This window comes from Arthrobacter sp. GW822-FHT05G07 (assembly GCF_058799755.1).
Window position 1 is genome coordinate 232,396 of the sequence record NZ_JBXALT010000004.1, and the last position, 56,189, is coordinate 288,584.

Consider the following 56,189-nt stretch of genomic DNA (forward strand, 5'->3'; position numbering starts at 1 on the left):
TCTCGAAGTTCCTCTCCCCCCCCCCCCCCCCCCGCTTCTGTTGTGCTTGCAGTACTTGGTGCGCTGTTAGGCCTGGCTGATGTCGATGCCTGTGACCGGGGCGCCGGCCCGCTCGTAAACGAGGGCGACGGCGCCCTTCGCGAAGCCACGCGGTGGCTGCGCCAGGCGGAAGGCCGCGGGCACGCCGGCTCCGTCGGGGAACAGGCGCTTACCCGAGCCAAACGTGAGCGGGTAGAGGTACAAGTTGAGCCGGACCACGAGGTCTGCTTCGAGTAATGACCTGGCGAGGTCGCCGCTGCCGATGACGTGGATGTCTTGGAATCTGTCCTTCAAAGCTTCCACGTCCGTAACGTCCGGCAGTGCTGTGGTCCCTGTCCATCCGGGGTCTCTCAGGGTCCGCGAGACCACAAACTTCGGCAGGGCGTTGAAGGTGTCGGCAATGTGGTCACTCTGGTTGGGCCAGAACCCGGCGAAGATGTCATAGGTCCTGCGGCCCAGCAGCAGCGCGTCCATCCGGTCGATTCCTGCGACGATCGCCTAGCCGCTCTCCTCGTCCGAGTAAGCCGCCTGCCAACCTCCGAACTCGAAGCCGCCCGAGGTGTCCTCGTCGGGACCGCCCGGCGCTTGATACACGCCGTCGAGGGTGATGAAAAGGTCAACGGAGAGAATTCCCAGGGTGTGCTCCTCTTGGTGAGTTCTTCCAGGCCACTCTTTGATGCGCGCCATCCTAGTCCGGACGCCGAGTCGGCGGGAGGGTCGCGCGGTAAGCCGGGTGGGGCTATTCTGGCGCGCATGGCCCAGGCAAGCTCACCAGCACGTGCGTGGATCGGGACGGTTCTCTTCCTGTTCCTCGCCCCTGGCATCGTGGCAGGACTCGTTCCCGGGCTGATCTCCGGCTGGCGTTGGTTTGACTGGGGCTCAGCGTGGATTGTGATGTTCTTTGCGTGGAGCGCCATCGCTGCTGGGGTGGCCTTCCTCCTACACGCCTTCGCGTTGTTTGCTCTGCACCGCGGAACGCCCGCTCCTGTGGCTCCCACTGAAACGCTGGTGGTGAGGGGCGCCTACCGCTTTGTGCGCAATCCGATGTACCTCGCGGTGCTGAGCATCATTCTGGGCCAGGCACTGCTGTTCGGAAGTTGGGGGCTGGTGATCTATGCGGTGCTTGTCCTCGCCGCGGTAGTCGCGTTTGTGAAGGGCTACGAGGAACCAACCCTCACCGAGACCTACGGCGAGCAATACCTGAGCTACCGACGCCATGTCCCGGGGTGGTGGCCGCGGTTCACGCCGTGGCGGGGGTGACTTCAATTGTTGGCGTTACCGCCTAAGTGTGTTCGGTCTGTCCCTCGTCAGGTTCTGCCCATTCGAGGGCAGCGACCAGGTGGCTTTCGTTGGGCAGGGCTTGCTGTTCGGAGGCCGGGAGCTTGTCGTATGTATAGGCGGCGACTGCCATGGGTGAGGTTGACCGCCCGAGGCTGTACCTGACGCTGCGGTCGTTCTTAGTGCCGCAGATCAGGATGCCAATCGTTTCGTTGTGATGCTCCCGGCGAAGCATGTCATCCACAAGGGCAACGTAAAAGTTCAGCTTGCCGGCGTACTCAGGCTGGAACTTTCCTGTCTTGAGCTCTACGACGACGTACCGGTTCTGGTCCATGTGGAAGAACAGCATGTCGACGTAGTAGTCGTCGCCGTCGACATCGAAGTGGACCTGCCGGCCAACGAACGAGAATCCCGGCCCGAGTTCCCTGAGGGTTTCAGTGATTCGGCTGGTAAGGGCCAGTTCAAGGTCCCGTTCGGCGACTTCCCCCGACAGGCCGAGAAATTCGAAGCTGTAGGGGTCCTTGGCCACCTGCTGGGCCAGTTCGGAATCTTGTCCAACAAGCCGTTGGACAAAGTTCGATGGCGCCGCGCCTGTCCTTTCCAACGTCCGGTTCATGATCATGTTCAGCAGGACGTTGCGAGACCAGCCGTGGTCAACTGCGGCGCCAGCGTACAAATCCCGGTCCTCCGGCATGTCTAGTTTGTCCAACAGCACTGTGATGTGGCCCCACGGCAATTGTCCAACGGCTTGTTGGACAATTGAATCCGGCCAGGCGGCTGCGAATCCCCGCATATAGAAAAGGTTGGATCGCGATAGGCCCTTCATCTCCGGGAACTCTGCACGGAGGTCCTCGGCCAGGCGTCCCATGACCCCGCTCCCCCATTGCTCCGCCTGCTGGCGCTCCAACACAGTCTTCCCGATCGACCAATACAACTCGATCAGCTGTGTGTTGACGGTTCGACGGGCGGTCTGACGCGCATCGCGCACGCGTTTCTTGAGCGCGTCTAAGAGATCTTTGTAATCTGCGGGTAAAGCCAGGGCACGCGAATCAGTCATGCACACAAACCTATTGACCGCCACTGACATTTCTCAGAGCTGCTCCCCCTACTCCACGTCCTCCCCCGGCACGGTGGACTCCCGGATGATCAGTTTCGGGGCCAGGCTCACGCGGCGGAGGGCCGGCGAAACCGCAGAGCCGGTCTTTCCGGCAAGACGTTCCATGCACATGGCGACGGCGGCGTGGCCTACGTCCCGCTTCGGAGGGGCGACAGATGTCAGGGGCACGGGGGCGAGGTCCGCCACCTCGTCGTCGTAGGCCACGATCGCCAGGTCCTCCGGGACGTCAAGCCCCGATTCCTCGGCGAGGTTAATCAACGTGATGGCTTCCTCGTCCGGGAGCACCAGGGCCGCGTGCGTCTCAGTGCGACGGCAGTCTCTGAGGAATTTCGCGAACTCTTTTTGGTTGTTGCCTGCGCCCACCACTGAACGAACGTATTCCATGATGGGCGCATCAGTTTCGAGCCCCAGCTTGGCTACCATGCGCTCGTGGCTTTCACGGAGCCACGGCGCTGTGGGGCTGGTGGCGATGGCAAGCCCTATCCTGCGGTGGCCCAGGGATGCGAGGTGCTCAAGTGCAAGCTCGGCACCATAGCTGTGATCGGACATCACGGATTCGAACACCCGGCTTGAACGTTCCACGAGCACTACGGGGATTCGCAGCCCGGACAGCAGCTCGAACGTTGGAGATCCGGGTTCAAGGGATCCGGCGGTTGCCAACAGTATCCCGTCCACGGAGTTGGCCACCATGCGTTGGAGCTGCCGGTGTTCGTCCTCCGCGGAGTAGTTGCTGACCCCCAGAATCAGCCGGGCATTCAATCCCCTGGCGGCTGATTCCGCGCCGCGGATGACCTCCGGAAAGTAGTAGCCCGTGGTCGGGACAATAAGGCCCAGGGTCGCGAGAGGCTGGCGGGATCTCCTGTGAACAGTGTCGCCTTGCCGTTCGGAGGGGACGGGAACGGCACCGCCGTGGACCCGGCGCAGCAGCCCTTGGGCAGCAAGCTGCGTCAGGTCCCGGCGGATGGTCATGGTGGACAGCCCGGTCTTCTCCGCGAACCCATTGACGGTCAGGGATCCCCGCATTTCAAGCTCGCGCAGAATCTTCTCGTGGCGTTCGCCGCTAAGCATGCCCACCCTCTCCGGAATCCAGATGTTCAAACAAGCATAGGTGACCGTATGCACGTGCGTTGCGGGGCCCGCTCTGCGCGGTAAATACTCGCCAGAGAGCGCAAAGCAGGCCCCGCAACGCCGGGCACCTACCGCCGGGGGTGGTCGTTGATCCGCACGAGGTTCCTCCCACGCATGGTGTAGAGGTAGCCGTCCTCATCGTTGTTAATGTGCGAGCCGCTGTACCAAGCGCCGTCGATGTCGGCCACCACGGTGGCAAGCTCGAAGGTCTTCGGGTCGAAGCGGAAGACGTGGGTGTTGGAAACGCCATACACCGCGCCGCGGTTGGTGACCAGGGCCGCGAAGCCGTAGCAGACGGAGCTGATATCGGCTTGATGCACCACTTTGCGCTTCGGCAGGTCTATGACAAAAACGCTGCCCTTGCGGGAGATGCCGTAGAGATACTTCCCCTGCACAGCCAGGGCGGAGACGCCGGCACCCTGGCCTGGATCGATCCGCCACAGCTCCTTGCCCGCAATGGGATCGAACGCCACTACTGTCCCTGCCCCGGTGATGCCCGGGAGGCCGCCGCCTAAGTAGGCCATGCCCTCGCGGCTGGCAACAGCGCGAACCAGCTGGACGTCGTCGATGGGGTTGACGAAGAAGCCCTTCTTTCCGGTTCGGGGGTCGTAAGTCCACAGCGAACCGCCGCCTTCGGTGTCTGCCTGGGTGACTACCAGGACAAGCTTGTTGCTTTCGTCCCAGCAGACGTCCAGGGGCCGGTTCTGTTCCTTGGGGAACTCCGCCACTTGCGTGATCGAGTTTCCGTCAAGTGGGTTGTAGCTCCAGATGCCCTGGCCGCTGTATTGGCCTGTATAAAGGGCCCCATCCACAACGATCGCGTCCTTCGCCTCGCCGGGGGCCCTCATATTCGTGACGTTGCCATCCTTCAGCGAACGCCGGGCGATGACGCCATTGCCACCCACGTAGACGTAGCCCGCGCCAGCAGCAATTCCCATCACCGTTTGAGGATCAGAGCGTGCGCCAGCTTCGCCGAGGTCGGTGGTCTTGGTGGCGCCGGTTACGGGGTCGATCTCGGCGATGAAGCCATAACCGGAGGTGACCAGCAACTTCCCATCCCTGGAATCGACACCCCAGACTTCCCCGAGCGAGGGGCCCTCAAACGGCACGGCAGCGATCGTGTTCGATGCCAGCGAGTAGGCGAGTAGTCCGGTCTCGTTGGCGAAATAGACGTTGTCCCACATCACCGCGAAACTCTTGGCCACCTTGCCTTCCGAGACCGTCAGTGCGTACGACGAGTGGTTGGCCAGACTGAGAGCGGCCATCTTGGCGTTCTCCAACGATCCCGCGGAGCTGACCACAAGCTTGTCCCCCACCACTGCGAGGTCGCGAATGCTGGGATCTGGCAGGATTTCGGACGGAGTCACGTTGGTGAACTTCCTGGATGCTGTGTCGTAGGCGTAGAGGCAGGCCCGGCTGGCGCCACTTCCGCCGTTGAGCGTGCTGCCCGCGCCGAAGAACACCGTGGCGTCCGTCGCGGCTACGGCGCGGGCCAAGGTTGCTCCCGCGTCCGGGATGCCAAGACTCGCTACCTGGCCGGTGGCGGGGTTGTATTCCCACAGCGCTGGTGCGGTGCTGCTTCCGCCGCCAACTGCATAAAGCCGGCCATTGGGTGCAACGCTGATGTCCCGGACGTCCCGGTCTCCGATGTAGCCGATCGCCGTAGCCTTGGTGCCGAGACTTTTGAGGTCCCAACGGAACAGGTTCGGCAGCGTGCCGGCGGCTTTCTGGAGGACACCCGCGTAAAGGTACCGGCCTGAAGGATCGGCGGCCAACGTCTGGATGGAGTGGCCGTTGCTGAGTTCGGTTTGGCCGATGACCTTGCCCGTAGGGACGTGGAAGGCAATGATCCGGACCGGCTCCAGGTTGCGGGAACCGATGTACAGAACATCGCCAACCAGCAGGCCGCTCATCAGGGAGAACTGTACGACGGCGGGACCCAGGTCCAGGATTTCCGTCGCCTTGGGCTTGGAGCCCAGAAGGGCGGACGCCGACGCCGGTTGGCCGGCTGCCAGCCCGATGGCCGCGGCGAGTGACGCTGCTCCGCCTACTTGAAGGACTGACCGTCTGCTGATGTTCGATTTCTCCATTGGAATCCCTGTTCTTAGGTGATGGCTTTTCAGTAGTCGCCGTTTCGGGTGTCCAGAATTCATAACAGCGTAAAGCTGACAGCGTCCAGCATTTCTGTTCGTTCAAACAGAATTGACGGCGAAGTTCCACAGCCAAGTCAACAGAGACCTTTGAACTCGTCACTCGGCAATGTTTGAAAATGTTTGAAATCTTGTAGATGTTCGAAGCGGCGCGGTTACATGGATTCACCTCATGTGGCCCCAACCACACAAACCTTCTTCGCATCGCAAGTCTTCAAAGGAGAACACCATGAAGCGTCGTCATCTCTTTGCCGGAGTAGCTGGCTTGGCCGCCAGCACTCTGTTGCTGGCCGCCTGCGGTACTGGCCCCACCCCAGCGGCAGCGCCCACCCCCACGGAAGATCCCTCAGGATCCATCACCTTCTGGTCCTCGTTGGCAGGCATGGACAAAGTGGCCGAAGCGTTCAACGCCAGCCAGGACAAGATCAAGGTCAGCTTCGAAACCATCCCCAACGGTGCCAACGGTGGCTACGCAAAACTCTCCACCGCCATCACGGCAGGCAACGGCCCTGACGTAGCCACCATCGAATATCCGCAGCTGCCGCAGTTCGTCAGCAACAGCCAGGTGATCCCGCTCGATGGCTTGATCAACAAGGCCGAGACCGTGGACAAGCTCACGGACGAGACCAAGGCTTTGGTCCAGTTCGGTGAGAAAACCTACGCGCTTCCGTACGACGCAGCCCCCATGCTCATGTGGTACCGCCAAGACATGCTGGCAAAGGCCGGCGTCGAGGTCCCCAAAACCTGGGATGAATTCGAACAGGCCGGCAAAAAGCTCAAAGCCGTAGCGCCTGACTCCTACCTCGCCAGCTTCAACCCCAACGAGGTAGCGGCGAGCGCCGGATTGGCCTGGCAGGCAGGTGCCAAGTGGTTCGGCACCGAGGGTGACAGTTGGAAAGTGGGCGTCAATGATGAGGCCACGCAGAAGGTTGCCTCTTACTGGCAGAAGCTCATTGACCAGAAGATCGTCAAAGTCAGCCAAGCCTACAGTGACGAGTGGAGCCTGGACCTGGCCAACAGCAACGTAGTTGGCGTGCTGGGTGCCAACTGGAGCGCCACGGGCATCCAGAAGCGCACCGAGGCCAGCGGCCAGAAGGGCCAGTGGATCGCTGCGGAACTGCCGACGTGGGGCAACGAGTCCGGCGCCTTCTATGGCGGATCCAGCTTCAACGTGACCAAGAGCAGCAAGAATCCGGCCGCGGCCGCCAAGTTCGTCGAGTTCCTCACCACCAGCCAGGAAGCCATCAAGGCCCGCGGCAACACCGGCTCCGCTTTCCTTGCCTTCCCGGGCCTGACGCCGGTGGCGCAGAAGGCGTATGACGCCAGCTACTTCGGCAACGACATCTACGAGGTCTTCACCAAGGCGTACGGCACCATCACCCCGGGCTGGCAGTGGGGTCCCAACTGGGACATCACCAACACTGCGCTCAAGGACGCCTACGGCAAGCTGACCACGGGCGGTACCATCCATGACGCCGTGGATACTGCCCAGGACGCCACCGTGGCAAGCCTGAAGCAGGCCGGCCTTTCCGTCAAAGAGTAACTCCGCCACCGAATAGCCACACAGGCAGGGGGCCTCAGGATGAGGCCCCCTCCAAGCTAGGAGAATCCCATGGCCACCCAGGCCCTCACCACCACAGTGCGCCGCCGAGGCCGTGCACTGGCGGGAACCGGCGGAAGGACTGCCGCGCTGTTCCTGGTTCCCTTCTTCGCGGTCTTCGCGATCGCCATGATCGCACCGGTGATCTACTCCCTGGTGCTGAGTTTCCACTCGCAGCAGAAGTCCGGGCTGGGCTTCGGGGAAGCCAAGACGGTCTTCGTTGGACTTGAGAACTATGTGCAGGTCTTCCAGTCCGAAACGTTTGTGGAAGGCATCGCCCGCCTTGGCTTGTACTGCCTGATCTACATTCCCTGCATGGTGGGCGGCGCAGTGGTCTTCGCCCTCCTCCTGGATGCAACGGTGGCCAAGGCGCGCAAGCTCTTCCAGCTCCTGGTGTTCCTTCCCCACGCAGTACCCGGCGTCATCGCCGCCCTCATTTGGGCCTATCTCTACACCCCGGGTATCAGTCCGCTGATCCAGGCTCTCCAAGGCGGCGGGATCCAGATCAACTTCCTCGACGCGCACTTGGTTCTTCCGTCCATCGTGAACATCGGCGTCTGGGAGTGGACCGGTTACAACGTCATCATTCTGTTCACCGCTTTGCAGGCTGTTCCCCGCGAAATCCTGGAAGCCGCCCGCGTGGACGGTGCCGGCGAAATCCGCGCGGCCATCAGCATCAAGTTCCCGCTGATCCTTCCGGCGCTGAGCGTGATCATGCTCTTCACCATCATCGGAACCCTGCAACTGTTCACGGAACCGTCCATCATCTCCAAGGCCACAGCATCAGTCACCAGTACTTGGGTTCCCAACCTCTGGGCCTACGACGCGGCCTTCATCCGTCACAACCTCAACCAGGCCGCGGCTGCCTCCATCATCATCGCCGGACTGGCCGCAGTCCTGTCCCTGGCCGTCACCCGCCTTAGCTCCAGGATGAACAAATCATGAGCGCCTCAACTCTCCCCCGCCCCCGCACCACCCCGGACACAGCAACTCCCCGCCGCGCCGGATCCCGTTCCAACCGCACCGGATCCAGCTCCAACCGCGGCGGTGGCTTCGCCAGCAAGCTCACCGTCAACGGTCTCCTGATCATCGGCTCCGCCTACATGGTGGTACCGGTCCTGTGGCTGGTGTTCGCCTCCACCAAGAACGCGGCGGACCTCTACGGCACCAGCGCCTACGCTCTGGGGAACTTCTCCTTGTTCGAGAACATCGCCAACGTGGCCAAGCAGGACGGAGGCCTGTTCTTCCGATGGCTGGGTAACTCCGTGATGTATGCCGGTGTTGGCGCCGTGCTGGGCAGCCTGATTTCGGTGATGGCCGGCTATGCGTTCGACAAGTTCCAGTTCCGTTGGAAAGACTCACTCTTCGGTTTCGTCCTGGTGGGCGTCCTGATTCCCAACACGGCCACGGTGCTGCCCATGTACCTTCTGGCCTCCCTGGTGGGCATGACCAACACCATCTGGGCCGTCCTCATCCCAGTCCTGTGCAACCCCTTCGGTGTGTACCTGGCGCGGGTTTACTCCGCCAGCTACGTTCCTGCCGAAACCCTTGAAGCCGCACGCATGGACGGCGCCGGACCCATCCGGTCCTTCTTCTCCCTGGGCCTGCCCATGATGATGCCCGGCTACATCACCATTGCCCTGTTCCAGTTCGTGGGGGTGTGGAACAACTTCATGCTTCCCCTGGTGATGCTCCAGGACCAGCAATTGCTGCCCGTCAGCGTCGGCATCTCCATCTGGCAGGGCTACTCGGTACCGCAGCCTGAATTCACACCAATGGTCATCACGGGTTCTCTGCTGTCCATCATTCCGCTGCTGGTGGCCTTCATCATGCTGCAGCGTTTCTGGAAGTCCGGCCTCACTGCAGGGAGCGTCAAATGACAACAACATCACTGAACGTCGCACTGGCCATGGGTCCCGGCGTCGTAGACCGGGTCTTTCCGTCCCGCAGGCTGGAGGCCCTGGGACCGGGGCTGCGGCTGCTCAGCCCGACGCCCATGGAAGACTTCACCGCGCCGCATTCGCTGGAACTCCTTGCGGAGACGGACATCCTCATCACCGGCTGGGGATGCCCGAAACTGGACGCCGCTGCCCTGGCCGCGGCCCCGCGATTGACCCATGTCCTCCATGCCGGAGGCACGGTAAGGCATCACGTGGGCGAGGAATGTTGGGAAAGGGGCATTGAAATCAGCACGGCTGCCGATGCCAACTCCATTCCGGTTGCCGAATACACGGTGGCCATGATCCTGCTGGCCAACAAGAGAGTCCTGCAGATCGCCCGCAAGCTCCACACCGAGAGGGTGGAAATCGAGCCGGACCAGGTGTTTCCGGACATGGGCAACTTCGGCAAGCGGGTGGGCATCATTGGCGCCTCAAGGATCGGCAAGCACGTCATCCGCCTCCTGAAGTCCTACGACGTGAAGGTCTTCGTCTCCGACCCCTTCCTGGACCAGGCCGCGGCGGCCGCGCTCGGCGTCGAACGTCTTGGTCTGGAAGAGCTGGTGGCCACGTGCGATGTCGTCAGCCTCCACGCGCCGTCGCTCCCGTCCACCTACAACCTGATCCACCGGGCGCTGGTGGCGAGCTTCAAGCCGGGAGCCACCTTCATCAACACCTCCCGTGGCGAACTGGTTGATCAGGATGCGTTACTCGGGCGCATAGAACAAGGCGACCTCTACGCAGTCCTGGACGTCACTACGCCTTGGGTGCTGCCCGCGGACTCAGGCTTCTACACCCATCCCAACGTGCTGCTCACACCGCACCTGGCTGGTTCACTGGGCATGGAACTGGAGCGCATGGCGGTCAGCACCATCGAGGAAGCGCGCCGGATCTCCCGCGGCGAACCTCTCCTCCACAGGCTCAACGCCAAAGACCTCGCCTTCACCGCCTAACGGCCACTGACCGGCCACTGACCGGCCACGCCAGCCGGACAGCGACAGCCGACGACGACGACAGCGACTTAATGCCGCGCGGCTGGCATACTCATTCCCATCGCACGCCCTGTCCGATGACAATCCCTGAAGCGACCCAACAACGGGGGAATGAGTGGAACTCGAGAAGGATCAAGCAGGGGAAACCGTCCGGCAAAAGACGGCCTCCACTCAAGGACTGAGTACCGCCGAGGTCGCCGAGAGGGTCGCCGCGGGGCAAACCAACGCCTTCGTCCAGGACACCAGCCGCAGCGTGTGGAGCATCGTCCGCGCCAATGTGCTCACCCTGTTCAACGGCATCATCCTGGCCTGCTTCATCGTCCTTTTCGCGATTGGCCGCTGGCAGGATGCGCTCTTCGGATTCAGCGCGATAGCGAACGCGGTCATCGGCAGCGTCCAGGAGTACCGGGCAAAGCGGGCTTTGGACCGCCTGGCCCTGTTGAACGCCCCGCATGCCCGGGTGATGCGTGAAGGCTCGGAAGCAGAGATCGCGTTGGACGACGTTGTGCTGGACGACACCCTTGTCCTGAGGGCTGGGGACCAAGTCCCAGCCGACGGTTTAGTGTCCGGATCACGCGGACTCCAAGTGGACGAATCCATGCTGACAGGCGAATCCGATGCCGTAGAGAAGGAAATCGGGGATCGGGTGTTGTCCGGCTCTGTTGTGGTCGCCGGTGAAGGATCAGCGGTGGTGGATCGGGTGGGCGCAGATTCCTTCGCCAACTCGCTCGCCGCCGAAGCCAAACGGTTCTCCCTTGTAGCGTCGGAGCTCCGCTCCTCGATCGATCGCGTCCTGAAATGGGTCACCTGGTTCGTCGGTCCCGTGGCGTTGTTGGTTCTGAACGCACAGATGATTGCCCAGGGCGGGTGGGCCGAAGCCTCGGCAAGTGGAGCGTGGCGGGACGCAGCGACGGCGACTATTGCCGCCGTCGTCGCCATGGTCCCCCTGGGGCTGGTGCTGATGACCAGCATTACCTTCGCTGTGGGGGCGGTAAAGCTGGCCCGTCAGCAGGTGCTGGTGCAGGAGCTGCCCGCGGTGGAAGGCCTTGCGCGGGTGGACATTATTTGCCTCGATAAGACCGGAACCCTCACCCAGGGCGACATTGTTTTCGACGCCGTGCACCCGCTCACCTCTCGTCCGGGTTGGGAGTCGGTTCTTTCCTGGTATGGCGTGCAGAAAGATGCCAACGCAACGGCCCGCAGCCTCGCGGGGCACTTCAACGAGCCAGCCGGCCACCCGCTTGACCGGGTGCCCTTCTCGTCGGCCCGCAAGTGGAGCGCGGTGATTTTCGACGACGGGATGTGGATTCTGGGCGGCCCCGAAATGGTGTTCCCGGACCACGACTCCAGCGATCCCTTGAAGCGGCAACTTGCCACCCAAGCCGCGGAGTTGGCAACCACCGGTCGGCGCACGCTGGTCCTTGCCCACGGCACACCCACCGACGACGAGACCGTTCCGCCAGATGCTGTCCCCGTGGTCCTCCTGACGTTCAAGGAGAACATCCGTCCGGACGCTGCGGAGACGCTCACTTACTTCGCAGCACAGGAAGTGGATGTCCGGATCATCTCGGGTGACAACCCACAAACGGTGGCCGCGATCGCCCGGGAAGTCGGCCTGGATGCACCCCACGGTTTTGACGCCCGGGAGTTGCCGGATGACGATAAGGAGTTCCTGGACGTCATCAACAACAACGTGGTCTTCGGCCGGGTGACACCTGACCAGAAGAAGCGGATCGTCGTGGCACTGAAGGCTGCAGGCCGCACTGTTGCCATGACTGGCGACGGCGTGAATGATGCCCTTGCCATCAAAGAAGCGGACATCGGTGTCGCCATGAATTCCGGTGCCGCCGCCACCAAGGCAGTGGCCCGGCTGGTGCTCTTGGACGGCAAGTTCTCGCACCTGCCCAGCGTGGTGGCCGAGGGCCGGCAGGTCATTGCCAACATCGAGCGCGTCTCCATGCTTTTCCTTACCAAGACGGCCTACGCGACGTTCCTGGCCATCGCGTTCGGCATTCTCCTTCTGCCTTTCCCGTTCCTTCCCCGGCAGCTCTCGGTGACTGACGGCCTGACCATCGGCATTCCGGCGTTCTTCCTGGCCTTGCTGCCCAACGCCCAGCGCTACGTTCCCGGTTTCCTGCGGAGGTCACTCACGTTCGCCGTGCCAGCGGGTGTGGCCGTGACCCTGGGCCTGGCCTCCTACGCCCGGCTCGCCGCGAACCTGCAAATTCCGGAAGCGGAGATCAGGACCGGGTCCACACTCATCCTGGCGATCATCGGCATCTGGATCCTGGTGGTGCTCTCGCGACCGGTCACCCGGTTCAAAGGGATGGTCATCGGCGCCATGATGATCGGGCTGGTAGTCGTCTATTCCGTGCCGATTGCCCGCGATTTCCTCCAGTTCACCGACCCAACGCTGCCCACGGCGCTACTCGTCCTGGGAACATCCGTGGCTTGTATCGCGCTGATCGAGATTGTCCGCTTCGTGCACCGCCGTGTTGCCTACCGGGACGCCCAGGAGGCCCTGCGTCAACGAGTCTCGAAGTAGCGCCGCCCGCGGCCGACCCACAGCGGGATAACTACGGCCACCGTTGCGATGGATTGCGAGATCACAGCGGACCAATCTCCATCAGAGGCAATAATCAGGTCCAGCACGGCAAAGGCCAGGCCGAGCAGCATGACCGCTGTTGCGCCGCGACGGGCTGCCTCGCTTCCCCGCGCCACTCCGGATGCCAGTCCGATCACCAACAAGCCGAACAGGATCATGCCTGCACCTAGCAACGTGATGGGCAGGGCAATGCCACCGGACTGGGCCTCCGGCGTGTAGCGCAGGAAAATCGTCAGGATCCCCAGAATGATTTGGGCGATGCCACCGATGTACATCAGCACCACAGAGAACGTCACCGCACCAGGCCGCTTAGGGCTTTCCCCCGTCGTCATGAACTGAGCATAGACGAGCCCTCATCACGGCCAGCACTGATTTAGCCCGGGATAACAACTTTTGTCACACAATTAACCGCTGATTCACGCCACCCTTGAGCTCAGTCAACCCAGGCTACCTAGGGTCGGGTAAATGGAAAACATCTCACGCAGGTCCCTCATCTCGGCCGGCCTCGGCGCCGGACTCGTCGCCGCCTTGCCAGGCACCGCCGTCGCCGTTTCAACAGCTGACGACGCCGGCCTCCGCACCGATCCGTTCACCCTCGGCATTGCGTCGGGCGAACCATGGCCCGACGGCTTCGTCATCTGGACCAGGCTTGCCGTGAACCCCGTGGCCGAAGATGGCCTGGGCGGGATGCCCACCCGCAACGTCGCCGTCGCTTGGGAAGCCGCAGAAGACCCTACGATGCGCCGGGTAGTAGCCCGCGGCGTCGAACATGCAAGGCTCGAAACCGCCCACTCGGTTCACGTCGAACTCAAGGGCCTCAAGCCGGGCCGGGAATACTTTTACCGTTTCCGTACCGGGCGGCACATGAGCGAAGTTGGCCGCAGCCTGACAAGCCCGGCGCCCGGCGAGACCCCCGCCGTCCTGGCTATGGCGTTCGCCAGTTGCGCCCAGTACGAGCACGGCTATTTCACAGCGTATAAGCGCCTGGCCGAGGACCACCCGGACCTGGTGCTCCACCTTGGCGACTACCTCTACGAGTACAAGAAGGGCAGCTACGTGATCGGCGGCGGCAACCCCCGCGATCATGAAGGGCCGGAGACCGTCAGCCTCGCGGGCTACCGCCAGCGGCACGCCCAATACAAGGCCGACGCCGATCTGCAGGCTGCGCACGCAATTGCGCCTTGGCTGGTGGTATGGGATGACCACGAGGTGGACAACAACTGGGCCGACGAAATCCCCGAGAACAGCGATGCGGGCCAGATGAACGACACCACCGAACGTTTCCGTCAGCGTCGTTCAGCAGCATTCCAGGCGTACTACGAGAACATGCCGCTGCGTTCGTCATCGGTTCCGGCTGGATTCGACATGAAGATCTACCGCACCATCCAATGGGGCCAGCTAGCCAACTTCCACATGATGGACACGCGGCAATATCGGGACGATCAGCTCGCCGGTGACGGCTGGCGGAAGAACGTCGCCGAGCGCCTGGACGAGAACCGCACCATCACCGGTGCTGATCAAGAGAAGTGGCTGCTGGACGGATTCAAGGGCTCAACGCAGCGATGGGACATCTTGGGCCAGCAGGTTTTCTTCGCCGAGCGAGATCGGGACAAAGCGCCGAACATCGACGATGTTTCCATGGACGGCTGGGACGGCTATGCCGCTTCCCGCCGCCGCATCACCCAAGGCTGGGTGGACGCCAAGGTGCGCAACGCCGTCGTACTGACCGGCGACGTCCACCGGCACTGGGCCGCCGACCTCAAGGTCGACTACAAGGACCCGGCGTCGCCTGTGGTTGGTTCGGAACTGGTGTGCACTTCCATCACTTCCACGGGCGATGGCACCGGATCCACCACCGATCCGACCATGGCCTGGAACCCGCATTTGAAGTTCTACAACGACAACCGCGGCTACGTGAACACGCGCATCACGAAAGACGCCATGACCGCGGACTTCCGGGTACTGGACTACGTCACCACGCCGGGCGCTCCGGTCAGCACCAAGAAGTCCTACACCATCAACGATCGCGTCCCGGGCCTCGCCTGACCCTGGTTCACCCATGGAGGGGACAGCACGTGCTCCAATGAGGGCTCATTGCGACGTGTGCTGTCCCCTGGTTGGGATTACGCGCCCAGGATCAGCCCCGCCGCCTTCTCCCCGATCATGATGGACGGGGCGTTCGTGTTGCCGCTGGGCACAAACGGAATGATGGACGCATCTGCCACCCGGAGCCCATCGATTCCGCGGACCCGGAGCTGCGGATCCACCACCGAGAGGTCGTCCACGCCCATCTTGCAGGTGCCAACCTGGTGGTGGTACGTTCCGGCGACCTGGCGGGCAAACTCCCGGACCTGATCCCGGGTTTGCATGGCAGGGCCGGGCGTGAACTCTGACTTCCGGAACGGGGCAAACGCATCCTGCTGGCCGATCTCGCGGCACAGAACGATCGCGTCCACCAGCGCTTCAACGTCATACTCATCCGCCAGGATGTTCGGATCCACCAGTGGGGCCGCAGCCGGATCAGCCGAGGCCAACCGCAAAGAGCCACGCGACCGGGGGCGAACAATCCCCGGCGCAATGGTGTAGCCGTGCTCGGGAGCAGCCCCGCCGTCTGTTGGATAGGGCAGGTGGAGGAAGAGCGGTTGCAGGTCCGGCGCTTCTTCGTCCGTCTGATTGCTGTGGGCATAGAGCTGGCTTTCCAGGAGGTTGTGCCGGCCGGCCACCAAGGGTTCCTTCGTCTCGTAGATGTTGCCCGCCAACAAATGGTCGTGGAGGTTCTCGCCGACCCCGGGCAAGTCCACCACCGAGTCGATCCCCAGCTCCCTCAGCTGCCCGGAGGGACCAATACCGGAGAGCAGCAGGAGCTTCGGGGAGCCAATAGCGCCGGCGCTGATGATCACCTCAGCGCCCCCTTCCGCACGAAGCACCTCACCGTCGACGTGATATTCGACGCCGGTGGCGCGTCCGCCGTCGACGACGATCCGCGTCACCACGGCGTCTGTGGTGACCTTCAAGTTTGCGTGGTCCAGCACCGGGGCCACGAAACTCTGCCACGCACTGGCGCGCCTGCCGTCTTTGGTAGTGGTGTGGTTGAACCCGACGCCTGTCATCTGGATTCCGTTGAAGTCTTCGGTTTCCATATGGCCGAGTGCCTTGGCCGCGTCCACGAAAGCCTGGGCAACCGGGTGCCTCTCGGCGATCCGTTCAACGTGCAGCGGCCCGCCCTTGCCATGGAATTCGCTGGCGCCGTCCGCGTGGTCCTCGGATTTCTTGAACAACGGCAGGACCTCGTCCCAGGACCAGCCCTCCGCTCCGTTGGCAGCCCAGGAGTCGTAGTCGTTCTTGTGTCCGCGAATGTAGATCATGCCGTTGAGCGAGCTGCTGCCGCCAAGGACCCTGCCGCGCGGCCAGTACAGGCTGCGGTTGTTGGCGTGCTTCTGCGGAGTGGTCATGACCGCCCAATCGTTGGCGCCGGTCAGCAGCAGCGGCCACCCTTGGGGACTGTGGATGTTGGGATCGGCGTCCACCGATCCGGCCTCGACAACGTGGACGGTGTTTCCGGCGTCGAGCAAACGGCGGACAACCACACTTCCGGCCGAGCCTGCGCCGACCACCACGTAGTCCGCACGATGGGTTTGGTTTTCAGCCATGGGGTTCCTCCTTGAACGGGGCGTGAAGGTGAGCTTTCACCAGCAGTCTGCCGCGGATCGCCGTCGGGAATCTTGACCTGCCGCGCACAGCAGTGCGCACCATCCGCACGCTTGTGATGCGGATCACGGCAAGGCCGGCAATCGTGGGACACTGGAAGAGCCGCCACCTACGTCCCGCAGCGTCATTTCAAAGGAGAGCCGACGTGACCGGTGCCATCGCCAAACAGCCACGTGAAGAATTCAGCACCAAGGCCCTCACCAAGACCGATCGCTTTGATGCTGCGCCGCCAGCGGTTGGAGAAGTGCCGCGCCGACCTCGTGGACCCGCTCCTGCAGACGCGGCCGGTGTCCGCCGTCGGGATGCATTGGGGCTTCACCGACGCATCCAGCTTCTCGCGGGCGTTCAAAAACGCTTTCGGGCATTCGCCTTCGGAGTACAGGTACTCGTACCGGCCAGCGTGACCCGACCAGCTTGGGCAGCGCTTCAATCGAATGGAATTATCCCTGTTTCCCAGTGACTACGGGCTTAAGCGGGAGTACCCTAGTCCCAGTTGCATTAGTGGTCACCTTTCGAGTTCTGGGTTCTGCCGTGGGCTATGTGCGTTCGTCGTTGACCGACCTTCTCGGGGTGCTTTCGGACGCCGTCGCTCCCCAGCGCGTCAGGTTCGACGACGGCACCCCCGTTGCCGGTGTTCCCCCACCCGACGCTCCAGTCACCGTCCATGCCGTCACGTTGAACCGTGTGGGCAGGTCCCGCCGCGACGGCCCGGTCCTGGATTTGGAACTCCGGGTCGCAGTTGAATGCCATGGTCCCGACCAGCTGGACACCATGGAAAAGCTGCTTCTGGCTGTGGAACGCCACAGCCAATACTCCGTGGTCTCCACGGGTGAATTCCGTCCGGAAGAATACTCCGGCGCCATCCGGCAAGGACTGGGCTTCCTTGTCCGCATCCCTGTTGCCCTCCGCTTCGAAGAACCTTCAGGACCTCCCGTCCTGGAGCCACTCATCGCCAAGGCGGGCATTGCCCGCCGAATCCACGGCCGCCTGGTGGACGCCCACAACAAAGGCATCCCCGACGCCTATATTCACGCCCATTCCTCCGCCACGGCCGTGGTCAGTGATGCCACCGGCCATTTTGAGGTCCTGGCCTCGACGGATGAACTCCAGCATTTTGCAGTGGCTGTCCGGGGCACCGAAAGGGAAGTCTCAGCCAGCACCAGCAGCCTGCCGGTCATCATCCGGTGGACCTGAACCATCCTTCGGCACGTTGTTCATGTAGAAAAGGGGGCGCACCATGGCGAACTATCAGGCGCCGGGCGTTTATGTACAGGAAGTGCCCAGTGGCGCACGCGCAATAGGGCAGGTCAACACCAGCATCGCCGGGTTCGTCGGCCTAGCCCCGAACCGGAACGCTTTGGTTGACGAGCTGCGGGTTTTGGACAACTGGACCCAGTTCGTGGACCAATACGTTGGCAACGCGGCAGCGGGCACACCGCTTTCGAACGCTGTATACGGCTTCTTCTCCAACGGAGGAAGCCGTTGCTATGTGGTGAACATCGGTCCAGACGGCAGCCTGACGGGGACAGCGGCGAAGCCCACCGGGCTCACGCTGTTTGAGGCAGTGGACGACATCTCCATGGTGGCCGCCCCCGGCTACGCGGACGCGGAATCGTACGCGGCACTGCAAGCGCACGTTGAACACCCCCTCCGCCAGGACCGGATGGCGATTATGGACACCGTGGAGAAACTGGACGACGTCGGTGCACTCACCCGGGCAGCGACGTCGGGAGTTCCTGAAGCTGCTGCGTCTTCGGACGAAGGCGCGACGCCGGACGCTGACTCGGATAGCGACGCTGAAGACACCGGGGACGCACCGGAGGAGACGGACGACGGCGACCAGGAGGACCTCGGTGCCCCACAATCCCCCGGCGGCTACACGGCACTGTATTACCCGTGGATCGTGATGCTCGATCCTGTGTCCGGCAAAAAGGTGACTCAACCGCCGTCGGGCCATATTGCCGGTGTGTGGGCGCGGGTTGACGCCACCCGCGGCGTCCACAAGGCGCCCGCCAACGAGCCCATCCAAGGCGCAATTGACCTTGTGCGGCGCGTGAGTCGCGGCGAGCAAGAGGTCCTGAACCCTGCCGGCGTGAACTGCATCCGCTATTTCCCGGGCGAGGGGATCCGAATTTGGGGAGCGCGGACTAAGGCACCAGAGGCGAGTGAATACCGCTACGTGAATGTCCGGCGGCTGACCAACATGATCAAGGAATCCGTGGCCGACGGCACGCGCTGGGTGGTGTTCGAGCCCAACGACCACACGTTGTGGAAGTCGATCCGCCGCGACATCGGAGCATTCCTGACCAACGTCTGGCGGGATGGAGCACTGCTCGGGACCACTCCTCAACAAGCGTTCTTCGTGAAGTGCGACGAAGAAACAAACCCGCCAGAGGTCCGCGACGCCGGCCAAGTGGTCACGTTGATAGGGATTGCGCCCGTAAAACCTGCCGAATTCGTCATCTTCAAGCTCATGCAGTCGGCAGACAACACCAGCGAGACAGAGAGCGCAGGAGCATGACATGACAACCCCGACACCTGCCGCCCAGCCCGGCAACGTGGTGGACCCGTACCGGGCTTACAACTTTAAGCTCGTGATTCAAGGAGTAGTCCAAGGCCATTTCACCAAGGTTGAGGGCCTGGGCCTAAAGATCCACCGCATCCTCTACCGCTCTGGCGGCGAGAACAGCACCGTCCGGGTCATCCCCGGCCAGGTGGAATATACGCCGGTGACCTTGAAATACGGGCTCACGGATTCCACCGAAATGCTCCAATGGCTGTTCAAGGCCGTGGACGGAAAAGTGGAGCGCCGCAACGTCTCCATCGCGATGCTCAACGACGCAGGATCCGTGGAAGTACGGCGCTGGAACTTGCTGGGCGCCTGGCCATGCGACTGGTTTGGCGCGCCCCTTGACGCTTTGGGTAAGGACCTCGCCATCGAATCACTGAGCATCGCGTACGACCGCCTGGAGCTCGACGATGCCCGCGCTCCCGTCGCCTGAGCCTGGGTTCTCCTGGCGCCGGGCGGCCGCGCGGCGGTTGCGTGGTGTAGCGGCGTGGCTGGAGCGTGGGCCCGGGGTATCCGTCTATTCCGGGGTCTCCGGGGTTTCCGGTCCCGCTTCGCCGGTGGGTTCGACGCCGGTGCGAGTCTTTGATACCGACGGCGCCCCCGAACATTGGGTTCAGTTGCTGCGTGACGCCGGGCTGGCCCCTCCCAGTGTGAGGCACGCTCAGCGTCGTTTTGGGCGTTTTTGGGTCGCACTCCATGCCCCGCAAAATAGTCCCCGGGGCGCAGGTCCTGTTCGCCGGACTTCACCAACCCTGCCTCCCGAAACCCTTCCCCTGCAGAATACGCCCGCCCCTTCAGCGCCACCCGTTGTTAGGCCTGTTCTACGCGTGTGGGCTCGTTACAGAAGCGCAGAGCAGGCCCCACAACAGATTCGGCCAAGCGAGGCACCGTCCCATGTCAGGCCTGCTTTGCACCCCTTGCCTCCCCATGAGCGCGCAGAGCAGGCCCCGCAACGGACCCCCGTGTTGCGGCTTCGCCCTGTTCTGCCAGGATCCCGTCCGGTCACACGCACCAACCTTGCGAGGCCCGACCTGCGTGCTTCGGGCACAACAGAGGGCGCAGAGCGGGCCCCGCAACACAAGCACCCAGGCGAAACACAACCCGTTGCGAGGCCCGACCTGCGTGCTTCGGGCACAACAGAGGGCGCAGAGCGGGCCCCCCAACACAAGCAACTCCAGCCCAAACCCGAACCTCAGGGGCACCCAAGCGTCGTCGGAAACCACACACCCGCCCAGCCCATCAACGGCACGTGGCCTGAACTCATGCCGCGCCCAAAGCCCGGAAAGCCTGCCCCCACGCAACCCGTGGAAAATGTCATCGCCCGCCAAGCCCGGCTCCACGACGAACACCTGGCGGTCTGACATGGAACGTGTCGCTTTCCTGATCGAGGACACGGGGGAACATCTCGGCTGCCTGCTGAACCCGGAAACGGTGGTGATGCAGCGATCGGCCGGTGTTGAGCCGCGAAGGAGTGCCGGCGGCAAACTGAGCGGCAGCGGATTGGCGGACGACCCCCTGCTCTTCACAGGCGGCGGCCACACGGAGCTGCGACTGGACCTGCTGTTCGACGTCGACCTCGCGCCGGCGTCGCTCCATGCACAGGACGTGCGGCAAATGACCCGCCCCATCTGGGCGCTCGCGGAGAACAGCTCCGAAGTCGAAAGGCAGCGCAGGCCGCCGTCGGTCCGGTTTGTGTGGGGCCGTGCCTGGAACGTACCGGGCATCGTGACGGAGGTGGCGGAGCGTTTCGACCGGTTCGCCCCGGATGGATCCCCGCTCAGATCCTGGATGCGCATGGTCTTCGTCAGGGTGGGACAGGCTGCCGACGAGGAAGGCGGCGAAAACTACGAACTCGCCCTGCGTCTCCCCGCCGTTGACTTGACCGCCCCACCCGTGGACACGCTCCCAGTGACCGGCGACGGCAGCACAGACCGGGATGCGCTGATGTCCGACGGCGGCGAGCTGCTTCCCGAGGTCCCCCCGGCTGAGCTGGGGCGATTGTCCGTGGAAGCGTTCGGCACACCCCTGCTGTGGAAGCTGCTCCTGGAGTACAACAACATCGACGATCCCGCCCGCTTCAATGGGCCGCTCGCAGTCCCGCCCATGGGTGGTACCCCATGAGGCAGCTCCAGGGCTTACCGGAACTCATCGTCACCCTGGGCCGGCGCAGGCTCAGCACGGCCGAGACCGCTGCAATAGTTTCCGTCCAGGTACTCAGCTCACTCGCACGCCCGGCCCAGTGCCTCATCAGTTGGCGTCCCGGCCCCGGAAGCACAGCGGCAGCAAGGGGAGGCGTCGATCCAGCACCGGGTGACGCCCTCAGGGTGGAACTTGGCGGCCAGCGGACGCCGCTCTTTGTTGGCGAGGTGACCGTAGTGGAGTACAGCTACGGCGCAGACCTCGGACAGGAAATCCGAATCAGGGCCTACGATGCCCTGCACCGACTGAGGAAGCGCCAATTCACCCGGCTGCACAATGACGTGGACCTCGCCGGGCTCGCCCGGAAGCTCTGTGAAGGCACCGGGCTGGACGTGGTGGGCGGCGGAGATCGGCTCGGCCAGGTGTACCAGTGCGCTCGGACCGACCTCAGCCTCCTCGTGCAACAAAGCGCCCGGGTGGGGGCCTACCCTGTGGTGCACGACGGCGTCCTCAGGCTCACAGGACTCGACGGCGAAGGCGAACCGTTGGAGCTAACCCTCGGAGCCACGCTTCATTCCGCGGACATCGAACTCAGCCAAGAGCCGGCATATGCAGGAGCCAAGACCAACGGCTGGCGCAGCGACGACGCCTCCATCCACCAAGCCGAGACAACAAGTAGCGACGCCAAAGCCCAAGTCGCAGCCGATCCTGCGCTTGCCAGCGTCGGGGCTGGCGGCGACCTCAGACGGGACAACGAAGTCCTTGACTCAGGGGCGCTGGCCGACGGCTTGGCCAAGGCAGAACTGGACACAAAGATGGCTGGCCAGGTCACGGCCGTCTTAGTCGCCGAAGGCAATCCCCGGCTGAGGGCAGGCGGCCGGGTAAGGATAAAAGGTGTGGCGCCGAGCATCGAGGGAACGTACCTGATCGCGAGCGCCTCTCACCGCTTGGACGGAACAGGCTACGAAACCACCCTGACCACCAGGCCTCCGAGTTCCGTCCCGGAACGGCGTCCGGACATTTTTACCCTCGGGATGGTCACTGATATGGATGATCCCGAAGCCCGGGGGCGCGTCCGGGTCAGGCTCCCCGCCTATCCCGACCTCGAAACCAATTGGGCCCCTGTGCTGACTGCAGGCGCAGGTCCGGGCAAAGGACTCGTTGTCCCGCCGGCGCCCGGAGACAACGTCCTGGTCCTCCTCCCGGCCACCGATCCAGCGCAGGCCATCATCCTCGGCGGGCTGTACGGCAGCGAGCAGACGCCGGACAGCCGGGTCGGCACTGAAAGGGACAGCCGCTACACCTTCCGCAGCGCGGACGGTCAACAGATCATGCTCGACGGCGGTGCCCGCACCATTAGTTTCACGGACGGCCACGGTTCCTCTGTGGAGCTGGGACCGGACAGATTCAGGATCACTGCCGCCACAGACCTGGTCCTTGAAGCCCCGGGCCAAGCCATGAAGATCCGCGCCAAATCCGTCGATTTCGAGGAGGCCTGAGCTGTGGGAACCCCAAAAGCCAGAGGAAATAACGAGCCATGAAAATCCTCGTCAAGGTAGCCATACTGCGCTGCGGACACGACGGCAAGGTGGAGAACGTGCCCTCGCAGGAGTGGGTCCGCGTTAAGGGATCCCCCATCCTGGTGGACAGCGATCCCCAGGGCCGGGATATCAGCATGTGCCCGCATATCGGCATCAACATCAAGCCCTGCAACAAGACCCTGCCGGTAACCAAGGGCTATTCAACGTTCATCACGATTGGCGGTAAGGCGGTCTGCCTGGACACTGTGGAGGGCTTCACGGACGGCACGCCCCCGGGCGCGGTCAAGTACAACGTCCGCAGGCCCGGGCAAACGCTCGTGGGAGCCGCTTCATGAAAAGGCACCAGCCATGAGCGCCCCGCGATACAAGTCGGTGGCCTTCATCCACCCGGATTTCGACGCTACCGCAGGCAGTCCCGGACTCAGGCTGACGGCGTCGGGCATGCTGGCTACGGTCACGGACGCGGCGTCGGTGAGGCAAGCCCTGCTCCTCCTCCTGAGCACCCGGCCGGGCGAGCGCGTGAACCGCCCAACGTACGGGTGTCATCTCTTCCGCCTGGCGTTCGCGCCGGCCGACGACACCACCGCCGGTCTCGCCATCCACTACGTGGCAAGGGCGGTGGAGCAGTGGGAACGCCGGATCACTGTCCTGTCCGTGGACGCCTCGAGGTCGAAAGAGTCGCCCGAGATGCTGGAGGTCAGGTTGAAGTACCGCGTGCGTACCACCCAGCTTGAGGACCAGATCACCATCGCCCTGCCCGTGGAATCCGGAGGCGCAGCATGAGCATACCCGTGCCCAACCTGGATGACCGCAGCTTCGCGGACCTCGTGGCCGGCGCCCGCGAGCGCATCCAGCAGATCGCCCCGGAGTGGACTGATCTCTCCGTCCACGACCCCGGCATCACCATCGTCGAGGCCTTCGCGTACCTCACGGACACGCTCATGTACCGGCTCAACCGCGTGCCGGACAAGCTCTACGCGGTGTACTTGAACTTGCTGGGCACCTCCCTTTATCCGCCGAGCACGGCCGAAACCATGGTGGAATTCAGCCGCGCCTCTGCCACAACCACGGATCAGGAAATACGTATCCCGCGCGGCACGCAGGTCAGTTGCCCACCTGGCGTCCCGGGTTCACCTCAACCGGTATTTACGACGACGGCGGCAGCCACGTTGGCGCCCGGCAAGACCACCGTCCTGGTGCCGGCGGCCGATGTCGCCTTGTACGACGCCGTTCCTATCGGCACGGGAACCGGCAGACCCGGCCAGAGCCTGGTGATCCCCAACGCTCCGATCGTCTCAGGCGCAGGCCTGGCAATCGCCGTCGAGGTTCCGGCCGGGACGAGGTTGAGCAGCGGCGAGGCGGTGCTGGTGGACGGTAAGACGTTCCGGTATTGCCAGGAAGTGGAGGCGTTCGCGGACGCGAGGCCCGGGGAGATGCCGGTGCGTATCGACCGGAGTGCCGGCGTCGCGATGTTCGCCTGGCGGGACGAGGGGTCCACAACGCGGACAGCAGCTGGGGAAAGGGCACCAGTTCCGGGCTCTGGCGCCGAAGTCCGTGCCTGGTATCGCAGCGGCGGGGGTGCCGGTGGGAACGTCGGGGCAGGCCAGCTCACAGTGTTGCGCTCCGCCGTCCCCGGGGCCAAGGTCACCAATCCGGAACCTGCCACGGGGGGTCGTGATGGCGAATCATTGGAGAACGCGCTGAGGCGGGCCCCGCAGGATTTCCATGCCCGCGACCGGGCTGTCACCGTCCGCGACTACGAGGTCCTGGCCCTGAGGCACGGGGGTGTGGGCCGTGCGCGCGCCTTCACGCGGAAGGAGCTGTGGGCGTTCGCCCGGCCCGGGGAGGTGGAAATCGTGCTGGTGCCGTTCGTCCCCGGAAGCCGCTCAGGATCACCGCAACCACTCAGGGCAGCGGAGCTGGTGACCCACGCACGCGAGGAAGTAATGCTCGAGGTGGAACAGTATCTCCGCAGGCGCTCAACTGTCGGAGCCGAGCCCGTGGTGCGCTGGGGCCTCTATAAGCAGGTGCTGGTTGACGCGAGGGTGGTTGTTCGTCCCGATGAGGATGCCGAGGCCGTGAGGTCCCGGATCGTGGGCCGCCTCTCAGAAGGAATCAGCCCGTTGAGCCCGGATCCCTCAGGCTACGGCTCGGGTTTCGGCAAGCCGCTGCGCGTTTCCAACCTGTACCGGGCCATGGAGGAGGCCGAGCCGGGGGTGCAGTACGTGGACCGGGTCACGCTGGAATTAGACAAGGTTCCTGACACCGACGCCGTGGGATTGGTGCAGGCCGAGGGCCAGGACAACACATGGTTCGTGGCACAGGACAGCACGTTGTTCCGCACCACCAACGCTGCCGATGGATGGGAAGCCTGCGCAGAGTTCGGTGACACGGCAAACGGCGACCCTGGCGAAACGGTCCGGGCCATTGCACCTTTCCGGTCACCCGCTCCGGGCCGCGTGGGCCCCGAAAAGCACCCGGGCATGGTGGCGGTCAGCACCGTCACGGCCACGGGGTCCCGCATCTACATCAGCGATGACCTCGGCGAATCCTGGCGAAAGGCAGCAGAGCTTGGTTTCGTGGTTGCCGATTTGTGTTGGGTGGACCGGCAAGGCGAGCCGCTGTTGCTGCTGGCCGGCGAGCGCGGACTTTACGAACTTCCCGTCAGCCGGGGCGCCCTTCCTGTGCAGAATGTGGTGGATACCTCGCAGCCTGACCGCGGTTTCTACGCGGTGGATGCCTTGGTGGACGTCCGTGGCAGGACCGGGGTGGTGGTGGCCGCCGAGGCGTCTGCCGGTGTGTGGCTCTCCCCCGACGCCGGAACCGCCGGCAGCTTCAAACAGGTGAAGCCGGCCGGCGAGGACATCCGCTGCATGACGGTGCAGTACGACGGCGGTGCGAGCTATGTATGGCTCGGCCGCGCCGTGCCGGAGGGCACGGGAACGGGATGCCTGCGGCTGAAGATCGACGAATTGGGACGTACGGATTTTGACGAATCGTTCATGAACTCATGGGAGGAGTTCAGCACCGGGTGGACAGGCGGCAGTTGTTGGGGGCTGCACGTCATGGGCAAGGCCGCCTATGCCGCGACGCAAAGCGGCGGTGTCCTGCGGCTGCAACTCGGTCTGGCAGCGGCGCAGTGGAGCGTGCCGGATGTGAACTGCAATCTACCGTTGAGGGACCGGACCCGGTTCGAGCCCGTCCGCTCGGTGTCGGGAGCAGTTCTTGCCGGCGTTCCGGTCCTCGTGCTGGCTGCCGGACCCAAAGGCGTCTACCGCAGCAAGGACGACGCCCTCACGTGGGAAAGCTGCACCCGGCGGGTGGTGGACGACGTTGTGACACTGCCCGATACGTGGCTCTTCTGCTCGGGCGACCACAGGATCGAGGTGGTCCACGGAAATGGCTGAGCCTTCCAACAAGGACTCCAAACTCCTCAATGTCCTGCCCGAAGTGTTCCAGGTGGCGGCCGATTCAAGCGCTCCCATGCAAGCCCTTCTTGCCGTGGCCGAGGATATGCACCAGCCTATCCGGTTGGTCTTGGACCGTCTCCATACCGTTCCGGATCCGGGGCGGGCGCCGTCGTCGTTGATTCCCTTCTTGTCCCGGTGGGTGGACCTCGACTGGTTGACGCTGCCCGGGGCAGAAGGCGCTGCCGGTGGTTCCGGCGCGGTCCCCATCACGCGCCAACGGGACCTGATCGCTGCCGCTGCGCAGCTTTCCTCGCGGCGTGGAACCGTTGACGGGCTCACCCGCTTCCTGCACCTCGCCACGGGGGTGACTGGTTTCGACGTCGAATCCGTCCCGGGTGCCTTCCACATCAGGGTGCTGGTCCCCGCGGAGGCGGCTGGGCAGCTGGAGCTGATCCGGCGGATCGTTAAAGGCGTGAAACCGGCGCACGTTACCGATGAGATTGAGGTGCGGACCGGTGAATAAGGAGCACCGGACACCCGTCACGGTGGTGATCGCATGTGGTGTGATCGCGATCCTGGTGCTGGTGTTCGGCGTCAGCTGCGGCGGAGGCAACGATGACGCCGCCGCGGATTGGCAGGGCGGATTCTCCGGTTCGGCCGTGGGCGCCAAGCTCACTGCTGCGGACTTGTCGGTGCAGAGTGGCTCCTGCACGGTCTCCGACACGCAGCTGGTGGTGACCGGCGCCTGTGTGTTCGAGGTGAAGGAATTTGGTGGCGGTCTGTTCTCCTTTGGGCCGCCCACCAAGCGGGCCAAGCTCGTCCCTCAGCAAGCTGTGAAGGTCACATTGTTCCTCCAAGGCGCCCGGGCCGCGCAGGCCGCCGACCCCGGGGAAAGCGTGGACGTCACCTTTGGAACCTCAGGAGGAGAGCTAGGCATCACGTGCGTCGGCTTAGCTGCTTGTGCGCTGCTGCTTCAGGAATCCGGAGGATGACATGACCCGCTGGCCCCCGCCTCCATCACCCGCCATCCCAGGAGTTGTTGAGCCATGACTACCATCACCATGACGTTGAGCTCCCCGGACGTTGTCCTCAAGGACGGAAAGGGATCGCTGACGGCGTCCGTCACCAACGGCTCCACCGAAGCCGAGCGCGTGGTGCTCGGGGCGTTCCCCGGGCAGGTGACCAATCCGCCGTCGAAAACGTATGCCACCATCCCCAACCCGCTGCGGACCATCGCTGCCGGGGCCACGGAACAATACGTGGTCAATTTCGATACCGCGGGCGCGTCCGCGGGCAGCTATCCGGTCAAGCTGATCGCATACTCCGCCGACGACGCGCCGGAGGACTACGCTGACCAGGCGCACGTCGTCACGTTGACCGTTCCCGCAGCCGAAAAGCCCAAGCCGCCCCGGCCCTTCCCGTGGTTGTGGGTGATCATCGGCGGCGTGGTGCTGCTGGCCGTCGTGGGCCTGATCCTGTTCTTCATCTTCAAGGACGCCAACGTCCCCGACGTGAAAACCAAGCCGCAGGCCGAAGCGGTGCAGATCATCACCGGTGCGGGCTTCACAGCCACTACGACACAGACAGAGAGCACCGAGGCAGAGGGCACGGTGGTGAACCAAACCCCGGCCGGCGGCGAAAAGGTGGGCCGTGGCAGCACCGTGAATCTCGAAATTGCGGTGCCGGTGCAAGCAACCGTGCCGAGTGTGGTGGGCCTACGGATCGAAAACGCCCGGACAGCCTTCCAAGCAGCGCAGATCCAGCTGGACTTCCGGCAAGGCTCCACATGCCAGGCCTCGCCTGCGCTCTCCCTTCAGCGGTGCGTTGTGTTGGAAGTGATTCCACAGGCCGGGGAGAGGGTCAGAGTCAATACTGTGGTCTTTGTGCGCACCGAGCTCCGGTCCAGCATTGTGGTCGATCCCGGAATCTGCGTCACCAGCCCTCGGCTGTGCGACACATTGACGCAATGACGGATGCCGGAACGCGTTTACCACATGGTCCCGTGACGTGAAAAGATCAACCATGCGTCCCATGCAACACTCCAGCAAACTCCAGAACGTCCGCTATGAACTCCGCGGTCCCATCCTCCAGGCTGCCAAAGCCATGGAGGCCGAGGGCCACCGCATCCTCAAGATGAACCTCGGGGACACCGCGCCGTTCGGGTTGGAGGCGCCGGAGTCTGTAGTGGTGGATATGATCCATCACCTTCGCGGCGCGCAGGGATACAGCGATTCCAAGGGCATCTTCTCCGCCCGCACCGCGATCTCGCAGTACTACCAAACACGAGGTCTGATGACCATCGGCGTCGAGGATGTCTTCATTGGCAACGGCGTCAGCGAGCTCATTTCCATGACTCTGCAGGCGTTTATGGAGAACGGTGACGAGATCCTTATTCCTGCGCCGGACTACCCGCTGTGGACTGCCGCCGTGACGCTCACCGGAGGCAGCCCAGTGCACTATTTGTGCGATGAGGACGAGAATTGGTGGCCGGACATGGCCGACGTCGAAGCGAAGATCACGCCCCGTACCAAGGGCATCGTGATCATCAACCCGAACAACCCCACGGGCGCCGTTTACCCCCGCCACATACTGGAGCAGTTCGCATCACTGGCGCGAAAACACGATCTTGTCCTGTTCTCCGATGAGATCTACGAGAAAATCCGATACGTCGACGCACCCCACATCCACACGGCCGCAGTGGCAGAAGATGTTTGTGTCCTGACGTTCAGCGGCTTGTCCAAGGCGTATCGCATGCCCGGCTACCGGGCTGGCTGGGTTGCCGTCACCGGGCCGTTGACCGCAACGGCGGCGTACCGGGAGTCCTTGGAACTGCTGGCCTCACTGCGGCTGTGCGCAAACGTCCCTGCGCAGCACGCCATCCAAACCTGCCTTGGCGGGCACCAAAGCATCGAGGCCCTGATCCGTCCCGGCGGCCGACTGCGCGAGCAACGGGATCTCGCATGGAAATTATTGACGGCGATCCCGGGCGTCAGCTGCGTCCCCGCCGCGGGTGCCATGTACCTCTTCCCCAAGCTGGACCCGGAGATCTACCCGATTGCCTCGGACGAGAAGTTTGTGCTTCAACTCCTCAAGGAACAGAAGATCCTGATCTCGCACGGCACGGCCTTCAACTGGCCCACGCCGGACCATTTCCGTTTCGTGATCCTGCCGGATGTGGGGGACATCGAGGAAGCGGTGCGCCGGATCGGCCATTTCCTCGCCGCGTATCGGAACCGACCTGAGAACCGGGTACTGGAAGAATCCTCCAGTTGAGAGCTGCTGTCTGTTCAAAAATCCAATCGATAGACGTAAAATTTCTGTGATACCCACCGCACACCTTCCTAAGCTGGTACAGCATGTGCGAACAGCCAAAGCGGCATATCCGAAGCGCACTTACTCCGCTGCGGGTTGTGCTTGCAGCCTTGGGAATGGCTGTAATTGCCGCTGCCGTGATTATTCTCATTTCCGGAATGGCATTCCTTCCGGAAGAAGCGCGGGACGTTGTGCTTTCCTTGGCGGTGGGTGCCGGTATTGTGCTGCTCGTCGCTGGAGTCTTCATGCCGATGGTCAGGGAAGTTGAGCTGGGGCCCATCCCCACCCTGAAGATTGCTCCAGCGCTGCGGGACCGCGAAAATGAGCTGCGCAGCGTCTTCGAACGGCAGAGGGGCGATATGGAATACTGCGCTCATCTTCTGTGCGACGACCCGAAGACGGCCCGGCAGTTGCTCGAAGCATCCTGGTCACTTGCATCAAGCGACTGGAAGGGACCGGTGACTCCCCAGTTGCGTGTTTATACGTTGTGCGTTTTTGTGGAAATGCTCCGAAAACATGAAAAGTGGGTGAAGGCAGGCCCGCCAGACGGACCTCCAAAGCCGCCCTGGGTAAAAGAGAGCGCGCTGTCAAAGCTCCCCTATGAGGAGCGGATAACCATTGTGCTCCACGAGTTCGCCAACCTGACTGTCGGTGAAATTGCGGGCTTGACAGGGCGTCCGGCGGAGAGTGTTGGCAGATCCTTGGCACACGCCGAGGCGACAACCGGCGGGCTGGCCTTGGAGGAAGGCCGGCCATGAGGGACGCGCTGCGGCAGCGGTTACTGGCCGAAGCTTCGCTGCACGCGCGAACACATCCCGCGGACTTGGGTCTCGCCCTGGCCGAAGGGATGTCCACGGTCCGCCGGCGAATCATTCGGGCCTGGGTGGTGGCCGCGGTGGTGTCGGTGGCTTTGATGGCGGCTTTTGTGGCGGCAGTTTTCGCAGCCCCGGACGATGAAGGTGGGCCCGGTCCCGTGACTCTGCAGTCGATCACGGTCACAGCATCGAGTCAATTGCTGCGCCCTGACACCAAGCTCGACCTCACGGCCCGAGGAACGTACAGCAACGATGAGACGAAGGAATTGGTTGATGGCCTCACTTGGACGTCGGACAAGCCGGAGGTGGCCGCAGTCTCCCCAATAGGTGAAGTAACTGCCGCGACGGCCGGCACTGTGGTGATCACAGCCATGCATAGCGACGTTAAAGGCATGTTGAACCTCACCGTCACCGATGGGCCCGGGCTACTGACCGGCCTAAGGATCAAACCGGACCAAACCACCGTGAGCCTTGGTGGAACCACTCAACTTATCGCTGAGGGTACGTTCAGCGATAATTCGATCGGTAACCGCAACGAACCAGCGATTTGGGAGTCCCGCAATCCAGGCATCGCTACGGTGGACGGCCTCGGCATGGTCACGGGGATGAACCCAGGTGTCGCCACGATCTCCGCAACGGAAGGGACCATTCAGGCAACGGCTGCCATCACAGTCACTGACCCGGGCACCCCCAATCCCACGGTTGTCCCCAACGGGTGCGTCGTCGACCCTGCCACGCTGCGTGTCAAGCACACACAAACACAACCACTGACCGCCTTCATAACTGCTACGGACGGGACGCGGGTACCCCCCACTACGGTGAAGTGGTCCTCGACAGATTCCAAGATCGCGAATGTGAATACCTCGGGCTCAGTCACAGGCACCGGTCCTGGATCGACGAGAATAACCGCGCTATGCGTCGACGCCAACGGCAAGGAGTGGCAAGCTACGGCATCAGTCACAGTGGAGCCAGTGGCGCGATCCATCACCATCGGCCCTGCCGGACCTCACCGGCTCACACCTCAGCAGTCCATCCAACTGGCTGCCACAGTCACTTTCAGTGACGGATCTACAAGCACCAAGGCGGCTGTGTCATGGAATGCCAGTTCCAGTCCGCCTCTAGTGGTCATTGTCAGCAGGTCCGGGGTCGTCACTGGCGTTCGTAACGGACGAGCGAATGTCACCGCCTCGCTCGACGGCGCAACCAGCAATCCAATCACAGTCGACGTCGCAATCGCTTTCCCCGACGAGGGCGAGATCGGCTGACGCTCAGTCCCCAGCCGAACCGCTCACCCGCAAGGCGTTGATGATCGCCGGGATGGACGCGATCAGCATGATCAATGCCCACACCAGCGCCACTACCACGGTGATCAACGCCCAGAACTGGTCCCCGATGGACACCAGCGGCCCGGGCAGGAACCCGTGAATGATTCCCAGAATTACTTGGAGCAGCACCGAAACCGCTAGTAGCACCACCAGGCCGGTGACTTTCAAGAATTTGGGTTGGCTCAGGATCAGCAGCACCGCGAAGACGATCTTGAGCACCAGCAGCATTCCAAGAATGGCCGCGGCCTGGCCTTTGGGAAAGCTCCCCCATAGGGCCAGGTACGCGATGGTGCCGAATGGCGCGGCCACAAAGAGCCCGATCATGAGAAACAATTTCGCCAGCGCCAGCATCGCCGTGAGGAAGGCCGCGATGACCCACAGCAGGGTCACGATGAGTGTGGCGATGCCCTGAACGCGCCCATACGTCCGCAGATCCATGATCAAGCTGAGCCCCAGCATCACCACGGTGAACAGCAAGAGTCCGTCCAGGAACGCCAGAAAACCGATTCCGGCGCCCGGCGGATCGGCGCCCGGCCGCTGCAAACTGCGGAAAACATCCAGCGGAACGCCCAGCTTGTTGGCGTCGGCTGCGGAGACAGGCTCGACGGCGGTCTGGCCCAGCAGGAGCGACATGCCCACTTCGGCCAGTACTACTACGGCGAAGACAACGAGTGCTGCGTAGAAGAAGGGACGGCGCAGCGCATCCGGGTCAGGTCCGCTGCGGAACCCCTCACGAATTGACCACGCTGCGGCCATGGGTCAATTGTGGCACCGGGGACGTAGGACACAAGATGCCCAGTCGCTTCCAGCCCTACTTTGAATTCCTTCCCCGCGCCCTGCAACTCGCAAAGGTTGAAAACCGGGTCTTGCTGCGGCAAAGATGGGCCATTGCGGCGGAGGAGATAGGTCAGCCCGTCACACCAGCCCGGCGCCGGAGGCGGGCCACCAGCGTGGCGGCGAGTAACGCCGTCGTGATTTCCAATCCGATCACCAGCAACAAACCGGCAGCGCCGGAGGTATCAACAGCGTTCGACGCCGGTCCCCGGCCGTGGGCGTGTCCGGAACCGCCTGCTCCCAGCAGCAGGACGGCATGAAGTCCCACCATCGCCAGTGCTGAGATGGTCACCTGGTGGAGTGCGCCCACCCGGCTGTGGCGCCAGATATGGACGGTGCACGGAACACACACTGCCGCCAGGCCGATCATGAGGATGCCCAGCCACGCGCCGTGGTGTCCCGAGGCTGCGAGCCACAGGTGCACCAGGCAAGAGACCGCCGTGAGGGCCGCGCAGATCCGGGGATGGAGGACGGGTCCGAAGGCCCGGACCCGTCCTGTCATTTCCGTGTCCTGGGTCTGAAGCCCGGGCTGCGGCTTAGTGGCAGTGCCCGGCAGGCTCGCCATGTTCCCCGCCGTGCTCGCTGCCGGAGGCTGCCTCGCTGTGGCAGCTCGAGCCTGTTGCGTTGGCCGGCACGTCCAGGACCGGGCTGCGGTCAAAGAAGCCTTCCGGACGGAGTTTGAAGCCGACGGTGTCCACGGGCATGATGGGCCAGTCCTCCACCCGCGGGAAGTGAGTGAGGCCGAAGGTGTGCCAGAGGACGATGTCCTGGCCGTCGATGTCGCGGTCCTGGGCCACATAGGCCGGCAAACCGGCGCCGCCGGAGTGCTGGTTCACGAAGTCGCCCGTGGGGTAGCGTTCCTCGTCGGCATAGCGGGTGACCCATACGTCCTTGGTGGCGAAAGCCGCACGCTTCGCAATGGAGGAACCGGGATCAGCCAGCAGCGTGGGCTGGTTCTCGGCGTGGAGTTTGTAGCCGACCGGCTCACCCAGGCGGTTTTTGGACTCGGGGTTGGAGATGATCCAGGTGCGGCCTGCGCGGGCATCGGCTTCGCGGACGGCCTGGGACTCTGTGGCCAGGACAGTGCGCTTGCGGGAGAACGCATTGCCACGCTCGTTGCCTTCGCCCATTGCCTGCCGGACCACGTCTTCTTCCTCCACGCGGTTGGCGAAACCGTCAACTGCCATGTCCAGCCGGGCGCTGAAGAGGTGCTGATGGAACGGGGCGCCGAGGCCGGGGGCCAGCTGGGAGATGTTGTCCGAGCCGCCTTCCGGGAATGCACTGGTGAATACGACGCCGGTGGCCTTTGCTTCGAATTCGATGGTGCCATCCAAGTAGAGGTACCAGTAAAAGCCGTAGTCGTAGTTGCCGATGGTAGTGAAGAAGGAGATCACCAGCCGGCGGTTGCGGCGGGTGTAATTGATGCCGGTCCACAGGTCAGAGTGCTTGGAGAGGATGCCCCAGTCTTCCTCGTGCATGCAGATGCCGTTGCGGATCTCGCGTGGGTTGCCGAAAGCATCGCTGATGACAGGGCTGAGGTACGTGATGTCACCCAGGCAATCGCAGCCCAGCTCCAAGGAGTTCGCGTACTGACCCACCAGGTATTCACCGGTGTCGAAGTAGTTCTGCCATGACCGAATGGGCGAGGGATCACCGTACGGAACAACCATTTCGGCGATGGAGGCACGGTTGATGATGGGACGCTTCTTGCCGCCGTCCTGGAACGCCAGGTTATGAAGGACAACACCTTCGCGGACATCGAAGCCAACGTCCACGCTCCACTTCTCCCACTCCACATGGTTTCCGCCGGTGACGGTGAAGCTGGGGCCTTCCGGCTGCGTGATGCTGATGGGCTTCTGCGTTTCCCGGAGCGGGCCCGTCAGTTCCGGATCCGTGTAGTTTCCGTGCTCAGCCGGGATTGGCATGACGCCTAGGTCAATGACCTGGGTGACTTCCTTGTTGACCACGTCCACGTACGCCACCAGTCCATCGACGGGATGGGCCCAAGCGCTGTCCTCCGGGAAGTCCTGTACAAACGCGAGCCCACGGAGGATGCGGCGGCCTTTCTCTTCGGCGTACTCAAAAACGCCCGCGGACAACGGAGCAACGCGAACATTTTTCACGTCCAGGTCCCGGGCAGCGAGGGCGGCGAGCCAACGCTCATCGGTGGCGAGGAGTGTCTCGACCACCTCAAATTCTTCTTCCAGCACAGGGAGTTCGCCTGAGACCTTGGTGTCCAGCTCTATGGCTGTCAGGATCTCGCCGCGGGTCACGGAAACGAGGACATCAGTTGGGGCTCCGCCAGAGATGTCGTGAATGAAGGCGCGGAAACGGCGGTCTACTTCTGCCTGCCCCCGGGAAGGATCCACCAGCCCTAGGTAAGCGATCCGCCTTTCGGAACCGAGGTGTCCGGCGGCCTGCAGGATCGCCTGGACCTCAGAGATCTCGGCGCCCGTTGCCAGGGCGTACTGCGTTGCCTCAGTGGCTACGGCGTCAGTTGCTGTCTCAGTTGCTGTGGGCGTCATGGCTGCCTCTGGTCCGGGACCTATGATGGTCAGGATTTATTTTCTATAGGTGTAGAGAATAACCAAAACGTAAGATGGGTCACAAGACCTGTCCACCATTTATTTTTCCGGGAGCCCATCCAGTGCCAAAGATTGTTGACCACGATCAACGACGCCTCGAACTGGTAGACGCAACATGGCGGATCATCGCGAGGCTGGGCATGGAAGGTGCCACCATGCGGGAAATCGCCGAGGAAGCAGGCTTCGCCAACGGCGCCCTCAAGCCCTACTTCCCCACCAAGGACCTCCTGCTGACGTCGGCGTTCGGGCACGTTTTCAACCGCACCAACCAACGCATCGCCACCATGACAGATGGACTCTCAGGGGTGGCGGCCCTCCGCGCGTTCTGCGCCGAAGTCCTGCCGCTGGATGAAGAACGCGTCAACGAAGCCCGAATCGTGATTCCGTTCTGGCAGAAGGCACTGAACGACGCTGACATGGCAGCACTCCACAGCGAGTCCATGAGCCAGTGGCACACCACCATCACGGCTCATTGCGCGGCAGCCCGGGCGGCCGGTGAGATCACCACCCCTATCGGGGACGCCGCCGTCGCCGACCACCTGCTGAACATGATGCTGGGGGCGCAAATCGTTGTGGCGTTGTCCCCCGCCGAGCATTTCTCGCGCGACCTCGCGGGGCAGCTGGATAATTACCTGGCGCTACTGGCCGGCTAGCTAGCTGGTGGCGCCCGACGCCACCACGCCAGTACCTCCCGGGTCGATGACCACCGCGATATCGTCATTGATTCCTTGCCACATGTAGAGGGAGAACCGAAGACTGCAGGAGCTACGAATGGCTAGGGCTCTAAGGTCAGCCTTGGCGGGGGAAACCCGCCCTGAGCACCCACGGCCCGCACTTCCAGTAGCTTCTTGACCCAAAGACTGATTACATATTCATAGCGATACCGATATGATTATGAAATGGCATTGAGTATCCCCGAGCTGGCGAAGCGCCTCAACGTCAACGAGAGCCGAGCGCGGCAGCTCGTCCAATCCGGACGTATACGCGGCCAACGAGTGGGTGGACGCTGGGTTGTTGAGGAAGCCAACGCTGCCCAGTACCGGTCTGGAAAGCCCGCCGGCCGGCCGCTGTCCGAACGCAGCGCCTGGCAACTCGTGTCCTGCTTCTGGGAAAACAGCCCACGGCACTCTCTCCTTGATTACCTCGAACCCTCCCCGGTCGAGAAACATCGCCTGAAAGAGCGCATCAGCCGGCTGCAGGACTCCCCCGACTCACTCAAGCTTCTCGCAGCATGGCTTGCCAATCGCGCCGAAAGATTCGAGTTCTCTTCCAGCCAGGACGACATCGCCGAGCTTCGGGAGGACAAACGAATTCACCTCTCCGGAGTCTCTCACCCGCGCTCTGGGCTGCTTGCCAACTCAGAGGTTGAAGCATACGTGCGACGCGACGAACTCAAGGACATCGTCAAGGACTGGTTCCTGGTTGAGCCATTCCCCGGCAAGAGGCCGAATGTAATCCTCCGCGCCGCCGACCAAGTCCCCGACGAACTTCCCCCACTAGTGGTGGCGGCAGACTTGGCCGAACGGCCCGGTGTCCGTGAACAACAAGCCGCACGTGAAATCCTCAGGAGCGTCCATGCCCATTGAACTTCCCGCAATGCTCACCGAACAGCAGGAAGCGTGGCAGGCTGTCTTCGAAATCCATAGTGTGATGCCGCAGGGTTGGGTCCTGGTCGGCGGCCAAGCGGTTTTCCTGCACGCTATCGAACGAGGTGCCCCGTACGTGCGACCCACCAAGGACGCCGATATGGCGTTGGACATCCGGGCATACCCCACGATGCTTCACGATTTCACTGAGCTCCTGGTGAGGCTCGGCTTCGAATCCGCTGGAGAATCCCCGGAGGGCTACCAGCATCGATGGGAGCGCGGCCAAGCTTTGGTGGACGTTCTCATTCCGCGCCACCTGGGTGAACGCGCCGAGAAGAGACGCGGGTTTACCGGCGGGACCACGATTGCTGCACCAGCCAGCCAGCAAGCGCTCGATCGCTCCGAAACCGTCGGAGTTCAGGCCGGATCAGCGTCCGGCAGTGTCAACCGGCCCACGATCCTCGGTAGTCTCATCGGCAAAGCGGCAGCGCTGACCATCATCAACGACCCCCTACGGCAGCGACACATCGATGACTTCCTTACTTTGGCCTCTGTTGTCCGAGCCTCTGACCTTCGTGGCGTCACCTACAAGCCCGCCGAACGGGACCACCTGGCAAACATGCTTGGTCGCCTTGCCAATGAACCGGAGCTCATGGAACAAGTGCCGGAAGGCTCCGAGGGCGTGGAACGTCTGCGCATCTCGCTGAACTAGTTAGCTAGCTGGTGGCGCCCGACGCCACCACGCCGACACCCAGCCCGGCGATCACACCGCTGCTGACACGCTCGACGACGGTACTCACCTTAGGGCGCTTGAGCCACCGCATCGCCTTGAATGCCACGACGGCGATCATCGACAAATAGGCGAAGGCGATGACTGCCACCACCACACCCAGGATGAGCGAGGTGCCCATGGTGTCGCCGCCGTGCGGGATGAACTGCGGGACCACAGCCAGGTAAAACAAACCAACCTTGGGGTTGAGCAGCGTGGACAGCGCCCCGGCTCCCAGAGCGGAGAGCCGGCTGTACGGGAGAGGCGCGCTATCCCCTGTTCCGTCGGCGCTGGCTTTGGCGGCCTTCCGGGATTTGATGAACGACGAAACGCCCAAATACAGCAAGTAAAGGCCGCCGGCGATCTTGACCCAGCGGAACAGTTCCGCGGACTGCTCGAGAATCGCAGCCAGGCCCACACCCACCAAACCAGCCCAGGCAATCGCGCCAAGCGCAGACCCTGCCGCCGCAGCAATGCCCGCACTGGGACGGTTCAACGCGATGCGCAGGACAAGGAAAGTGTCCGGACCCGGCGTTACGGACAGGACCAGGCAGAGACCAGCGAAGGCTGCGAGGGAGGCAAGAGTCACAAGCTCGATTATGAAGCACCAGGTACCGCCGGCAAAGCGTTCGCTTCCCGTCAAGGGCTGTTCGTGCGTAGACAAGGGCTCATCGCGTGATCCCGACCACACTGGAAACATCGCCGCGCGCCCAACCGGCCGCCAAGACTTACTACACGAGCGGAGTACCAATGGAGACTTACGACGCCCTGCTGGCCTCGATCACCCCGGCCACTGGCCAGAACAGCCGCACCATCCTTGACCCGGCCACGGGCGAGGCTGTTGGCCAAGCCCCTGTTCACACCGTCGAGGACCTCGAAGCCGCCATCGCCGCCGCAGCTACCGCGCAACCCGAGTGGGCTGCCTTAGGACACGACGCCAGGTCCGCTGCGCTCATGAAGGCCGCCGACGCCGTCGAACGTTCCGCCGAAGAACTCGCCCAACTGCTCTCCCGTGAGCAAGGCAAACCGCTGAACGGCCCGAACGCGCGCTTCGAAGTCGGCGCCTGCGCCGCCTGGCTACGCGCCACAGCAGCTACGCCGCTGGACCCCGAAACCGTGGTGGACGACGGCGAAACCCGCGCCGAACTGCACTACCGGCCCATCGGCGTCGTGGGTGCCATTGGCCCCTGGAACTGGCCCATGATGATCACCGTCTGGCAGATCGCGCCGGCGCTGCGCATGGGCAACGCCGTGGTGGTCAAGCCCTCCGAGTACACTCCGTTGTCCGTGCTGGCACTGGCTTCGATCATCAACGAAGAGCTGCCCGAAGGCCTGCTGTCCGTGGTCTCCGGCGGCCGCGACGTCGGCGAAGCGCTGGCCTCGCACGATGCCATTGGCAAGGTCATGTTCACCGGCTCCACCGCCACGGGCAAGGCAATCATTCGCTCCTCGGCCGATACCGTCAAGCGGCTCACGCTGGAACTCGGCGGCAACGACGCCGGGATCGTCCTGCCCGACTCCGACCCCAAAGCCATCGCCGAAGGCCTGTTCTGGGGCGCGTTCATCAACACCGGCCAGACCTGCGCCGCCCTGAAGCGCCTGTACGTCCATGAGTCCCAGTACGACGCCGTCTGCACCGAGCTCACTGCCGTTGCTGCTGCGATGCCCATGGGCAACGGTTTGGATGAGAACAACGTCCTGGGCCCGCTGCAGAACCGGCAGCAATACGACATCGTGGCCCGGCTGGTTGAGGCCGCTCGCGAGTCCGGCGCCCGGATCCTGATCGGCGGCAACCCCGACGACCACCAGCCCGGCAACTTCTACCCCACCACGCTGGTGGCTGACATCGACAACGACAACCCGCTGGTCGCGGAGGAACAGTTCGGACCCGCCCTGCCGATCATCAAGTACAGCACCGTTGACGAGGCCGTCGCCAAGGCGAACGCGCTCGACGTCGGACTGGGCGCCTCCGTCTGGTCCTCCGACTTGGGTGCCGCACGCGAAGTCGCTTCACGCATCCAGGCCGGCACCGTGTGGATCAACAAGCACGGCGCCGTGGACCCCCGCGTCCCGTTCGGCGGTGCCAAGCAGTCCGGCTACGGCCTCGAGTTCGGCGCCGAAGGCCTCAAGGCCCTGGGCGTTCCGCAGGTCATCAACGGCTAACCCCCTTCCCAACTGACTGGCATTTGTGGTTGCTATGAGTCCTCGTTCCACCCACTAATGCCAGTCAGTTGGTTTTCCAGTCACAGGGTGGACGCGGTTGGGTTGCGGAAGGCTCCGCATGTAACCATGAGCAGCATGGCCCAGAAGATTGCGTACCAAGGTGAGCCGGGAGCCAATTCGGATCTCGCGTGCAAGGAAATGTTCCCCGAACTAGAAAGCGTTCCATGTGCGAGCTTTGAGGACGCATTTGAACTAGTGTCCACCGGCGAAGTGGATCTGGCCATGATCCCCATTGAGAACTCCATCGCCGGGAGAGTGGCCGATATCCACGTCCTTCTCCCCCAGTCCAAGCTGCAGATCGTCGGCGAGTACTTCCTGCCCATCCGCTTCGACCTTTTAGGGATCCCGGGCAGCACCATTGAAGGCGCCACGGAGGTCCATAGCCACATTCACGCTTTGGGGCAGTGCCGCAGGATCATCCGGGAAGCCGGCCTTAAGCCCGTCATCGCTGGTGACACCGCCGGCTCGGCCCGCGAAGTCCGGGACTGGAACGATCCCCGGAAGTTGTCCCTCGCTCCGCCGCTCGCTGCCGGGCTTTACGGGCTTGAAGTGTTGGCCTCCGGAGTGGAGGACGATCCCACCAACACCACACGCTTTGTTGTTCTGGCCCGTGAACGCGAGCTTCCCACCAAGGAAGAACTGCCCGGTCCAGCGATCACCAGTTTTGTGTTCCGCGTCCGCAACGTTCCGTCGGCCCTTTACAAGGCACTTGGCGGTTTTGCGACCAACGGCCTCAACATGACGCGACTGGAAAGCTACATGGTGGGCGACGAGTTCGCAGCCACCATGTTCCTTTCCGACGTCGAAGGGCACCCTGAGGATGCTCGACTCCGCCGTGCGCTGGAGGAACTCGAGTTCTTCACCACCGAGGTTCGGGTCCTGGGTGTTTACGCCGCCGACGGTTACCGTGAACGGAACACCGTCAGCGCCTAGTCACAGGCTGCCCACGAGTTCGCCGTACAACTTCTGAACCCGTGCGTGGATGTCATCTCTGACCAGGCGCATGCGTTCCATGCCTTGGATGCCACGCTCGGAGGGTTCGTCGGTGTCCCATACTTCAAACAGTTGGCCGGGAGGCGGATCGAGCTTGGCCTCCGCGCCCAAGACAATGACGGCGTCCACGAGACTGAGGACTTCGTTGGTGACAGGCTTGGGATACTCACCGGTGACATTGATGCCCAGCTCCGTGAGGGAGTCCATGGCCTGACTGTTCAAGGAGTCGCCTGGTTTGGTGCCGGCCGAATAGACAGTGACTTTGTCCCCGGCGAGTGCACGCATCAGGCCGGCAGCGAGTTGGGACTTGCCCCCGTTCTTGCTGCAGACGAAGAGGACTGCGGGGTGTTGAAGGGTCATTAGAGCGCTGCTTCTTTAGTGAGGGACGACACCAAGGCCTTGATGCGTTTATGGATCTCCTCGCGGATTTCCCGGACAGTGTCGAGTGATTGGCCTGCGGGGTCGGTGATTTCCCAGTCTTCGTATCGCTTACCAGGGTAGATCGGGCAGGAGTCCCCACATCCCATGGTGATGACCACGTCCGAGGCCCGCACAACATCGTCCGTGAGGGGCTTGGGGTAGTTCTTGCCCAGGTCAAGGCCCATTTCATTCATGACGGCGACCACCCGGGGGTCCAGTTCCGAGGCTGGCATGGAACCAGCCGAGCGAACCCGGACCCTCCCCTTGGCTTCCACGTTGAGCAGGGCCGCGGCCATTTGGGACCTTCCTGCGTTCTGCGCACAGACGAACAACACCTCAGGGATTTCGGAAACCACGGGGTTCTTGGACTTGGCGAGGGCGGCCAGCCGATCGTTGGCGAAGTTTTCGGTAGTCTCCGGCAGGTAGGCGCTGATCTTCGCTGTCCGGGCCAGGGCCGTGTAGGACTCGAAGACGTAGCGCTCCACTGTTTCAGGGGCGAAGACCCCACTGAATCGGTCCGCAAGTCGATTGCTTATCCGGTGCAGGACTTCGGTGTTGTCCTGCAGTCCCAGCGTCGTTTCCTGTTGGTCGGTCATGGCACTACTCCCTTGGATGGGCAGGCTGGTTGTGGTGGAGTCAGTTTGCGGCGGAGCGGCCGTGAGCCAATCCCGTGGGGATGCCAATGAGCACTGGTTCCGGAGCGGAGCAGCAACCGCTGGACTGCTGGTCCGCTAACGACTGGACCCCGGCGGGCACGTCGCAGCTGGTACCGGCGTCGGATGAGCAGACACCGGTTTCCGGTAGCTCCAGGTGCACGGTGTCAGCCGCCGCCTGATCCCCGGCCAGTGCCGCGGCCACGGATCGGACCTGCTCGTAGCCGGTGGCCAACAGGAAGGTGGGTGCACGGCCGTACGACTTCATGCCGACGATATAGAAGTCTCTCTCCGGGTGGGCGAGGACCTTGGCGCCGTGCGGCGGGACCGTGCCGCACGAGTGGAATTCGGGATCGATCAGGGGCCCCAGTTCCGTAGGCGCTTCAACAGCAGGGTCCAGGTTCAGACGCAGTTCCCGGAGCATGTCCAGGTCGGGGCGGAATCCGGTACAAGGCACGACGACGTCCGTCACCACACTGCGACCGTCACCGGAGAGTACGGTCACGCCGTGCTCGGAATCGGCCAGCGAACTGATGCCGAAGCTTGTGTGCAGTTCGATCGTGCCGGCATCCACCAGACGGCGAAGTCGTGAGCCGAGCTGTCCGCGTGCGGGCAGGCCGTCAGCATCGCCGCCGCCGTAGACCTTCTCCGGGGATGCGCCGCGGATGGCCCAGAGAATGCGTGTTTCGGGATCTTCCGTGGCCAGTTCCGCGAGGTTGATCAGGGTGTTCGCTGCGGAGTGGCCTGCTCCGACCACCAAAACACGTCGGCCAGCGAACGACGCCCGATCCCGCCCGGAAACATCGGGAAGGGGTGACGAGATCCGGTCCGATGCACGAACCTCACCGATGGCAGGCAAACCTGAAGTGCCAAGGGGATTGCGGTTTGACCAAGTGCCGGAGGCGTCGATGACAGCCGACACCGTGTAGTCGCGCACCTCCCCGTCAGCGTGTTCAACGCGGACGATAAATGGGGTGGTGTCGCGGTCGCGCACATGGGTTTTGTCGAGGCCGGCGCGGGTGACTGCGGTGACGCGTGCGCCGGTCCGCAAGCGGGAGGCAAGGGCGGGGTGTGATGCCAGCGGGGCGAGGTAGCCATCAATGAGTTCACCGCCGTAGGGCAGGGCTGTGGGACGAGGCGATTCCCAGCCTGTGGGTTCGAGCAGCCGCAGGGCCGCATCGTCGAGGTTGAACCTCCAGGGTGAGAACAACCGGATATGCCGCCACTGTTCAATCGCGGCACCCGCTGATGGCCCGGCCTCGAAAACTATTGGCTCCAGACCGCGCTCCAGCAGGTGGGCCGCTGCAGCCAAGCCGATGGGGCCAGCGCCGATCACGGCGACGGGAAGGTTCTCAACCATGGGTAACTCATACCTCCGTTGGGTAAAGCTCAGAAGTGGGTAGGCTCTTCGACCAGTGCAGTTGCAATGCTGTCGGCGTCGTCCAGGGCGGCGAGGTAACGCTCAGCGTCGAGAGCGGCAGCGCATCCTGTGCCCGCCGCAGTAATGGCTTGGCGGTAGCGGTGATCAACGGCGTCGCCACACGCGAACACACCGGAGAGGTTGGTCATGGTGGTTGGCGAGGCCACCTTGATGTAGCCCTCGGCGTCGAGGTCCACTTGTCCTTCCACCAGTTCTGTCCGCGGCAGATGACCGATGGCTACGAAGACTCCTGTGGCAGCCTGCTCACGGGTCTCACCGGTACGAGTGTCCTTGAGCGTTACACCAGTGACCTTCGTGTCCCCATGAATGGCCGTAATAGCCGAGTTCCAAGCGAAGGTGATCTTGGGATTGTCCTTGGCACGCTGCGCCATGATCCGGGATGCCCGCAGCTCACCCTTCCGGACCACTACCGTGACGGACTTCCCGAAGCGTGTCAGGAACGTGGCTTCTTCCATCGCAGAGTCACCGCCGCCCACGACGATGATGTCTTGCTCGCGGAAGAAGAAGCCGTCGCACGTGGCACACCAGGAAACTCCGTGGCCGCTGAGCTTCTTTTCTTCCGGAAGACCGAGCTCCTTATATGCAGAACCCGTAGCGAGAATGACGGCAGGTGCCTCGTGGGTCTCACCGGCTCCGGTGACTACGCGCTTGAGGTGACCCTTGAGATCAACCTCAGTGACGTCGTCGAACACTATCCGAGCGCCGAACTTTTCCGCTTGCTCTTGGAGTCCATCCATGAGTTCGGGTCCCTGAATACCGCCCGGGAAGCCGGGGAAGTTTTCCACTTCCGTGGTGTTCATGAGGGCGCCACCGGCGGTGACGGAACCGGCCAGAACCAGGGGGTTCAAACCGGCACGGGCGGCGTAGATCGCCGCCGTGTAGCCAGCAGGGCCGGACCCGATGATGATCAGTTGTTCGTTGCTCACGGGAGTCGCTCCTGGTAGTTGGGGTTACTTGGCGGCGGGGATCAGTGACGCAATAAGGCCCTCGATGCGGGTCTTGATATCGTCGCGGATCGGCCGAACGGCGTCCACACCCTGCCCGGCGGGGTCCTCAAGAACCCAGTCCTCGTAGCGCTTGCCGGGGAAGTACGGGCACTCGTCTCCGCAGCCCATGGTTATCACTACGTCGGATTCTTTGACGGCTTCAGTGGTGAGGACCTTGGGGATCTCGGCCGACATGTCGATACCAAGCTCAGACATTGCTTCCACCGCAGCGGGGTTCACCTTGTCTGCGGGCTGCGAGCCGGCTGAACGGACCTCGATGGCGCCTTCCGAGAGTGTGGTGAGGAAAGCGGCGGCCATCTGCGAGCGGCCTGCGTTGTGAACGCAGACGAACAGAACGGACGGCTTCTTGGCGGTTTCGGTGCTCACGGGGGTTCTCCTGTGTCAGTTGGGTCTGGTTGGGATCGATCCGCACCAATGCCGCGATGAGGGATATCGATATTCATCGATGCATTGAGTATCGGCCTATAGATTGACGATTGTCAATATACGGAAAGCTGTAGAACTAGGCTGCTCGCAGTCGGGGGGCGAGATCGTGGACGCGGCGTGAAATGTCGGCGAACACATCCTCAAACGCCTCCTCACTGTCGAGTCGCACCGGATCCGGAATGGACCAGTGAATGCCGTGCAGCCCTGGCAGTTCCTCATGGGCGTTATCGCAGACGGTGATCACCAGATCTTCGTCACCCGCCACATGGTCGATCAAGCGGGGCTTGGAGCCTCCAAGGTCCAAACCGTGGCGGCGGGCGACGTCCACAGCACCTGGCGCCACATGTTCCGCCGGATGCGTTCCCGCCGAAACCGCCGGGATGTCGCTGGCCGTCCGCCACAAAGCGGTAGCCAATTGCGAGCGGGCGCTATTGCGGGTGCACACAAACAAGACCCGCCGCGCCCCGTGCTCGCGGCCGGGAGTGAGGCCTTCCAGCGCGCCGGGTGCCAGCCGAACATAGCTTCGCCGCTTGTCAGCTTCCGAGCGATGCCGGACCGCCAGCCCCGCAGCCTCCATGGATCGCAGATGGTGCGACAGCAGATTCGCAGGCATGCCCAATTCCGTTTGCAGCTCAGTGGGTGATAGGTCTCCCAAGGTCAGCAGGTCTACGATGCGTAGCCGTGCAGGGTCGCTCAGGGCCGCGTACTTGGCGGCCCTCTCCAAAAGACTCGAACTTTGCTCAATATCCATTGATTCAATTTTGACTGAACTACTTTCATCGGTCAAGCTGTCTTTTATGACTTCTCACCCGACTGCCCTGTGGCGGCGCGCTCTCGCTGAAGCTCTGGGCACCTGCCTGCTGGTGGCCATCGTTGTCGGCTCCGGCATCGCGGCGCAGCAGCTCTCCCCGAATGACGTTGGCCTGCAGTTGCTGCAGAACAGTACCGCCACCGTGCTCGGGCTGACAGTCCTCATACTGATCTTTGGACCAGTCAGCGGCGCGCACTTCAACCCGGTAGTGTCCCTGGTGGACTGGATCCTGGCCCGGCGGACCGGCAGCGGACTGTCGCTGAGGGAACTGGGCGCGTACATTGCGTCGCAGACTGTGGGGGCGGTTGGCGGCAGCGTGTTGGCGAACGCCATGTTTGAGGTCGGCACCACAATATCCAGCAAAGACCGCGCAACCCCGGGCCACCTTCTGGGTGAAGTCGTGGCAACGGCCGGCCTGATTCTGCTGATCTTCTCCCTTGCCGCCACTAAACGGGGCTCCCTGGCAGCCCCCGCTGTCGGCGCCTATATTGGTGCGGCCTACTGGTTTACGTCGTCAACGTCCTTCGCGAACCCTGCAGTGACGGTGGGACGAATCTTCAGCGACACGTTTGCGGGCATCGCACCCGGCTCCGCACCGGGCTTTGTCTTGGCGCAACTGATCGGCGCGGCAGTTGGGCTGGGTCTTCTCCTGCTGCTTTTTCCCACGGGTTCGCGCGTCGCCGAGGATGTGGTGGTGCCCCACCCCGTGGACAAGCGAGCTTGATCTACCCTTGTACCCGGGGGGAATGCTGAAATGAAGAAATCGAATCAATGGTCCAGCCGCATCTTCTATGCCGGGGTGATCATTGCCCTCGTGGTTGCTTTTGTGTGGATGGCCCGCAGCAACTTGCCGGGAGCATCACCGTTCTTCGCCCTGGGGGCGGCTTACACTTTCCTCCTGTTCCGGGAAGTTCCCCCAACATCCCGAGCCTCCATGGTGATGCTCTTCGGAGTGCTCCTGATCTCCTTGTCATTAACCTCGGCAGAGGACGATCTGGGAGTCCCTGCAGCCGCCTCGTGGTTCTTGGGGTTCATGGCAGGGGCAATCGCCAGCGGATACCCGTGGTCAGGAAAGCGACCGCGACCCGCGACCGCCAAGAAGGGCGATGGCAACGACCAAGACGGCGAGGGAACCGCTGGCGGCCGACGCCCGGTCTTGATCAACGGAACCTGCGTGGCTGTCCTTCTGGCAGCCGGTCTGGCTCACCTCATCTTCCAAAATCCGACGGCGCCAGTCGCCGCCGTCCTGGCGGGCGCCTTGGTCTGCGGCTGGGCATTGTTCCGTTTCCCGCCATCGGCACTGACCAGGAACATGCTCCTACTGGTTATACCCGTCGAATTCTTTCTGCTGATTTTCGTCGCTGGGAATATCGGTCAGCCAGCTCTGCCGTTTGTATGGACGTATGGTGCCTTGGCCGGCATCCTCCTGGGTGGGACTTTCTGGAGCGGCCCCCGGCGCGGCACACCCCGGCCTCCGTTTAGCGGACAAATCAAGCGTCGGCGTAAACGCAAGAAGGTAAGGCGGTCACAGGACAAGCTGAAGCAGAAGCAATTGCAGAACGAGGCGCCCGCTGTGCGCCGTTGACCTGGGGTCAGGTGCCCGCTGGAGCCGCCGAGTCAAAGTGGTAGGCGGCCAGGCCATCAATGCTGGTCCGGTTCTTGGTGATCCGCCAGGCAAACGAGTCTACATTGATGAGCGTCAATATACGCGCATAATGGTTACATGACCGCACTGCCCACACTCGATCCCACCACGGCCCAAGACTGCTGCGAGCCGACGGGCCAGCCTGCCTTGGATGCTGAGCAAGCCAAGCAGAAGGCGCTGGTCTTCAAGGCCCTGGCTGACCCCAACCGATTGCGGCTTCTCTCCATGGTCAAAGCTGAATCTTCGGGCGAGTCATGCGTCTGCGACCTCACCGAGCCCCTGGGCCTCGGCCAACCGACCGTGTCGCACCACCTGAAGATCCTGGTAGACGCAGGCCTGCTGCACCGGGAGAAGCGCGGAACGTGGGCCTATTACTCACTGGTTCCCGGCGCATTGGATGACGTAGCCGGCATCCTGGCCAAGCTGTGACGGTTGCACTCAGGGCCATGGAGCCTGAAGATTGGCCAGCCGTCAGGGGGATCTTCCAGGAAGGCATCGACACCGGCTACGCCACCTTCGAGACAAAAGCCCCCGAATGGGCTGCCTTCAACAACTCCAGGCTCAAGGACCACCGCCTGGTAGCGGTCAACAGCGAGCGCGAAATCCTTGGCTGGACTGCCGTCTCCCCGGTTTCCTCGCGTCCGGCCTACGCCGGAGTGGTTGAGCATTCCATCTACGTGGCCGGGGCGGCGAGGGGACAAGGCATCGGCGCCCGACTCCTGAAAGCGCTCGCCGCCTCTACCGAGGCAAAGGGCATTTGGACCATCCAATCCAGCATCTTTCCTGAGAATGAAGCCAGCATTCGATTGCATCAGGCCCACGGTTTTGCCATCGTCGGGCGGCGCGACCGTATTGCTCGTCTGAGCACCGGACCCGCCGCCGGACAATGGCAGGACACCCTGCTGCTGGAGCGCCGCTCCCCCGTCATTGACTGACGACTACCGACCCACCGGGGCGTCTTCCTCCTCGCGCGGCCCTACCGAAACCGTTGAAGACTCGCGCGCCAGCTTGCCCGGCCACCAGATCTTGCTGCCGATGTCGTAGGCAAGCGCGGGAACCAGCAGGGAGCGGACCAGCACGGTATCCAGCAGCACACCGAACGCCACAATGAAGGCGAGCTGCACCAGGAACATGATGGGGATGACACCGAGGGCCGCAAAAGTAGCGGCAAGAACCACGCCGGCCGAGGTGATCACACCGCCGGTTACGGCCAATCCGCGCAGGATTCCCGGACGCGTCCCGTGTTTCAACGACTCTTCACGGACACGGCTCATCAGGAAGATGTTGTAGTCCACGCCGAGGGCAACCAGGAACACGAAACCGAACAGCGGCACAGTGGCGTCGGCACCGGAGAATCCGAAGACTCCGTTGAAGACCCACGCTGAGACGCCCATCGCGGCGCCATAGGACAGCACCACCGACAACACCAGCAGCACCGGCGCCACCACCGAGCGCAGCAGCAGCATCAGGATGAACAGGATGACCACCAGCACGATCGGGATGATGACAACCAGGTCGCGTTGCGCTGTGGTGTTGGTATCCAGCGCAGTTGCGGTGACTCCACCTACCAAAGCGTTGGCGTCCACCTCCTTCACGGCCACCCGCAACGACTTCACGGCCTCTTCAGCTTCAATCGAATCGGCAGCGGAGTTCAAGGTGGCATTGATGAGGACCCTGCCCTCGCGGACAGCCGGTTCGGCGGGAGTACCGGGAGCCCCGGTGATGGGGACGTTTCCGTCCGCCAGCAGGTAGGCGTCGCCCACGCCGTCGGCTGCTTTGACCTCGTCCAGGACCTGCTGCGCGGCACCTTGCGAGGCGACCACGACGGCGGGGCTGCCGCTGCCGGCGTCGAAGTGGCGCGCCAGCGCTTCCTGGCCGTCCACGGCGTCGGATGCGGAAAGAATGACATCCGTTTGCGGAACTCCATTGGCCTTCAACTGCATCAAGCCCGTGGACGCGGCAAGCAGCAGCAGAACGGAAGCAACCCAAACAACCCGCGGCCGCTTGGAGACCAGGCGGCCCGTGGCGCGCCACAGACCCTTCTGCCCCTCAAGGCCGGTGGCAATCTCAGGTTCGCGTTCGTCGTCGGGCAGCAACTTGGGACGGAAGGGCCAGAACGCTGCACGGCCCAGCAAAGCCATGAGCGCGGGCAGGAGCGTGAGCGCGGCAAACAGGGAGCAGAGAATTCCTGCGGCGGCCACAGGTCCCAGCGCCTTGTTGGAGTTCAGGTCAGAGAAGAGCAGGCAGAGAAGCGCGATGATCACCGTGGCACCGGATGCGAGGATCGGCTCGAACGATGCCTTCCATGCCGTGATGACTGCCTGCGTGCGATTGGTGGTGTGGGTCAGGGCTTCACGGAACCTCGCCACGTACAGGAGTGCATAGTCGGTTGCCGCGCCAATCACCAGGATCGAGAGAATGCCTTGACTCTGGCCGTTCAGTTGGATCCACCCAAGCTTGGCCATACCGAATACCAGCAGAATCGCGGCGCACAAGGCGAAGACCGAGGTGAACAGCACCGCCAACGGCAGCACTACCGAGCGGTAAACCAGCAGCAGGATCACGAACACGGCACCCAGCGCAACCAACAGCAGGATGCCGTCGATCCCGCCGAACGCGTTGACGAGGTCCGCGGTCAGGCCAGCAGGACCAGTGACAAAAGCCTGCATCCCGTCAGGCGCACCGGGCTCCACCACGTCGCGCAGCTCCCGGACTTTCTCGCGCAGCTCATCGGAGGACGCCATCGGGACGATGAACTGGACGGCTTTGCCGTCCTCCGAGGGGATGGGCCCGACGACGGCGCTCCCCAGCTTGAGTGCCTCGATGTCGGCTTTCAGTTGGGCTGCTTCGCCCAGCTGAGCCGGGGTGAAGGAGGTGCCGTTCTCCACGATGACCACCGCAGGAATCTCTTCCGAGTCCCGGAACTTGGCCTGCCAGTCGCCGGCTTCCGTGGCCTCGGCGCCCGCGGGAAGGAATGAGGCTTGGTCGTTGGAGGAGACCTCCTCCAACCGCCCAAAGGTGGGGCCGCCGATGCCGGCGATGCCGAGCCACGTGATGACCAGCACCACGGGCACTAGCCAGCGGAGCCAGAACGGTACTTTCTGCGAGTTCATGAGTCCTTCTTCTCCGGGGATGCGATTCATCCTTTATTCCACCATAGATTATCTCTATCATGGAACTATTCCAAGACCAGATTGCTGCAGATGCCGGATTCCCGGACCCCTGGGAGTAATATCCGGAAGGCAGTAAAGACAAGACAACGCTGGCAGGAGGGCGGACATGTCGGACCCAACAGTCCCGCGCCCCGGTGAGGGCGGTCCCGGTGATGGCCGCCCCGAAAGCGCGGCCCCCCAAGAACTCGTGCGCCTCCTCCAGGACTTCACCCTGGAAGCCAACCACTACGTGGACGCAGCTGGCGGCCGGAACGACATGCACCGCACGGACCTGAACGCGCTGGCCGTCATCATGCGCCACTCCGCGGCGGGCAAGGTGGTCACGCCTGGTGTGCTCCGCGCCGAACTCCGGCTCAGCTCCCCCGCCACCACGGCGTTGGTTGATCGCTTGCATGCCTCCGGGCACGTGGTGCGCGAACGTCTTGGCACGGACCGTCGGCAAGTCCAGTTGCAGATGACACCCAAGGCGTACCGGGATGGAAGCGCCATGTTCATGCCGCTGGCCATCCGGATGGGCCAGGCCATGGCCGCCTACAGCTCTGAGGAATTGGAGCTTGTCACCCGGTTCATGAGCGATATGGTGGAAGCCACTTTGGCGGCCCGCGAGGAAGCCGGCCAACCCGACTCAACACGTTCCACCTAATTCCACCTTCCAAGTTGTAGCGTTTCCCTATGAACGCGCAGCAGCCTGAAGATGTCTATACCCACGGGCACCACGAGTCGGTTGTCCGGGCCCACGCCTCACGGACGGTCGAGAACTCGGCCGCGTTTGTGATTCCCCATCTCACCCCGGGAACGTCAGTGCTCGACGTCGGGTGCGGACCCGGCAGCATCACCTGCGACTTCGCGGGGCTGGTTGCGCCCGGGCAAGTGATCGGCTTGGACCGGTCTGCCGACATCGTGGCTCAGGCCACCGAACTGGCAACCGAGCGCGGCGTGGACAACGTGACGTTCCAGACCGGCAACATCTACGATCTCGACTTTGAGGACGAGTCGTTCGACCTTGTCCACGCACACCAGGTTCTCCAGCACCTGACAGACCCCGTCGCCGCCCTCCGCGAAATGCGCAGGGTGGCGAAACCCGGAGCCATAGTTGCGGTGCGCGACGCCGATTTCCACGGTATGAGCTGGTACCCGGAAGTCCCCGAGCTGGACGACTGGATGGAGCTCTACCAGAAGATCGCCCGCCGCAACGGAGCAGAACCCGACGCCGGCCGTCGCCTTGTTTCGTGGGCCCAGCAAGCAGGTTTCACTCAGGTGGCGCCCACCAGCAGCAACTGGCTCTACGCCACCGCCCAACAACGCGCCTGGCAATCCCGGGTCTGGAGCGAACGGGTGCTGCACTCAGCGTTCGCCGAGCAAGCCCTGGAGTACGGTTTCGCCAACGAGGCCGACCTCGCCCGGATCGCTGCAGGCTGGCACCGCTGGGGAGCCACCGATGACGGCTTCTTCCTCATTCCCAACGGCGAGGTCATCGCCCGGGCGTAGTCTCCAAAAAAAGTTTGTCGAACCATGTAGAAAAGCCCACCGCTGTTCCGACCCATGAGTGAAAGCGCCCAGAACGGGTGCCCCTCACAAGGAGTTTGAGATGAAATACATGATCATGATGTTCGGTTCGGCCGAGGGCATGATGGAGACCGCCGACCCTGCATGGATCCAGGAAATGATCGGATTCATGATCCAGATCGACAAGGACCTGACTGAGTCCGGAGAGATGGTGTTCAACGCAGGCCTGGCCGACGGCAGCACCGCGAAGCTCGTCAAGCAAACCCCCAACGGCGTCATCACCACCGACGGCCCCTATGCCGAATCCAAGGAGTCGCTTGTTGGGTATTGGGTGGTTGATGTTGCCAGCGAGGAACGGGCCGTGGAGATCTGTTCAAGCATCGTGAAGTACGCCCAAGTAGTTGAACTCCGCGAAGTTCAGCAAGCTCCGCCCCAGGAAGCTCCGCCGGAGGTATAACTGGTTTCCCCACCGGACGGACGAATCGAGGACCTGCTGCGCACTTTGGCGCCGCAGGTCCTCGGCGTGCTGGCACGGACGCATGGCCAGTTCGATGCTTGCGAGGACGCCGTCCAGGAAGCACTCCTTGAGGCCTCCCTTCAGTGGCCTTCCGGGCTACCAGACAACCCAAAGGCCTGGCTGATGGCCGTCGCAAGCCGCCGACTGGTGGACTTTTATCGAAGCGAAAGCGCCCGACGAACACGCGAGGAACGTGTTGCGGCCATGGACTCCGATTTCTACCACAGCTCAGTTTCGGAAGCCGACGACACCCTCACCCTGATGTTCCTCTGCTGCCACCCCGCGTTGTCCGCACCATCGCAACTCGCCCTAACACTCCGGGCAGTTGGAGGACTCACGACGGCGGAAATCGCCTCAGCTTTCCTGGTCCCCGAAGCGACCATGGGTCAGCGCATCAGCCGGGCGAAACAGGGGATCCAGAAGGCGGGTGCCACGTTCACCATGCCGCCGCCTTCCGAGCGCAAGGCAAGGCTCGGCGTCGTACTTCACGTCCTGTACCTGATCTTCAACGAAGGCTACGCGGCCAGCTCGGGTCCGTCGCTGCAGCGTGAGGAACTCACCACTGAAGCCATCCGAGTGACGCGCCTGCTCGTGGCCGTTGCGCCGCGTGAACTCGAGGCGACTGGCCTGCTGGCACTGATGCTGCTCACCGATTCCCGACGCTCAGCTCGTGCTTTGGCAGACGGAACGCCTGTGCCGTTGGCGGAGCAGGACCGACGCCTCTGGAACCGGGACCAGATCGAGGAGGGCATCGCTCTGCTGTCCTCCGTGCTCGGTCGCGGGGCCGCGGGGCCTTATCAACTTCAGGCGGCCATCGCTGCCGTTCACACGGAGGCTGCCTCCAACGATCAGACAGACTGGCCTCAGATTCTCGCGCTGTACACAGTGCTTGAAGCCGTGGCACCCAGTCCCGTGGTCACGCTGAATCGCGCGGTCGCCGTGGCCATGGTGCATGGGCCGGCCGCCGGGCTTGAGCTGCTTGTCGGGTTGGATGGCGCGCTTGGCCGCACACACCGTTTGGACGCCGTGCGGGGCCACCTACTGGAGATGTCCGGCGCCTATGTGGAGGCCCGCGCAGCGTACCTCTCGGCGGCCAAGAAGACCGGAAGCCTGCCCGAACGAAAGTACTTAATGGGAAAAGTAGCGCGGATGGACGAGCAGTAACCCCATATAGTCGAAACCATGGAACAACGCATACTTGGCAAGACCGGCCGATCCGTCTCCACCATCGGACTGGGAACGTGGCAACTGGGAGCCGACTGGGGTTCCGTCACCGAAGGGGACGCCTTTGCGGTCCTTGAAGCCTCGGTGGAAGGCGGCGTCAACTTCTTCGACACCGCAGACGTCTACGGCGACGGCCGCAGCGAGCAGTTCATCGGCCGCTTCCTGCAAGCCCATCCCGAGCTAGACCTTACGGTTGCCACCAAGATGGGCCGCCGAGTTGATCAAGTCCACGAAAATTACACATTGGAGAACTTCCGGGCGTGGACCGACCGCTCACGGCGGAACCTGCAACAGGACACCCTGGACCTCGTTCAACTGCACTGCCCTCCCGCGTCCGTTTACAGCAGCGACGAAATCTACGACGCACTGGACACCCTGGTCAGCGAGGGGGCTATCCGCAACTACGGCGTCAGCGTCGAGCGCACGGATGAAGCCCTGGAGGCCATCAAGCGCGGGAACACGGCTTCCGTGCAGATCATCCTCAACGCCTTCCGCCTGAAGCCCTTGGACGAGGTACTGCCCGCAGCGAAGGAAGCCGGAGTGGGGATCATCGCCAGGGTGCCGCTTGCCTCCGGTTTGCTGTCCGGGAAGTACACGCCGGACACCGAGTTCCCTGAGGACGATCACCGGAACTACAACCGCGACGGCTCCTCCTTCGACGTCGGCGAGACGTTCTCGGGCGTCGATTTCGCAACCGGTGTTAAAGCCGCTCAAGAGTTTAGTGAATTAGTGCCCGACGGCGTCAGCACCGCCCAAGCGGCCCTCGCCTGGGTCATCGCCCAGGACGGTGTCACCTCGGTCATTCCCGGTGCACGATCCGCGTCCCAGGCGGCAGCAAACGCCGAGGCGGGTGGGATGCAGTCCGTGGGTTCCGGATTGGCTGAGGGAGTTCGGGACATTTATGACCGCCACTTCCGCGCAGCGATTCACCCGCGCTGGTAGCTGCCGGGCCGCCGTCGTGCGTTAGCTGTTACCAGCCGCCGCGCTGTTACCAGCCGCCGCGCGTGGGCGTGTGTCCCTTTCGGGCGTCGTCGGGCATGGACATTTCCGCCCGCAAGCCGAGGAGCCGGATGGGACGGTCAGGCTCGATCTTTCCTGTGAGATCCAAGGCTTGCGCCAGGACTTCCCCGCGGTCGAACGACTCGGGGATCTTCCTTGCGTACGTCTTGGTGAAGAACGGCACATAACGGACTTTGAGCGTCAGCCCGATGACCGGCCGCCCTTCAGCCGCGACGTCTTCGAGGACGTGCGCTGTCAGCTCCTTCACGGCGTCCTCGATTTGTGAAGGCTCGGTGAGATCCTGCTGGTAGGTGGTCTCGCGGCTGTGCCCGCGGGCCACCCACGGGGTGTCATCCACCTCGCTGGCGCCATCACCCCGTCCCAGTTCTGCGTACCAAGGGCCCATCTTCGGGCCGAACTCCGGGACGAGATCCTGGGGATTGCTCGCTGCGAGCTCAGCCACCGTGGTGATGTGGTGCTTGGCCAGCCGCTGCGACACTTTGCTACCGACGCCCCACAACTCCTTGGTGGGCCGGCTCCCCATGACGTCCAGCCAGTTCTCTTTGGTCAGCCGAAAGATGCCTGCCGGTTTGCCGAAATCCGTGGCGTTCTTTGCGCGAACCAACGTGTCGCCGATGCCCACGCTGCAGTGCAGCTGCGTTCGCTCCAGGACGGCGGCCTGGATCTGCTTGGCGTAAGCTTCGGGGTCCTCGGTTTCGATGCCGACGAAGGCCTCATCCCAGCCCAGCACCTGAACAGTGGCTCCGGGCTGTTCGCGAAGGGTTGCCATCACCATCTCCGAGGCCGCGAGATAGGCCTCCTGGTCAACGGGGAGAATGATGGCGTCGGGCACTTTGCGTGCTGCGATGCGCAAGGGCATGCCGGAACCAACTCCGAAGGCCCTGGCTTCGTAGGACGCGGTGGACACCACAGCCCGTTCCGTGGGATGTCCCCGGCCACCCACAATGACCGGTTTGCCGGCGAGTTCAGGCCGGCGGAGTACCTCGACAGCCGCAATGAACTGGTCGAGATCGACGTGGAGTACCCAGGGGATTCCGCTCACGGCACCAGTTTGCCCTAAGCCGCGGCCGTGGTTGTACCTTCACCACCTACTTTGATCTGCGAGGGCACGGGAATCAACCTATTCCGGGTGCGTTCCCGCTGGGTCGCCGGCAAAGTAGGTGGTGGCGGTACGCGTCCAGACCACCCACCTCACCGGCATAAGCTGAGGTGGTGCAGTTTTCACTTTGGCTGGCCCTGGTTGGCGCCGGCACCCTGATCAGTTTCACTCCCGGCGCCGGTGCCATCTTCACCATGAGCAACTCGCTCAATTCCGGCTTCCGACGCTCCATCTGGGGAATTCTCGGTCAACAGGTGGCCTTGGTCATCCATATTGTGATCGTCGCTCTGGGCGTGGGCGTGCTGGTCTCCAACTCGCCGGTGATCTTCAACGTCATCCGCTACGCCGGCGCCGCATACCTGGTGTACCTCGGTATTCGCCAGTTCCTGCACAAGCCGGACCTGGACAAGGAAGAGGTTGCGGACAAGAAGAACGAGTCCGCCCTTTCCATGTTCCAGCGCGGCATTTGGGTGAACTTGCTGAACCCGAAGGCGATCGTCTTTTTCCTGGCCTTCATGCCGCAATTCATCCGGCCGGACCAGCCGTTGCTCCAGCAATACGCGGTACTGACGGCCACGGTCATCATCATCGA

The 56,189-nt window shown here is 63.1% G+C and carries 54 protein-coding genes and 1 pseudogene (1 of these 55 running past the window's edge); 37 read left to right on the plus strand and 18 right to left on the minus strand.

Annotated features, from left to right (window positions below):
- Window positions 1-66: 66 nt before the first annotated feature.
- Window positions 67-675, minus strand: a pseudogene (locus tag AC1RJY_RS08420) (dihydrofolate reductase family protein).
- A gap of 117 nt (window positions 676-792) precedes the next feature.
- On the opposite strand from AC1RJY_RS08420, the gene AC1RJY_RS08425 reads away from it, so the two are divergent.
- Window positions 793-1,299: a methyltransferase family protein gene (locus tag AC1RJY_RS08425; RefSeq protein WP_498602108.1), complete on the plus strand. Its 507-nt coding sequence runs from the start codon at window positions 793-795 to the stop codon at window positions 1,297-1,299.
- Window positions 1,300-1,321: 22 nt separating this feature from the next.
- On the opposite strand, the gene AC1RJY_RS08430 is transcribed toward AC1RJY_RS08425, so the two are convergent.
- From AC1RJY_RS08430 to AC1RJY_RS08440, 3 genes are all read right to left on the minus strand, one after another.
- Window positions 1,322-2,374 carry a PDDEXK nuclease domain-containing protein gene (locus tag AC1RJY_RS08430; protein ID WP_014922884.1) on the minus strand — a complete coding sequence of 351 codons (1,053 nt, stop codon included), beginning with the start codon at window positions 2,372-2,374 and terminating at the stop codon, window positions 1,322-1,324.
- Between the two features lie 48 nt (window positions 2,375-2,422).
- Window positions 2,423-3,532 (minus strand): substrate-binding domain-containing protein, encoded by a 1,110-nt coding sequence (locus AC1RJY_RS08435; protein WP_026005707.1) that lies wholly within the window; start codon window positions 3,530-3,532, stop codon window positions 2,423-2,425.
- A 98-nt stretch (window positions 3,533-3,630) separates the two neighbouring features.
- Window positions 3,631-5,652: an outer membrane protein assembly factor BamB family protein gene (locus AC1RJY_RS08440; RefSeq protein ID WP_498602109.1), complete on the minus strand. Its 2,022-nt coding sequence runs from the start codon at window positions 5,650-5,652 to the stop codon at window positions 3,631-3,633.
- 289 nt (window positions 5,653-5,941) lie between these two features.
- Here AC1RJY_RS08440 and AC1RJY_RS08445 point away from each other — a divergent pair, with 289 nt between their 5' ends.
- From AC1RJY_RS08445 to AC1RJY_RS08465, 5 genes are all read left to right on the plus strand, one after another.
- Entirely contained in the window at window positions 5,942-7,255 is a 1,314-nt protein-coding gene (locus AC1RJY_RS08445) for an ABC transporter substrate-binding protein (RefSeq protein ID WP_210065766.1), read from the plus strand.
- Window positions 7,256-7,324: 69 nt separating this feature from the next.
- Entirely contained in the window at window positions 7,325-8,257 is a 933-nt protein-coding gene (locus AC1RJY_RS08450) for a carbohydrate ABC transporter permease (protein WP_014922888.1), read from the plus strand.
- The gene (locus AC1RJY_RS08455) at window positions 8,254-9,192 is read left to right on the plus strand and encodes a carbohydrate ABC transporter permease (RefSeq protein WP_014922889.1); all 939 of its coding nucleotides are present in this window, start codon (window positions 8,254-8,256) and stop codon (window positions 9,190-9,192) included. The genes AC1RJY_RS08450 and AC1RJY_RS08455 overlap by 4 nt, the downstream gene beginning before the upstream one ends.
- Window positions 9,189-10,202, plus strand: a complete 1,014-nt coding sequence (locus AC1RJY_RS08460) for a hydroxyacid dehydrogenase (RefSeq protein WP_498602110.1) — start codon at window positions 9,189-9,191, stop codon at window positions 10,200-10,202. The genes AC1RJY_RS08455 and AC1RJY_RS08460 overlap by 4 nt, the downstream gene beginning before the upstream one ends.
- 154 nt (window positions 10,203-10,356) lie before the next feature.
- Window positions 10,357-12,786 carry an HAD-IC family P-type ATPase gene (locus AC1RJY_RS08465; protein WP_498602111.1) on the plus strand — a complete coding sequence of 810 codons (2,430 nt, stop codon included), beginning with the start codon at window positions 10,357-10,359 and terminating at the stop codon, window positions 12,784-12,786.
- On the opposite strand, the gene AC1RJY_RS08470 is transcribed toward AC1RJY_RS08465, so the two are convergent.
- Window positions 12,768-13,178, minus strand: coding sequence for a hypothetical protein (locus AC1RJY_RS08470; protein WP_143711662.1), 411 nt, complete (start codon window positions 13,176-13,178; stop codon window positions 12,768-12,770). The genes AC1RJY_RS08465 and AC1RJY_RS08470 overlap by 19 nt on opposite strands.
- 133 nt (window positions 13,179-13,311) lie before the next feature.
- Here AC1RJY_RS08470 and AC1RJY_RS08475 point away from each other — a divergent pair, with 133 nt between their 5' ends.
- A complete protein-coding gene (locus AC1RJY_RS08475) occupies window positions 13,312-14,892 on the plus strand; it encodes an alkaline phosphatase D family protein (protein WP_498602112.1) in 1,581 nt (526 codons plus the stop codon).
- 77 nt (window positions 14,893-14,969) lie between these two features.
- Here AC1RJY_RS08475 and AC1RJY_RS08480 read toward each other — a convergent pair whose 3' ends face one another.
- Entirely contained in the window at window positions 14,970-16,496 is a 1,527-nt protein-coding gene (locus AC1RJY_RS08480) for a GMC family oxidoreductase (protein ID WP_011776221.1), read from the minus strand.
- A 276-nt stretch (window positions 16,497-16,772) separates the two neighbouring features.
- On the opposite strand from AC1RJY_RS08480, the gene AC1RJY_RS08485 reads away from it, so the two are divergent.
- The 15 genes from AC1RJY_RS08485 to AC1RJY_RS08555 all read left to right on the plus strand — a co-directional run bounded on the left by AC1RJY_RS08485 (window position 16,773) and on the right by AC1RJY_RS08555 (window position 31,605).
- Complete coding sequence (locus tag AC1RJY_RS08485) at window positions 16,773-16,958, plus strand: helix-turn-helix domain-containing protein (protein ID WP_083773664.1); 186 nt, start codon at window positions 16,773-16,775, stop codon at window positions 16,956-16,958.
- 97 nt (window positions 16,959-17,055) lie between these two features.
- Window positions 17,056-17,748 carry a hypothetical protein gene (locus tag AC1RJY_RS08490; protein ID WP_011776223.1) on the plus strand — a complete coding sequence of 231 codons (693 nt, stop codon included), beginning with the start codon at window positions 17,056-17,058 and terminating at the stop codon, window positions 17,746-17,748.
- Between the two features lie 43 nt (window positions 17,749-17,791).
- Entirely contained in the window at window positions 17,792-19,075 is a 1,284-nt protein-coding gene (locus AC1RJY_RS08495) for a phage tail sheath family protein (protein WP_011776224.1), read from the plus strand.
- 1 nt (window position 19,076) lies between these two features.
- On the plus strand, window positions 19,077-19,556 hold the full coding sequence (locus AC1RJY_RS08500) for a phage tail protein (protein ID WP_011776225.1): 480 nt from the start codon (window positions 19,077-19,079) through the stop codon (window positions 19,554-19,556).
- 929 nt (window positions 19,557-20,485) lie between these two features.
- The gene (locus AC1RJY_RS08505) at window positions 20,486-21,244 is read left to right on the plus strand and encodes a CIS tube protein (RefSeq protein WP_498602113.1); all 759 of its coding nucleotides are present in this window, start codon (window positions 20,486-20,488) and stop codon (window positions 21,242-21,244) included.
- A complete protein-coding gene (locus tag AC1RJY_RS08510; protein ID WP_011776227.1) occupies window positions 21,241-22,761 on the plus strand; it encodes a phage baseplate assembly protein V in 1,521 nt (506 codons plus the stop codon). Before AC1RJY_RS08505 ends, AC1RJY_RS08510 begins: the two co-directional genes overlap by 4 nt.
- Window positions 22,762-22,799: 38 nt before the next feature.
- The gene (locus AC1RJY_RS08515) at window positions 22,800-23,138 is read left to right on the plus strand and encodes a hypothetical protein (RefSeq protein ID WP_011776228.1); all 339 of its coding nucleotides are present in this window, start codon (window positions 22,800-22,802) and stop codon (window positions 23,136-23,138) included.
- A 13-nt stretch (window positions 23,139-23,151) separates the two neighbouring features.
- A complete protein-coding gene (locus AC1RJY_RS08520) occupies window positions 23,152-23,586 on the plus strand; it encodes a GPW/gp25 family protein (protein ID WP_498602114.1) in 435 nt (144 codons plus the stop codon).
- Window positions 23,583-26,210 (plus strand): hypothetical protein, encoded by a 2,628-nt coding sequence (locus AC1RJY_RS08525; RefSeq protein WP_498602115.1) that lies wholly within the window; start codon window positions 23,583-23,585, stop codon window positions 26,208-26,210. The genes AC1RJY_RS08520 and AC1RJY_RS08525 overlap by 4 nt, the downstream gene beginning before the upstream one ends.
- The gene (locus tag AC1RJY_RS08530) at window positions 26,203-26,736 is read left to right on the plus strand and encodes a phage tail protein (protein ID WP_011776231.1); all 534 of its coding nucleotides are present in this window, start codon (window positions 26,203-26,205) and stop codon (window positions 26,734-26,736) included. Before AC1RJY_RS08525 ends, AC1RJY_RS08530 begins: the two co-directional genes overlap by 8 nt.
- Window positions 26,729-27,205, plus strand: a complete 477-nt coding sequence (locus AC1RJY_RS08535) for a hypothetical protein (RefSeq protein ID WP_210065758.1) — start codon at window positions 26,729-26,731, stop codon at window positions 27,203-27,205. Before AC1RJY_RS08530 ends, AC1RJY_RS08535 begins: the two co-directional genes overlap by 8 nt.
- A gap of 54 nt (window positions 27,206-27,259) precedes the next feature.
- Window positions 27,260-28,183 carry a PASTA domain-containing protein gene (locus AC1RJY_RS08540; RefSeq protein ID WP_498602116.1) on the plus strand — a complete coding sequence of 308 codons (924 nt, stop codon included), beginning with the start codon at window positions 27,260-27,262 and terminating at the stop codon, window positions 28,181-28,183.
- A 52-nt stretch (window positions 28,184-28,235) separates the two neighbouring features.
- Window positions 28,236-29,486 (plus strand): pyridoxal phosphate-dependent aminotransferase, encoded by a 1,251-nt coding sequence (locus AC1RJY_RS08545; protein WP_498602117.1) that lies wholly within the window; start codon window positions 28,236-28,238, stop codon window positions 29,484-29,486.
- An 83-nt stretch (window positions 29,487-29,569) separates the two neighbouring features.
- Window positions 29,570-30,283, plus strand: coding sequence for an RNA polymerase sigma factor (locus AC1RJY_RS08550; RefSeq protein WP_011776234.1), 714 nt, complete (start codon window positions 29,570-29,572; stop codon window positions 30,281-30,283).
- Entirely contained in the window at window positions 30,280-31,605 is a 1,326-nt protein-coding gene (locus AC1RJY_RS08555) for an Ig-like domain-containing protein (RefSeq protein WP_210065754.1), read from the plus strand. The genes AC1RJY_RS08550 and AC1RJY_RS08555 overlap by 4 nt, the downstream gene beginning before the upstream one ends.
- A gap of 3 nt (window positions 31,606-31,608) precedes the next feature.
- Here the strand turns inward: AC1RJY_RS08555 and AC1RJY_RS08560 are convergent, their stop codons facing one another.
- The 3 genes from AC1RJY_RS08560 to AC1RJY_RS08570 all read right to left on the minus strand — a co-directional run bounded on the left by AC1RJY_RS08560 (window position 31,609) and on the right by AC1RJY_RS08570 (window position 35,024).
- On the minus strand, window positions 31,609-32,421 hold the full coding sequence (locus AC1RJY_RS08560) for a hypothetical protein (protein ID WP_011776236.1): 813 nt from the start codon (window positions 32,419-32,421) through the stop codon (window positions 31,609-31,611).
- A gap of 151 nt (window positions 32,422-32,572) precedes the next feature.
- Window positions 32,573-33,001 (minus strand): hypothetical protein, encoded by a 429-nt coding sequence (locus tag AC1RJY_RS08565; protein WP_498602118.1) that lies wholly within the window; start codon window positions 32,999-33,001, stop codon window positions 32,573-32,575.
- A gap of 34 nt (window positions 33,002-33,035) precedes the next feature.
- On the minus strand, window positions 33,036-35,024 hold the full coding sequence (locus tag AC1RJY_RS08570; protein ID WP_498602119.1) for a primary-amine oxidase: 1,989 nt from the start codon (window positions 35,022-35,024) through the stop codon (window positions 33,036-33,038).
- Window positions 35,025-35,146: 122 nt separating this feature from the next.
- Between AC1RJY_RS08570 and AC1RJY_RS08575 the strand changes: the two genes are divergently transcribed.
- The 3 genes from AC1RJY_RS08575 to AC1RJY_RS08585 all read left to right on the plus strand — a co-directional run bounded on the left by AC1RJY_RS08575 (window position 35,147) and on the right by AC1RJY_RS08585 (window position 37,382).
- Window positions 35,147-35,737 (plus strand): TetR/AcrR family transcriptional regulator, encoded by a 591-nt coding sequence (locus AC1RJY_RS08575; protein ID WP_210065747.1) that lies wholly within the window; start codon window positions 35,147-35,149, stop codon window positions 35,735-35,737.
- Between the two features lie 246 nt (window positions 35,738-35,983).
- Window positions 35,984-36,670: a helix-turn-helix domain-containing protein gene (locus tag AC1RJY_RS08580; RefSeq protein WP_017200067.1), complete on the plus strand. Its 687-nt coding sequence runs from the start codon at window positions 35,984-35,986 to the stop codon at window positions 36,668-36,670.
- Window positions 36,660-37,382 carry a hypothetical protein gene (locus AC1RJY_RS08585; RefSeq protein WP_210065746.1) on the plus strand — a complete coding sequence of 241 codons (723 nt, stop codon included), beginning with the start codon at window positions 36,660-36,662 and terminating at the stop codon, window positions 37,380-37,382. Before AC1RJY_RS08580 ends, AC1RJY_RS08585 begins: the two co-directional genes overlap by 11 nt.
- A gap of 4 nt (window positions 37,383-37,386) precedes the next feature.
- On the opposite strand, the gene AC1RJY_RS08590 is transcribed toward AC1RJY_RS08585, so the two are convergent.
- The gene (locus AC1RJY_RS08590; RefSeq protein WP_210065745.1) at window positions 37,387-38,028 is read right to left on the minus strand and encodes a LysE family translocator; all 642 of its coding nucleotides are present in this window, start codon (window positions 38,026-38,028) and stop codon (window positions 37,387-37,389) included.
- Window positions 38,029-38,189: 161 nt separating this feature from the next.
- Here AC1RJY_RS08590 and AC1RJY_RS08595 point away from each other — a divergent pair, with 161 nt between their 5' ends.
- Both AC1RJY_RS08595 and AC1RJY_RS08600 read left to right on the plus strand, forming a co-directional pair.
- Window positions 38,190-39,602, plus strand: coding sequence for an aldehyde dehydrogenase family protein (locus AC1RJY_RS08595; RefSeq protein ID WP_210066270.1), 1,413 nt, complete (start codon window positions 38,190-38,192; stop codon window positions 39,600-39,602).
- Window positions 39,603-39,737: 135 nt separating this feature from the next.
- Window positions 39,738-40,595: a prephenate dehydratase gene (locus tag AC1RJY_RS08600; RefSeq protein ID WP_043806369.1), complete on the plus strand. Its 858-nt coding sequence runs from the start codon at window positions 39,738-39,740 to the stop codon at window positions 40,593-40,595.
- Here the strand turns inward: AC1RJY_RS08600 and AC1RJY_RS08605 are convergent, their stop codons facing one another.
- The 6 genes from AC1RJY_RS08605 to AC1RJY_RS08630 all read right to left on the minus strand — a co-directional run bounded on the left by AC1RJY_RS08605 (window position 40,596) and on the right by AC1RJY_RS08630 (window position 45,353).
- Entirely contained in the window at window positions 40,596-41,015 is a 420-nt protein-coding gene (locus tag AC1RJY_RS08605; protein ID WP_498602120.1) for an arsenate-mycothiol transferase ArsC, read from the minus strand. It lies immediately after the preceding gene.
- Entirely contained in the window at window positions 41,015-41,671 is a 657-nt protein-coding gene (locus AC1RJY_RS08610) for an arsenate reductase ArsC (protein WP_498602121.1), read from the minus strand. The genes AC1RJY_RS08605 and AC1RJY_RS08610 overlap by 1 nt, the downstream gene beginning before the upstream one ends.
- A gap of 40 nt (window positions 41,672-41,711) precedes the next feature.
- Entirely contained in the window at window positions 41,712-43,088 is a 1,377-nt protein-coding gene (locus AC1RJY_RS08615) for an FAD-dependent oxidoreductase (protein WP_498602122.1), read from the minus strand.
- 29 nt (window positions 43,089-43,117) lie between these two features.
- Complete coding sequence (gene trxB, locus AC1RJY_RS08620; RefSeq protein WP_498602123.1) at window positions 43,118-44,095, minus strand: thioredoxin-disulfide reductase; 978 nt, start codon at window positions 44,093-44,095, stop codon at window positions 43,118-43,120.
- 24 nt (window positions 44,096-44,119) lie between these two features.
- Window positions 44,120-44,542, minus strand: a complete 423-nt coding sequence (locus AC1RJY_RS08625; RefSeq protein WP_498602124.1) for an arsenate reductase ArsC — start codon at window positions 44,540-44,542, stop codon at window positions 44,120-44,122.
- A 136-nt stretch (window positions 44,543-44,678) separates the two neighbouring features.
- The gene (locus AC1RJY_RS08630) at window positions 44,679-45,353 is read right to left on the minus strand and encodes an arsenate reductase/protein-tyrosine-phosphatase family protein (RefSeq protein ID WP_014922907.1); all 675 of its coding nucleotides are present in this window, start codon (window positions 45,351-45,353) and stop codon (window positions 44,679-44,681) included.
- Between the two features lie 46 nt (window positions 45,354-45,399).
- Here AC1RJY_RS08630 and AC1RJY_RS08635 point away from each other — a divergent pair, with 46 nt between their 5' ends.
- From AC1RJY_RS08635 to AC1RJY_RS08650, 4 genes are all read left to right on the plus strand, one after another.
- The gene (locus tag AC1RJY_RS08635) at window positions 45,400-46,137 is read left to right on the plus strand and encodes an aquaporin (protein WP_498602125.1); all 738 of its coding nucleotides are present in this window, start codon (window positions 45,400-45,402) and stop codon (window positions 46,135-46,137) included.
- A 30-nt stretch (window positions 46,138-46,167) separates the two neighbouring features.
- Window positions 46,168-46,998: a hypothetical protein gene (locus AC1RJY_RS08640; RefSeq protein ID WP_498602126.1), complete on the plus strand. Its 831-nt coding sequence runs from the start codon at window positions 46,168-46,170 to the stop codon at window positions 46,996-46,998.
- Between the two features lie 138 nt (window positions 46,999-47,136).
- Entirely contained in the window at window positions 47,137-47,487 is a 351-nt protein-coding gene (locus AC1RJY_RS08645; protein WP_210065744.1) for an ArsR/SmtB family transcription factor, read from the plus strand.
- A gap of 17 nt (window positions 47,488-47,504) precedes the next feature.
- Window positions 47,505-47,993 (plus strand): GNAT family N-acetyltransferase, encoded by a 489-nt coding sequence (locus AC1RJY_RS08650; RefSeq protein WP_051025128.1) that lies wholly within the window; start codon window positions 47,505-47,507, stop codon window positions 47,991-47,993.
- Window positions 47,994-47,996: 3 nt separating this feature from the next.
- On the opposite strand, the gene AC1RJY_RS08655 is transcribed toward AC1RJY_RS08650, so the two are convergent.
- Window positions 47,997-50,171: an MMPL family transporter gene (locus AC1RJY_RS08655; protein ID WP_498602179.1), complete on the minus strand. Its 2,175-nt coding sequence runs from the start codon at window positions 50,169-50,171 to the stop codon at window positions 47,997-47,999.
- A gap of 166 nt (window positions 50,172-50,337) precedes the next feature.
- On the opposite strand from AC1RJY_RS08655, the gene AC1RJY_RS08660 reads away from it, so the two are divergent.
- The 5 genes from AC1RJY_RS08660 to AC1RJY_RS08680 all read left to right on the plus strand — a co-directional run bounded on the left by AC1RJY_RS08660 (window position 50,338) and on the right by AC1RJY_RS08680 (window position 54,420).
- A complete protein-coding gene (locus AC1RJY_RS08660; RefSeq protein WP_498602127.1) occupies window positions 50,338-50,874 on the plus strand; it encodes a MarR family winged helix-turn-helix transcriptional regulator in 537 nt (178 codons plus the stop codon).
- Between the two features lie 29 nt (window positions 50,875-50,903).
- Window positions 50,904-51,719 carry a methyltransferase domain-containing protein gene (locus AC1RJY_RS08665; protein WP_014922914.1) on the plus strand — a complete coding sequence of 272 codons (816 nt, stop codon included), beginning with the start codon at window positions 50,904-50,906 and terminating at the stop codon, window positions 51,717-51,719.
- 100 nt (window positions 51,720-51,819) lie between these two features.
- Window positions 51,820-52,194, plus strand: a complete 375-nt coding sequence (locus AC1RJY_RS08670) for a YciI family protein (protein ID WP_011776253.1) — start codon at window positions 51,820-51,822, stop codon at window positions 52,192-52,194.
- Between the two features lie 33 nt (window positions 52,195-52,227).
- Entirely contained in the window at window positions 52,228-53,418 is a 1,191-nt protein-coding gene (locus tag AC1RJY_RS08675; protein WP_498602180.1) for an RNA polymerase sigma factor, read from the plus strand.
- An 18-nt stretch (window positions 53,419-53,436) separates the two neighbouring features.
- On the plus strand, window positions 53,437-54,420 hold the full coding sequence (locus AC1RJY_RS08680) for an aldo/keto reductase (protein WP_498602128.1): 984 nt from the start codon (window positions 53,437-53,439) through the stop codon (window positions 54,418-54,420).
- A gap of 46 nt (window positions 54,421-54,466) precedes the next feature.
- Here AC1RJY_RS08680 and AC1RJY_RS08685 read toward each other — a convergent pair whose 3' ends face one another.
- Window positions 54,467-55,540, minus strand: a complete 1,074-nt coding sequence (locus AC1RJY_RS08685) for a DNA polymerase IV (protein WP_498602129.1) — start codon at window positions 55,538-55,540, stop codon at window positions 54,467-54,469.
- 170 nt (window positions 55,541-55,710) lie between these two features.
- Between AC1RJY_RS08685 and AC1RJY_RS08690 the strand changes: the two genes are divergently transcribed.
- Window positions 55,711-56,189, plus strand: partial view of a LysE family transporter gene (locus tag AC1RJY_RS08690; protein ID WP_043471529.1) — the 5' portion only. 145 nt of this gene lie beyond the right edge of the window; 479 of the gene's 624 nt are visible here — the first part of the coding sequence; the start codon lies at window positions 55,711-55,713; the stop codon falls past the right edge of the window.

Coding starts and splice junctions, on each gene's coding strand:
- AC1RJY_RS08425 (WP_498602108.1), top strand. CDS start 793: ATGGCCCAGGCAAGCTCACCAGCACGTGCGTGGATCGGGACGGTTCTC.
- AC1RJY_RS08430 (WP_014922884.1), bottom strand. CDS start 2,374: ATGACTGATTCGCGTGCCCTGGCTTTACCCGCAGATTACAAAGATCTC.
- AC1RJY_RS08440 (WP_498602109.1), bottom strand. CDS start 5,652: ATGGAGAAATCGAACATCAGCAGACGGTCAGTCCTTCAAGTAGGCGGA.
- AC1RJY_RS08445 (WP_210065766.1), top strand. CDS start 5,942: ATGAAGCGTCGTCATCTCTTTGCCGGAGTAGCTGGCTTGGCCGCCAGC.
- AC1RJY_RS08450 (WP_014922888.1), top strand. CDS start 7,325: ATGGCCACCCAGGCCCTCACCACCACAGTGCGCCGCCGAGGCCGTGCA.
- AC1RJY_RS08455 (WP_014922889.1), top strand. CDS start 8,254: ATGAGCGCCTCAACTCTCCCCCGCCCCCGCACCACCCCGGACACAGCA.
- AC1RJY_RS08460 (WP_498602110.1), top strand. CDS start 9,189: ATGACAACAACATCACTGAACGTCGCACTGGCCATGGGTCCCGGCGTC.
- AC1RJY_RS08470 (WP_143711662.1), bottom strand. CDS start 13,178: ATGACGACGGGGGAAAGCCCTAAGCGGCCTGGTGCGGTGACGTTCTCT.
- AC1RJY_RS08475 (WP_498602112.1), top strand. CDS start 13,312: ATGGAAAACATCTCACGCAGGTCCCTCATCTCGGCCGGCCTCGGCGCC.
- AC1RJY_RS08480 (WP_011776221.1), bottom strand. CDS start 16,496: ATGGCTGAAAACCAAACCCATCGTGCGGACTACGTGGTGGTCGGCGCA.
- AC1RJY_RS08485 (WP_083773664.1), top strand. CDS start 16,773: ATGCTGCGCCGCCAGCGGTTGGAGAAGTGCCGCGCCGACCTCGTGGAC.
- AC1RJY_RS08495 (WP_011776224.1), top strand. CDS start 17,792: ATGGCGAACTATCAGGCGCCGGGCGTTTATGTACAGGAAGTGCCCAGT.
- AC1RJY_RS08500 (WP_011776225.1), top strand. CDS start 19,077: ATGACAACCCCGACACCTGCCGCCCAGCCCGGCAACGTGGTGGACCCG.
- AC1RJY_RS08505 (WP_498602113.1), top strand. CDS start 20,486: ATGGAACGTGTCGCTTTCCTGATCGAGGACACGGGGGAACATCTCGGC.
- AC1RJY_RS08510 (WP_011776227.1), top strand. CDS start 21,241: ATGAGGCAGCTCCAGGGCTTACCGGAACTCATCGTCACCCTGGGCCGG.
- AC1RJY_RS08515 (WP_011776228.1), top strand. CDS start 22,800: ATGAAAATCCTCGTCAAGGTAGCCATACTGCGCTGCGGACACGACGGC.
- AC1RJY_RS08520 (WP_498602114.1), top strand. CDS start 23,152: ATGAGCGCCCCGCGATACAAGTCGGTGGCCTTCATCCACCCGGATTTC.
- AC1RJY_RS08525 (WP_498602115.1), top strand. CDS start 23,583: ATGAGCATACCCGTGCCCAACCTGGATGACCGCAGCTTCGCGGACCTC.
- AC1RJY_RS08530 (WP_011776231.1), top strand. CDS start 26,203: ATGGCTGAGCCTTCCAACAAGGACTCCAAACTCCTCAATGTCCTGCCC.
- AC1RJY_RS08540 (WP_498602116.1), top strand. CDS start 27,260: ATGACTACCATCACCATGACGTTGAGCTCCCCGGACGTTGTCCTCAAG.
- AC1RJY_RS08545 (WP_498602117.1), top strand. CDS start 28,236: ATGCGTCCCATGCAACACTCCAGCAAACTCCAGAACGTCCGCTATGAA.
- AC1RJY_RS08550 (WP_011776234.1), top strand. CDS start 29,570: ATGTGCGAACAGCCAAAGCGGCATATCCGAAGCGCACTTACTCCGCTG.
- AC1RJY_RS08555 (WP_210065754.1), top strand. CDS start 30,280: ATGAGGGACGCGCTGCGGCAGCGGTTACTGGCCGAAGCTTCGCTGCAC.
- AC1RJY_RS08560 (WP_011776236.1), bottom strand. CDS start 32,421: ATGGCCGCAGCGTGGTCAATTCGTGAGGGGTTCCGCAGCGGACCTGAC.
- AC1RJY_RS08565 (WP_498602118.1), bottom strand. CDS start 33,001: ATGACAGGACGGGTCCGGGCCTTCGGACCCGTCCTCCATCCCCGGATC.
- AC1RJY_RS08570 (WP_498602119.1), bottom strand. CDS start 35,024: ATGACGCCCACAGCAACTGAGACAGCAACTGACGCCGTAGCCACTGAG.
- AC1RJY_RS08580 (WP_017200067.1), top strand. CDS start 35,984: ATGGCATTGAGTATCCCCGAGCTGGCGAAGCGCCTCAACGTCAACGAG.
- AC1RJY_RS08585 (WP_210065746.1), top strand. CDS start 36,660: ATGCCCATTGAACTTCCCGCAATGCTCACCGAACAGCAGGAAGCGTGG.
- AC1RJY_RS08595 (WP_210066270.1), top strand. CDS start 38,190: ATGGAGACTTACGACGCCCTGCTGGCCTCGATCACCCCGGCCACTGGC.
- AC1RJY_RS08600 (WP_043806369.1), top strand. CDS start 39,738: ATGGCCCAGAAGATTGCGTACCAAGGTGAGCCGGGAGCCAATTCGGAT.
- AC1RJY_RS08605 (WP_498602120.1), bottom strand. CDS start 41,015: ATGACCCTTCAACACCCCGCAGTCCTCTTCGTCTGCAGCAAGAACGGG.
- AC1RJY_RS08610 (WP_498602121.1), bottom strand. CDS start 41,671: ATGACCGACCAACAGGAAACGACGCTGGGACTGCAGGACAACACCGAA.
- AC1RJY_RS08615 (WP_498602122.1), bottom strand. CDS start 43,088: ATGGTTGAGAACCTTCCCGTCGCCGTGATCGGCGCTGGCCCCATCGGC.
- AC1RJY_RS08630 (WP_014922907.1), bottom strand. CDS start 45,353: ATGGATATTGAGCAAAGTTCGAGTCTTTTGGAGAGGGCCGCCAAGTAC.
- AC1RJY_RS08635 (WP_498602125.1), top strand. CDS start 45,400: ATGACTTCTCACCCGACTGCCCTGTGGCGGCGCGCTCTCGCTGAAGCT.
- AC1RJY_RS08640 (WP_498602126.1), top strand. CDS start 46,168: ATGAAGAAATCGAATCAATGGTCCAGCCGCATCTTCTATGCCGGGGTG.
- AC1RJY_RS08645 (WP_210065744.1), top strand. CDS start 47,137: ATGACCGCACTGCCCACACTCGATCCCACCACGGCCCAAGACTGCTGC.
- AC1RJY_RS08650 (WP_051025128.1), top strand. CDS start 47,505: ATGGAGCCTGAAGATTGGCCAGCCGTCAGGGGGATCTTCCAGGAAGGC.
- AC1RJY_RS08655 (WP_498602179.1), bottom strand. CDS start 50,171: ATGAACTCGCAGAAAGTACCGTTCTGGCTCCGCTGGCTAGTGCCCGTG.
- AC1RJY_RS08660 (WP_498602127.1), top strand. CDS start 50,338: ATGTCGGACCCAACAGTCCCGCGCCCCGGTGAGGGCGGTCCCGGTGAT.
- AC1RJY_RS08665 (WP_014922914.1), top strand. CDS start 50,904: ATGAACGCGCAGCAGCCTGAAGATGTCTATACCCACGGGCACCACGAG.
- AC1RJY_RS08670 (WP_011776253.1), top strand. CDS start 51,820: ATGAAATACATGATCATGATGTTCGGTTCGGCCGAGGGCATGATGGAG.
- AC1RJY_RS08680 (WP_498602128.1), top strand. CDS start 53,437: ATGGAACAACGCATACTTGGCAAGACCGGCCGATCCGTCTCCACCATC.